This is a genomic window from Paenibacillus puerhi, assembly GCF_009846885.1.
Classification (GTDB): Bacteria; Bacillota; Bacilli; order Paenibacillales; family NBRC-103111; genus Paenibacillus_G; species Paenibacillus_G puerhi.
In genome coordinates this window covers 1-43075 of record NZ_WUWM01000045.1, presented here as the reverse complement: position 1 = coordinate 43075, position 43075 = coordinate 1, and the positions used below count along the sequence as shown (strand labels likewise).

At 54.4% G+C, this 43075-nt stretch carries 38 protein-coding genes, 9 tRNA genes and 1 other RNA gene; 3 read left to right on the top strand and 45 right to left on the bottom strand.

The genetic code is table 11. From position 1 onward, the window contains the following. Positions 1-185: 185 nt before the first annotated feature. Positions 186-590 (bottom strand): hypothetical protein, encoded by a 405-nt coding sequence (locus tag GSF01_RS27180; protein ID WP_159888399.1) that lies wholly within the window; start codon positions 588-590, stop codon positions 186-188. Positions 591-1613: 1023 nt separating this feature from the next. Here GSF01_RS27180 and GSF01_RS27175 point away from each other — a divergent pair. Then, positions 1614-2225: a recombinase zinc beta ribbon domain-containing protein gene (locus tag GSF01_RS27175; protein ID WP_159888398.1), complete on the top strand. Its 612-nt coding sequence runs from the start codon at positions 1614-1616 to the stop codon at positions 2223-2225. A 26-nt stretch (positions 2226-2251) separates the two neighbouring features. On the opposite strand, the gene ssrA is transcribed toward GSF01_RS27175, so the two are convergent. The 11 genes from ssrA to GSF01_RS27120 all read right to left on the bottom strand — a co-directional run bounded on the left by ssrA (position 2252) and on the right by GSF01_RS27120 (position 15016). Continuing rightward, positions 2252-2615: a transfer-messenger RNA gene (gene ssrA, locus GSF01_RS27170) on the bottom strand. A 245-nt stretch (positions 2616-2860) separates the two neighbouring features. After that, on the bottom strand, positions 2861-3340 hold the full coding sequence (smpB, locus tag GSF01_RS27165; protein ID WP_159888397.1) for an SsrA-binding protein SmpB: 480 nt from the start codon (positions 3338-3340) through the stop codon (positions 2861-2863). A gap of 85 nt (positions 3341-3425) precedes the next feature. Further along, complete coding sequence (rnr, locus tag GSF01_RS27160; RefSeq protein ID WP_159888396.1) at positions 3426-6023, bottom strand: ribonuclease R; 2598 nt, start codon at positions 6021-6023, stop codon at positions 3426-3428. 291 nt (positions 6024-6314) lie between these two features. Next, complete coding sequence (secG, locus tag GSF01_RS27155; RefSeq protein WP_159888395.1) at positions 6315-6554, bottom strand: preprotein translocase subunit SecG; 240 nt, start codon at positions 6552-6554, stop codon at positions 6315-6317. A gap of 173 nt (positions 6555-6727) precedes the next feature. Beyond that, complete coding sequence (locus GSF01_RS27150; protein ID WP_159888394.1) at positions 6728-7453, bottom strand: M50 family metallopeptidase; 726 nt, start codon at positions 7451-7453, stop codon at positions 6728-6730. 283 nt (positions 7454-7736) lie between these two features. Further along, positions 7737-9029, bottom strand: a complete 1293-nt coding sequence (eno, locus tag GSF01_RS27145; RefSeq protein ID WP_159888393.1) for a phosphopyruvate hydratase — start codon at positions 9027-9029, stop codon at positions 7737-7739. A 78-nt stretch (positions 9030-9107) separates the two neighbouring features. Then, on the bottom strand, positions 9108-10655 hold the full coding sequence (gpmI, locus tag GSF01_RS27140) for a 2,3-bisphosphoglycerate-independent phosphoglycerate mutase (protein ID WP_159888392.1): 1548 nt from the start codon (positions 10653-10655) through the stop codon (positions 9108-9110). Position 10656: 1 nt separating this feature from the next. Further along, the gene (gene tpiA, locus GSF01_RS27135) at positions 10657-11409 is read right to left on the bottom strand and encodes a triose-phosphate isomerase (RefSeq protein ID WP_159888391.1); all 753 of its coding nucleotides are present in this window, start codon (positions 11407-11409) and stop codon (positions 10657-10659) included. A 108-nt stretch (positions 11410-11517) separates the two neighbouring features. Continuing rightward, positions 11518-12699 carry a phosphoglycerate kinase gene (locus tag GSF01_RS27130; protein ID WP_159888390.1) on the bottom strand — a complete coding sequence of 394 codons (1182 nt, stop codon included), beginning with the start codon at positions 12697-12699 and terminating at the stop codon, positions 11518-11520. Positions 12700-12923: 224 nt separating this feature from the next. After that, the gene (gene gap, locus GSF01_RS27125; RefSeq protein ID WP_159888389.1) at positions 12924-13931 is read right to left on the bottom strand and encodes a type I glyceraldehyde-3-phosphate dehydrogenase; all 1008 of its coding nucleotides are present in this window, start codon (positions 13929-13931) and stop codon (positions 12924-12926) included. Positions 13932-13987: 56 nt separating this feature from the next. Further along, complete coding sequence (locus GSF01_RS27120) at positions 13988-15016, bottom strand: sugar-binding transcriptional regulator (RefSeq protein ID WP_159888388.1); 1029 nt, start codon at positions 15014-15016, stop codon at positions 13988-13990. Positions 15017-15301: 285 nt separating this feature from the next. On the opposite strand from GSF01_RS27120, the gene GSF01_RS27115 reads away from it, so the two are divergent. After that, positions 15302-15376: transfer RNA gene (locus tag GSF01_RS27115), tRNA-Arg, on the top strand. Between the two features lie 143 nt (positions 15377-15519). Then, positions 15520-16101 (top strand): ATP-dependent Clp endopeptidase proteolytic subunit ClpP, encoded by a 582-nt coding sequence (gene clpP / locus GSF01_RS27110; protein ID WP_072332611.1) that lies wholly within the window; start codon positions 15520-15522, stop codon positions 16099-16101. A 69-nt stretch (positions 16102-16170) separates the two neighbouring features. On the opposite strand, the gene GSF01_RS27105 is transcribed toward clpP, so the two are convergent. The 33 genes from GSF01_RS27105 to GSF01_RS26945 all read right to left on the bottom strand — a co-directional run bounded on the left by GSF01_RS27105 (position 16171) and on the right by GSF01_RS26945 (position 42922). Continuing rightward, a complete protein-coding gene (locus GSF01_RS27105) occupies positions 16171-16995 on the bottom strand; it encodes an Ig-like domain-containing protein (RefSeq protein WP_159888387.1) in 825 nt (274 codons plus the stop codon). Positions 16996-17245: 250 nt separating this feature from the next. Further along, the gene (locus GSF01_RS27100; RefSeq protein ID WP_159888386.1) at positions 17246-19024 is read right to left on the bottom strand and encodes a stalk domain-containing protein; all 1779 of its coding nucleotides are present in this window, start codon (positions 19022-19024) and stop codon (positions 17246-17248) included. A 390-nt stretch (positions 19025-19414) separates the two neighbouring features. Beyond that, a complete protein-coding gene (locus tag GSF01_RS27095) occupies positions 19415-19684 on the bottom strand; it encodes an HPr family phosphocarrier protein (protein WP_010500412.1) in 270 nt (89 codons plus the stop codon). A 269-nt stretch (positions 19685-19953) separates the two neighbouring features. After that, the gene (whiA, locus tag GSF01_RS27090; protein ID WP_159888385.1) at positions 19954-20880 is read right to left on the bottom strand and encodes a DNA-binding protein WhiA; all 927 of its coding nucleotides are present in this window, start codon (positions 20878-20880) and stop codon (positions 19954-19956) included. 6 nt (positions 20881-20886) lie between these two features. Further along, positions 20887-21876 carry a gluconeogenesis factor YvcK family protein gene (locus tag GSF01_RS27085; protein WP_159888384.1) on the bottom strand — a complete coding sequence of 330 codons (990 nt, stop codon included), beginning with the start codon at positions 21874-21876 and terminating at the stop codon, positions 20887-20889. After that, entirely contained in the window at positions 21873-22772 is a 900-nt protein-coding gene (gene rapZ / locus GSF01_RS27080) for an RNase adapter RapZ (protein ID WP_159888383.1), read from the bottom strand. Before rapZ ends, GSF01_RS27085 begins: the two co-directional genes overlap by 4 nt. A gap of 142 nt (positions 22773-22914) precedes the next feature. Next, entirely contained in the window at positions 22915-23865 is a 951-nt protein-coding gene (locus GSF01_RS27075) for an ROK family glucokinase (RefSeq protein WP_159888382.1), read from the bottom strand. A gap of 287 nt (positions 23866-24152) precedes the next feature. Beyond that, positions 24153-25100 (bottom strand): thioredoxin-disulfide reductase, encoded by a 948-nt coding sequence (trxB, locus tag GSF01_RS27070; RefSeq protein ID WP_159888381.1) that lies wholly within the window; start codon positions 25098-25100, stop codon positions 24153-24155. A gap of 41 nt (positions 25101-25141) precedes the next feature. Further along, the gene (locus GSF01_RS27065) at positions 25142-26890 is read right to left on the bottom strand and encodes a tetratricopeptide repeat protein (protein ID WP_159888380.1); all 1749 of its coding nucleotides are present in this window, start codon (positions 26888-26890) and stop codon (positions 25142-25144) included. Positions 26891-27084: 194 nt separating this feature from the next. Continuing rightward, on the bottom strand, positions 27085-28035 hold the full coding sequence (locus GSF01_RS27060; RefSeq protein ID WP_159888379.1) for a ribose-phosphate diphosphokinase: 951 nt from the start codon (positions 28033-28035) through the stop codon (positions 27085-27087). 107 nt (positions 28036-28142) lie between these two features. Then, positions 28143-28970: a histidinol-phosphatase HisJ gene (gene hisJ, locus GSF01_RS27055; RefSeq protein WP_159888378.1), complete on the bottom strand. Its 828-nt coding sequence runs from the start codon at positions 28968-28970 to the stop codon at positions 28143-28145. A 12-nt stretch (positions 28971-28982) separates the two neighbouring features. Next, positions 28983-29690, bottom strand: a complete 708-nt coding sequence (hisIE, locus tag GSF01_RS27050; RefSeq protein WP_159888377.1) for a bifunctional phosphoribosyl-AMP cyclohydrolase/phosphoribosyl-ATP diphosphatase HisIE — start codon at positions 29688-29690, stop codon at positions 28983-28985. Further along, the gene (gene hisF / locus GSF01_RS27045) at positions 29687-30445 is read right to left on the bottom strand and encodes an imidazole glycerol phosphate synthase subunit HisF (RefSeq protein ID WP_159888376.1); all 759 of its coding nucleotides are present in this window, start codon (positions 30443-30445) and stop codon (positions 29687-29689) included. Before hisF ends, hisIE begins: the two co-directional genes overlap by 4 nt. Positions 30446-30501: 56 nt before the next feature. Further along, positions 30502-31230, bottom strand: coding sequence for a 1-(5-phosphoribosyl)-5-[(5-phosphoribosylamino)methylideneamino]imidazole-4-carboxamide isomerase (gene hisA / locus GSF01_RS27040; protein ID WP_159888375.1), 729 nt, complete (start codon positions 31228-31230; stop codon positions 30502-30504). Positions 31231-31259: 29 nt separating this feature from the next. Beyond that, positions 31260-31877 carry an imidazole glycerol phosphate synthase subunit HisH gene (hisH, locus tag GSF01_RS27035; protein WP_159888374.1) on the bottom strand — a complete coding sequence of 206 codons (618 nt, stop codon included), beginning with the start codon at positions 31875-31877 and terminating at the stop codon, positions 31260-31262. A 2-nt stretch (positions 31878-31879) separates the two neighbouring features. Further along, positions 31880-32485, bottom strand: a complete 606-nt coding sequence (gene hisB / locus GSF01_RS27030) for an imidazoleglycerol-phosphate dehydratase HisB (protein WP_201305495.1) — start codon at positions 32483-32485, stop codon at positions 31880-31882. After that, positions 32478-33767 carry a histidinol dehydrogenase gene (hisD, locus tag GSF01_RS27025; RefSeq protein WP_159888372.1) on the bottom strand — a complete coding sequence of 430 codons (1290 nt, stop codon included), beginning with the start codon at positions 33765-33767 and terminating at the stop codon, positions 32478-32480. Before hisD ends, hisB begins: the two co-directional genes overlap by 8 nt. A gap of 35 nt (positions 33768-33802) precedes the next feature. Next, positions 33803-34447, bottom strand: coding sequence for an ATP phosphoribosyltransferase (gene hisG / locus GSF01_RS27020; RefSeq protein WP_159888371.1), 645 nt, complete (start codon positions 34445-34447; stop codon positions 33803-33805). A gap of 14 nt (positions 34448-34461) precedes the next feature. Continuing rightward, the gene (locus tag GSF01_RS27015; RefSeq protein ID WP_159888370.1) at positions 34462-35664 is read right to left on the bottom strand and encodes an ATP phosphoribosyltransferase regulatory subunit; all 1203 of its coding nucleotides are present in this window, start codon (positions 35662-35664) and stop codon (positions 34462-34464) included. 211 nt (positions 35665-35875) lie between these two features. After that, positions 35876-36397, bottom strand: a complete 522-nt coding sequence (locus GSF01_RS27010) for an acyltransferase (RefSeq protein ID WP_159888369.1) — start codon at positions 36395-36397, stop codon at positions 35876-35878. Beyond that, positions 36360-37049 carry a pyrophosphatase PpaX gene (gene ppaX, locus GSF01_RS27005; RefSeq protein ID WP_159888368.1) on the bottom strand — a complete coding sequence of 230 codons (690 nt, stop codon included), beginning with the start codon at positions 37047-37049 and terminating at the stop codon, positions 36360-36362. Before ppaX ends, GSF01_RS27010 begins: the two co-directional genes overlap by 38 nt. A 113-nt stretch (positions 37050-37162) precedes the next feature. Then, positions 37163-38194 (bottom strand): prolipoprotein diacylglyceryl transferase, encoded by a 1032-nt coding sequence (lgt, locus tag GSF01_RS27000; RefSeq protein WP_159888367.1) that lies wholly within the window; start codon positions 38192-38194, stop codon positions 37163-37165. A gap of 36 nt (positions 38195-38230) precedes the next feature. Then, positions 38231-39172: an HPr(Ser) kinase/phosphatase gene (gene hprK / locus GSF01_RS26995; RefSeq protein WP_159888366.1), complete on the bottom strand. Its 942-nt coding sequence runs from the start codon at positions 39170-39172 to the stop codon at positions 38231-38233. A gap of 158 nt (positions 39173-39330) precedes the next feature. After that, a complete protein-coding gene (locus GSF01_RS26990; protein WP_159888365.1) occupies positions 39331-40455 on the bottom strand; it encodes an ABC transporter ATP-binding protein in 1125 nt (374 codons plus the stop codon). Between the two features lie 91 nt (positions 40456-40546). Next, complete coding sequence (locus GSF01_RS26985; protein ID WP_159888364.1) at positions 40547-41662, bottom strand: PucR family transcriptional regulator; 1116 nt, start codon at positions 41660-41662, stop codon at positions 40547-40549. A 469-nt stretch (positions 41663-42131) separates the two neighbouring features. After that, positions 42132-42207 (bottom strand) — tRNA-Lys (locus tag GSF01_RS26980). 9 nt (positions 42208-42216) lie between these two features. Beyond that, positions 42217-42302, bottom strand: a tRNA-Tyr gene (locus GSF01_RS26975). Between the two features lie 9 nt (positions 42303-42311). Continuing rightward, positions 42312-42387: transfer RNA gene (locus GSF01_RS26970), tRNA-Phe, on the bottom strand. Between the two features lie 73 nt (positions 42388-42460). Continuing rightward, a tRNA-Asp gene (locus GSF01_RS26965) sits at positions 42461-42537 on the bottom strand. Positions 42538-42545: 8 nt separating this feature from the next. Next, positions 42546-42621 (bottom strand) — tRNA-Thr (locus tag GSF01_RS26960). Positions 42622-42632: 11 nt separating this feature from the next. Then, positions 42633-42708 (bottom strand) — tRNA-Val (locus tag GSF01_RS26955). Between the two features lie 33 nt (positions 42709-42741). Further along, positions 42742-42818: transfer RNA gene (locus GSF01_RS26950), tRNA-Met, on the bottom strand. Positions 42819-42834: 16 nt separating this feature from the next. After that, positions 42835-42922: transfer RNA gene (locus GSF01_RS26945), tRNA-Ser, on the bottom strand. Between the last annotated feature and the right edge of the window lie 153 nt (positions 42923-43075).

Here is a 43075-nt window from a genome sequence, read left to right as displayed (position 1 = left end):
GTGACCTTCAAAGCGAAGGCGGACTGCAAGGTACCTCTCGTAAAGTCGTTTATCTGATGTTTCTCTCATGGACACATTGAGTTGCTCGATTTTTACGGTACTCATTTCCATCACCACCGGTTTTTTTTACTATTCATTACCCGATTTGGTGGTTAGCGTGATTTTGTTCGTTTGTTACTTGCGTTCTATACAACAACATTTTTGCTGACCTCAACAGAAACATTATTAGCTGGTTCATTGCTTTTAATTATCTTAGCATCTAGTAAAGCACAGTCATCAGGCAAGCATAATTTAATTGGATCAATTATTGCGACATCCGCTTTATTAACAGTTTCTTTCCCTGCGTTCCATATACTAATTTTTGAAATCGTTAAATTGTTTACGTCTTTTTCATTATATAAAATCCTTACATTATCTGTAATATGATTTTCATTATTGATCAAATTCTTATTTTCAATGGAGTATAAAAGTTTCCTTTCTTTTTTACTCTTAAAATAAAGTATGACACTTAAAACTAGGCCTGCAATAGTACTTATAGCTAATAGCAAAGATACAATGGGATTTGCCATTATCTCGGTTATTTTATCCATATTTTCATTGATTCCCTTCACTTCCAATAACAAATAAATTACCAATTTTCATCACTTTCCATAAAATTAAACACGCCACGCAAATCTTACAGAGTAAACGGACCTACCCTCTCCAACTCCAAATCCCAACAGAAATATAAAGAGCCAACCAAGCTCCCGCTACGAACAACAATGCTTACAATCCTAGACAGCTCTCTACCTATCCCTTTTGGCGACGACGTCATTAATAATAAACAAAATATAGCAAGTAAACTGCTGTTACTCCCATAATAATAAAAGGATCAGTAACTTTCCATATTTTGAAAAACCAAAAATGGAATTATTTCACTCACCCCTCAGTCAAAATTCGACATAGAGTTAGATTTTCCTTCAAGTCAACTTTAGTTAGGCATGAATGGTGGATATGTCTTCAATATATCGATGGATTAGTCCAGCGATTTGCGATCGTGCTACTTCCAGTACAATTCCGAACCGATCCTCATACCCACGGCAAATAAAGCGATAATAGTTATACCGCTGCCTTGATTTTAGAAGCTTAGTAGGTACTATCATTATTTTTCAGCCACTCCATGAGCGCCGACTCTATCGGGCTCCCCTCGCGGAGCGGTGGGCCATCTGCCCACCCGTCTTCACGCGCAAACTGAACGTAGGTAGGCGTCAAGCTTATGAATATGTCCGTGCCGTCGTAGTAGGGATTAACGACGGAGTCTTCTTGGAAGGTGAGGGCTACCCGGACCTTGAAAGGAGTTACGTGAGTCTGCTCGCAGTGCTGCTGCTCTACGGCTGAGAGGGCTAAGAAGTGGATCGTGCCGTCGCGGTCAAATTCCTTCTTGATGAAATTGAATAGTTACTGCTGTGTGGGATTCATTGTCGTGCTCCTGTTCTGTGTAAGATGGTGATGCGGTGAAATTGAAGCAACCTCCTTCCCGAACTGGATGGAGGTTGCTTACTTGAGGTTCGACAGATTCATTATTTTCCCATTATAAAAGCAAGCAATATACTCAAGAAAAATACGGCCTATTCGTGAAAGTAGACGAACGGTACACAGTCTGTTTTGACCCACTCGGGGTAATTGAATGTGGTATAATCAAGTGCGGGGAATGTGGGGCGACTTATGCAGGTAATGCATCCGTTCACGGAAACAAAAAATACCTAAGCTACCGTTGTCTTAATCAGTATGCTAAAGGTACATGCACTGCATCCAGCATCTCCGAACGGCAACTAACCGAATTGGTGTTCCAACATATCGAACTCGTCGAAGACGGTCTTCAGAAGCCAAAACCAAAGGCCAAGCGCAGCAGAATAAATCTGGAAAAAGAACTGGCAGTAAGTCAAAAGCGCCGACGGAATTGGATGATGGCTTTGGGAGACGGCAAGCTTTCGGGGGACGACTATGCCACGCTGATTGATGGGGAAGACGCAAGAATCAATGAACTGCGAAAACAGGCTGGTCCAGAGTTACTGCCGGAACAAACTATTTCTATCACCGAAGTTCACGAAGCGTTCCTTGACTTGAAAAACAACTGGAACCTAATCGACTCCGCAACACAAAAGCAAGTGATCCAATCCCTCTTCCGGAAAATCACCATAAAAAAATCAGACGATTGGCATATCGTCGATATGCTGACCGTCTGATTCTTCCTCTTACTTTTTCCGTACTTAAATGGAGACGAGGGGAGTCGAACCCCTGTCCGAAGATAACGCCACACAGGCATCTACGGGTGTAGTCACAGTTTTGATGTCACCCAGGTCGACGCCCCGTAACCGGCTTCGTCCAAGGTCAGCCTGATTGTCTTCTTCAGCTCACCGCAGGCGGAGATGAGACAGCGTATCCCACTAAGGTTGAGCCCCTATCCCGGCACATGGGCGATGCAGGGTAGAAGCCGCATCACAGGTTATTAAGCTGCGAAAGCGAGTTGTTGTTGTTGTTTGCCAGTTAATTGGCGTTAGCGTTGATGAAGCGGACGCTCCCCACTACCCGCAACCCATGCTCGAACTATCCCCGTCGAATCCAAGAACGTCCCCGCATAGGTGGACCCCGTAGAGGGTCCTAAACAATCAAGTAATAAAAGGTTATGATGAAAAACTTACCAGCCGATCTGCTTTGGCGCGCAGATCCGTAATCCTGGCTAAGACTTGGCTACTAAACTCTTGATGCTGACTGGCGCCTAGGCTGACTTCCTTCGGCGCTTTTTTAGTATACCACAAGTCCGCAAGATTTGCAGGCTGACTTCTTGGAAGCGACGCCAAAATTCGGATGACAGCCGCGATTAACGGGCTACCTTCTGCCGCTCGCGAAGAGCTCGCTGTATATCCCGCTGAGCATCGCGCTTCGCATCGCTCTCGCGCTTGTCGTACTGCTTCTTGCCTCGGCCAAGACCGATCAGCAGCTTGGCGTACCCATTACGGATATAGACCTTAAGCGGAACAAGCGTATAGCCTTCACGCTTGACATGCCCGATCAGCTTGCTGATCTCCTGCTTCTTAAGCAGCAGCTTGCGGGCCCGGGTCGGATCGCTGGGGTTGTGGCGGTTACCCTGCTCGAAGGGACTGATATGCATGTTATGTATGAAGGCTTCACCATTGCGGATGGTGGCGAAGGCATCGCCAATGTTCGATCTTCCCAGACGCAGCGACTTGATCTCCGTACCGGTCAGCACCAGCCCGCATTCATAGGTGTCTTCGATAAAATAATCGTGCGACGCTTTCTTGTTCTGCGCCAGCAGCTTACCGTCATTCTTCTTGCTCATGGGCACCTTGCTCCTTTCCCTCAGACGATTGTCAAACATAGGGATGGAGTTCATTGTACCAAACTCCATCCCCCGAAATCAAGCCTCACCGCTTGACGGTTTTCTTGCGCTTCTTCTTCGCCAAGCCGATGCCCGGCGCGCCGCCGCCTGCCCCCGACGAGCGGCTGCCGCGCTTGCCTCCGGCTTCGCTGCCGGCGCCCCGGCCCACGGCCTCCAGCGCGCGGGTCTTCGCCGCCGCTGCGCCTTTGCCACGGCCGCCGCCGCTGCGCTTGCCCGCGCCTGCGCCGGTGCCCGCTCCCGCGGCTGCGCCGTCGCCTCCGCGGCCGAAGCCCGCCGCGGCATCTCCACCGCGCTCGGCCCCCGCACGCTCGCCGCTGCCGCTGCGCTCAGCCCGGCCCGGACGCCCCGCGTTCCGGCCGCCTCGCCCAGCCGACGCGCTGCGGCTACCGCCGAAGCCGCCGCTGCCGCGGGCCCCGCCCTTGCGCTTATCCCGGCGCACGGCATTCAGAGCATCCACGAGGCTGACCTTCTGCTGCCTCGGCTTCATATCGACCATCGCGAAGTCGACGGTCTTCTCCTCCATATTTACGCGGGATACGCGTACTTTGACTTCATCGCCGAGCCGGTAAATCTTCGACGTCCGTTCCCCGATGAGGGCATGCTGAGCCTCATGATAATGGTAATAGTCATCGGACATATCCGACAAGCGGATCAGCCCTTCGACCGTATTATCCAGCTCGATAAACATCCCGAAGCTCGTCACGCTGCTGATGATACCGTCGAACTCCTCGCCGACCTTATCCAGCATGAACTCCGCTTTCTTCAGCGCCTCCGTTTCGCGTTCGGCATCGACCGCTACACGCTCCCGCTCAGACGACTGCCGGGCGATGTCCTCCATCCGGGAGGCCAAGTACTCGTGGCGCTGATCGGTCAAATTGCCGCCGTTTTCCAATACCTCACGAATTACCCGGTGTATGATCAGGTCGGGGTAACGGCGGATCGGCGACGTAAAGTGCGAATAATATTCCGCAGCCAGCCCGTAATGGCCCATGCTGTTCGCGTCGTAGCGCGCCTGCTTCATGGAGCGCAGCATGACCGTGCTGATAACCGTCTCTTCCTTCGTACCCTTAATCTCTTCCAGCAGCGTCTGGAGCGCGCGCGGATGTATGGTATTGCCTTTCCCGCGCACCACATAGCCGAAATTCGTGATGAACTCCATAAAATGCTGCAGCTTCTCGCCATCCGGGTCTTCGTGAATCCGATACAGAAACGGCACCTTCAGCCAGTAAAAATGCTCCGCCACCGTCTCGTTGGCCGCCAGCATGAACTCCTCGATGATCATCTCCGCTATCGTCCGGTCACGCTTGATGATGTCGGTCGGCTTGCCGTCCGCGTCCACGAGGATCTTGGATTCCTGGAAGTCAAAGTCGATGGCGCCGCGCTTCATACGTCTGCCCCGCAGCTTAGTCGCCAGTTCTTCCATTAATCGGAGGTCGCCCATCAGATAGCTGTACTTGTCGAGCAGCTCAGGCTCCGGAGTCTCCTCTGTCAGCAGGGTCCGGACATTTTTGTACGTCATCCGTTCGCTCGTCCGGATCACACTGGTGAAAATATCATGGCGGACCACATTCGCGTTCTGGTCGAACTCCATCTCGCAAGACATCGTCAACCGGTCCACCTGAGGGTTCAAGGAACAAATCCCGTTCGACAGCCGGTGCGGCAGCATAGGAATCACCCGGTCCACGAGGTAGACGCTGCAGCCGCGGTTATACGCTTCCTGGTCAAGCGCCGAGCCCTCGCGCACATAGTAGCTGACGTCTGCGATATGCACGCCAAGTACATAATTTCCGTTGTCCAGCCGCTCGACATTGACGGCATCATCCAGGTCCTTGGCATCCTCGCCATCGATCGTGATGATGCGCTTGTCACGCAGATCCCGGCGTCCCTGGCTGCGGATTTCTTCCTCCAGGATGGATTCCGGCGCTTCGCCGGCTTCCTCCATGACATCGTCCGGGAACATCTCGGGCAACCCGTGCTTTCGGATGATTGAGAGGATATCAACACCCGGATCATTGCGATGACCGAGAATCTCGATAACCTCGCCCTGGGCTGCGGCGCGGCCCTCCGGATACGTGACGATGTTGACGACGACCTTGTGGCCGTCCATAGCGCCATGGAACGCTTCCTTCGGGATGAAAATATCCCGTACGACGCGCTTGTCATCCGGCACCACGAAGGCAAACTCCTCCTGGGATTGGAACAGTCCGACAATCCGCGTATTGCCGCGGCTGACGACACGGACGACCTCGCCTTCCATTCTCCCTCCGGAGGTTCCCTTCGAATTCACGCGCACAAGCACGATATCTCCGTTCATCGCGGTACCCATGTCATTGGCATGGATATATACGTCGGGCAGCTCCCGATCCTCCGGAATAAGAAACCCGAAGCCCTTGGCATGCGCCTGCAGCTTGCCCCGCAGCAGGTTCATTCGCTCGGGAATCCCGTATCGGTCGTTGCGCGTGCGCAGCACAAGACCTTCATTCTCCAAGTCGTTCAGCAGCTTCAAAAACGCCTTAAAGGATGCCGCATCCTCCAATTCGAACTGCTGCTCCAGCTCTTGATACGTCATAGGCTTATAAGCCGTTTCCTTCATAAAATCAAGTAAAATTTCTTTTGTCACCATGCGCGAGTCACCCCTTGTCTTTCTATATTATGCGGGCGGCTTCAGTCCTCGCCTGTTCCCCTGTCCCGTATAAGTCAAGCTTGCCCAAAAAAGCCGCATTCTCTTCATAAATACCCTTCCAAGCCCATCGTCAAGCATCATGTCTGTGGTCCTGCACGTTTCACACGATCCATCGCCCTGCCAGCCGTAGTGAATATGTAAAACTTCATTCCGGTTCGTTCTCTCAAATACCCCTACGAATGGATAAAAAAAGCAGCAGGAGGAATAGGACCCCTGCTGCCGCGTTTATGTTTAGACAGATCTGACGAAGTAAGCCACAATAATCGTCACTACAAAGAAAATAACAGCGAGTACCATCGTCAAACGCTGGAGGAACAATTCCATCCCGCGCGCCTTCTGCTTACCGAACAAGTGCTCCGCACCCCCGGAGATGGCACCGGATAATCCAGCGCTCTTGCCCGGTTGCAGCAATACCGCCAAGATCAATCCAATAGACGCAATCACTAAAACAATTTTCAGTGCAATTTCCATCTTCACACCTCCTACGAGCAGCGATCCACGAACTTGTCCGAAAATAGACAGCATGCATAGTATAGCATAAAAAAAGCGCGCTGACAAATCCTGTTTGGATAGTCAGCGCGCCTTCTACTAATAAGCCAAATCGCCTGTCTGCACAGGCCCGATCCGTCCTTAACGCTTCTTGATCAGACTCCCGATTCGGGCCGATCGAACCGTGGCTCGGCCCTCTGCGTCCGCTCTCTGCTCGATCTCCGTCCCTGCATAAAATACTGCAGAGCCCGCGCCGCGCACCAAAGCGAGATGAGCGTAAACAGCAAGGCCCAGCCTATGGCCGGAATCGGCGTCACCAAAGCCAGGTTGGTCGCATCGCCCGCCTTGGACGCATCCCTCCAAGCATACAGCATAAGGGAAAATGGCCCGAATACGGATTCCTCCAGCGTCAAGAAAGCCAGCAGCAGGTAATAGAGATCTCGCAGCCAGCGCGGAGCTAGCGCAAGCATCAGAATCGTCAGCGTAATGAAGCCCAGCAGCCATATAATCCCCGCCTGATTGCGGACGAACAGCACCAGAGACAATACCGCAACTACCGTCATGAGCTGCAGTCCCAAGCGCTCCTTATCGACCGCCCGAAGCCGAAACAGCAGCAAGGCGAACAGGGAGGCGATCACATATCCGGCAAGCGAGATCGGAATAAGACTCCAACGACTCGACACCTGCGAGTAAGTAACGCCGCTATGGTTGGCATAAAGCTCAATATACATCACCTTGCCCGACAGCAGCAGCGTCACGAGCGCGTGACCGAATTCATGAATCATCGTATCCAGGCTGCGGAAATAATCGCTGAAGGGAACCAGATGTGTAAGAAAAGCCGATACAAGTAGAAATAGCACGGTCTTTATCAATTTACCCATATGATTCCCTCCGGGGGTAGTCAGGTGAAACGCTAGGGCAAAGCCATCGTCCCCGTGTCATTCGCTGCGAGGTTGCGTGTTCGCCTCCGGCCGCTGTTAAAATCGGATGACTGGATTGGAATAAGCAGTGGATGTCATCCGATTTTAAAGGCGGCGCGTAAACTCTGCGGCTGAACACCAACCTCTTCCCTCTCACGGAAACGCAAGCTCCGGCCTACTCGTTTCACCTGACCGTAGATTTTGTATAAAACGCCCGCTGATTAACGATCAGCGGGCATAAGCATTACTTGAAGTTCTTGAGGTTATAGAACGCCGATTTGCCGGCGTATTGAGCGACTTCGCCCAATTGATCCTCGATACGGAGCAATTGGTTGTATTTCGCTACGCGGTCCGTACGGGAAGGAGCACCCGTCTTGATTTGACCGGCATTCGTAGCTGCGGCGATATCGGCAATCGTGCTGTCTTCGCTCTCACCGGAGCGGTGGGAGATAACAGCCGTGTAGCCGGCACGCTTAGCCATTTCGATAGCATCGAACGTTTCCGTCAGGGAACCGATTTGGTTAACCTTGATCAGAATGGAGTTCGCGATATCTTGGTCGATACCTTGGGACAGACGCTCGGTGTTCGTTACGAACAAGTCGTCGCCGACGAGCTGTACCTTGGAGCCGAGCTTCTCGGTCAGCAGCTTCCAGCCATCCCAGTCGTCTTCGGAGCAGCCGTCTTCGATCGTGATGATCGGATACTTGTCTACCCAAGCAGCCAGGAAGTCAACCCACTCTGCGGACGTGAAGGATTTGCCTTCGCCCTCGAGGTGGTACTTGCCGTCCTTGAAGAACTCGGTGGAAGCTACGTCCATACCCAGGAACACATCAACGCCCGGCTTGTAGCCTGCAGCTTCGATAGCTTCGATGATCGTTTGGATCGCTTCTTCGTTGGAGCCCAGGTTCGGAGCGAAGCCGCCTTCGTCGCCGACAGCGGTGTTCAGGCCCTTGCTCTTCAGAACCGACTTCAGGCTGTGGAAGATTTCAGTGCCCGTACGGAGCGCTTCCTTGAACGTAGGAGCGCCTACTGGCAGAACCATGAACTCTTGCACGTCTACGTTGTTGTCCGCATGCGCGCCGCCGTTGATGATGTTCATCATCGGAACCGGAAGCGTCTTGGCGTTGAATCCGCCGAGGTATACGTACAGCGGGATGTCCAGAGCTTCAGCCGCTGCGCGGGCAACAGCCATGGATACCGCGAGGATCGCGTTAGCGCCGAGCTTGCCTTTGTTAGCCGTACCGTCCAGTTGAATCATACGTTGGTCGATGCCCGCTTGATCCAGAGCGTTCATGCCGATCACTTCGGGAGCGATGATATCGTTCACGTTTTCTACAGCCTTCAGAACGCCTTTGCCCAGGTAACGGGACTTGTCGCCGTCGCGAAGCTCAACAGCCTCGTAAGCGCCGGTCGATGCGCCGGATGGCACGATAGCGCGGCCGCGGGCGCCGGATTCCAGATGAACGTCTACTTCTACCGTCGGGTTACCGCGGGAGTCAAGCACTTCACGAGCGTATACATTAGAGATGATCGTCATGGTTCGAAAACACTCCTATTCATGGTTTAATCTAAAATGTCTAAAACGAATCAGCCTCTGGCCGCAGCCTGACAGGCTTTAGATACGCGGGGCAAACAAAGCCGTTCCGGTCATTTCCTCAGGCTTCGCCACACCCAGAATAGCCAGAGCCGTGGGGGCAATATCTGCCAAAATGCCATCGTCTCTTAGTGTAACACGAGTGTCAGTCATAATGAAAGGCACAGGATTCGTCGTATGCGCCGTGTTCCGCGATCCGTCCGGATTCGTTACGACGTCCGCATTCCCGTGATCCGCCGTGATCAGCGCAACGCCGCCCTTGGCGAGAATCGCATCGACCACTTGACCGAGGCAAGTATCCGTCGCTTCGATCGCTTCGATCGTCGGCTGCAGCAGGCCGGAGTGGCCTACCATATCGGGATTGGCGAAGTTTAGGATGATGACGTCCTGACGCTCCGCTTCGATCTCGGCAACGGCAGCTGCCGCCACTTCATACGCGCTCATCTCAGGCTTCAGGTCGTAAGTAGCTACGGCCGGCGACTTGATCAGAATGCGGGTCTCTCCAGGGAGCTCGACATCGCGTCCGCCGCTGAAGAAGAAGGTCACGTGCGGATACTTCTCCGTCTCGGCAATGCGAAGCTGCTTCAGGTTGTTCTGAACCAGCACCTCTCCGAGCGTATTATCGAGGTTTTTCGGCTTGTAGGCGACATAACCGCCGATAGTCTCGCTAAACAGCGTCAAGCAGACATAATACAGATCGGACGGAGCCTTGTCGCCCCGATCGAAGCCGCGGAAATCGCTGTTTGTGAACACTTGGGACAGCTGAATCGCACGGTCCGGCCGGAAGTTGAAAAACACGACGGAGTCTCCGGATTCCACAAGCCCTACCGGCGTCCCATCCTTCTTCACGATAACCGTCGGCATGACGAACTCGTCGAAGACTGAGCGCGTATACGATTCCGTAATGGCGTTCATTGGGTCTTCGAAGGTCGGTCCATCACCGTACACCATAGCCCGGTAAGACTTCTCCGTCCGCTCCCAGCGCTTGTCGCGGTCCATCGCATAGTAACGGCCCTGCACGGTGGCGATACGCCCGACGCCCAGCTCGGCTATCTTGGCGAGCAGCTGCTCCATGTACTTCGAAGCGCTGTCCGGCGCTACGTCCCGGCCATCCAAGAAAGCATGGATGTAGACGTCTTCGAATTGTTCTTTCTTGCATACCTCAAGCAATGCAAACAGATGGGCGATATGGCTGTGGACGCCGCCGTCCGACAGCAGACCGTACAGATGCAGCTTCTTGCCATTCTGCTTCGCATGCCGGATCGCGCCCAAAATCGTCTCGTTATCGAAAAATTCGCCGTCGCGAATCGACTTGGAGATCCGGGTCAAATCCTGGTATACGATCCGTCCTGCCCCGATGTTCAGGTGACCGACTTCCGAGTTGCCCATCTGGCCCTCCGGAAGACCGACCGCTTCCCCGCACGCCGTCAGCGTCGTGTGAGGAAACTGGCTCCAATACCGGTCATAGTTCGGCTTCTTCGCCTGTGCTACAGCATTGCCCTGCACGTCGCCGCGCAGGCCGAATCCGTCCAAAATAATGATCGCTACCGGCTTCGGTCTAGTCGTCATCTTACTTAGCCCCTTCCACCAGCGCGATATACGACGCCGGCTCCAGGCTGGCGCCGCCTACGAGCGCGCCGTCGATGTCCGCTTCGCCCATGTACTCGGCGATGTTGTTCGGCTTCACGCTGCCGCCGTATTGGATGCGCACTGCATTCGCCGTCTCCGCACCGTACAGCCCTTCCACGAGACCGCGGATATACCCGATAACGTCCTGAGCATCGGCAGCCGTTGACGATTTGCCGGTTCCGATCGCCCAGATCGGCTCATACGCGATGACGACTTGCGCCGCTTGCGCCGCGCTCAAGCCCGCGAAGGCCGCTTCCGTTTGTACCTTACAGACGTCCTTTGTTTGGCCGGCTTCACGCTCTTCGAGCTTCTCGCCTACGCACAGGATCGGAGTCAGGCCGTGCTTGAATGCCGCCAGCACCTTCTTGTTCACGATCTCATCCGTCTCTGCGAAGTAAGCGCGGCGCTCGGAATGTCCGATGATGACGTATTCCACGCCAAGCTCCTTCAGCATCACGCCGCTGATCTCGCCGGTGAACGCGCCGTTATCTTCAAAGTGAAGGTTTTGCGCGCCGATCTTCAGCGAAGTTCCTTTTACCGCTTCGACCAATGCAGGCAGATTCGTGTAAGGCGCGCAGATGACGCTCTCCACGCCGTCTACCTCAGCCTTGCCTTTCACCTCGTTGATGAACGCTGTCGCTTCGCTGACCGTTTTGAACATTTTCCAGTTGCCCGCAATAATAGGTTTACGCATGGGTGAGTAACCCCTCTCTTCGGTACTAGTCGTCCCCACAGCCGGACCTTGGGCCATCGCCCAGTGCCCGGCCTTGGGCCGCTTCACTTGCTTCGTCTTGGGTACAGCTTACTTATCGTTCAAAGCTACGACGCCCGGGAGCGCTTTGCCTTCCATGAATTCCAGGGAAGCTCCGCCGCCTGTCGAGATATGGTCCATCTTATCCGCCAGGTGGAACTTCTCTGCAGCTGCCGCCGAATCTCCGCCGCCAATGACGGTGTATGCGGATGTAGCCGCGCAAGCCTCAGCTACGGCACGAGTGCCGTGAGAGAACGGCTCGATCTCGAATACGCCCATCGGTCCGTTCCAGACGACCAGCTTGGACTCTGCGATGACCTTGGCATACTTCTCGCGCGTCTTCGGTCCGATGTCGATGCCTTCCCAGTCTGCAGGAATTTCGTTGATCGGCACGATTTTCGTGTTGGCGTTAGCGCTGAAGTCATCCGTTACCACGATATCTTCAGGCAGCAGGAAGTTCACGCCTTTTTCCTTCGCCTTGTTGATGAAGCTCAGCGCAAGATCGATCTTCTCGTTATCCACGAGCGATTTGCCGATCTCATTGCCGAGAGCCTTCAGGAATGTATAGGACAGCCCGCCGCCGATAATGATGTTATCAGCCAGATTCAGCAGGTTGTTGATCACGTCGATCTTATCTTTTACCTTAGCGCCGCCGACGATAGCCGTGAAGGGACGCTCCGGATTGTTCAATGCTTTACCCAGTACATCCAGTTCCTTCTCCATCAAGAGACCCGAAACAGCCGGCAGGTGGTGCGCGATGCCTTCCGTGGAGGCATGGGCGCGGTGCGCAGCGCCGAACGCATCGTTGACGTACAGATCAGCCAGCTCCGCAAAGGACTTGGCCAGCTCGGCATCGTTCTTCTCTTCGCCCGCATAGAAGCGCACGTTTTCAAGCAGAAGCACGTCGCCCTCATTCAGCTGGGCAATTTGCGCTTTAACCGATTCGCCGATCGCTTCATCGGCTTTTACTACCGGCTTGCCGAGCAGCTCGGACAACCGGGCAGCCGCAGGCGTCAGACGCAGCTCTTCGACAACCTCGCCCTTCGGACGGCCAAGATGGCTCGCCAGAATGACCTTAGCTCCGCGCTCGGTCAAATATTGGATCGTAGGCAGCGTCTCGCGAATCCGCGTGTCGTCTGTAATCCGTCCGTTTTCCAAAGGAACGTTGAAATCTACCCGTACAAATACTCGTTTACCGCTAACCTCGACGTCACGCACGCTTTTTTTATTCATAATCCGTGGCCTCCCGAACTTTTCTAGGTTTCTCCCGTATCCCACCGCAATAAATCTGTACATAAAAATTGTGGTCATGATCTGCGTCACGCCCAAAAACGCAGCCCCGGAAAAGCCGGACATCCGGGCTGGACCTCTCTACGAGATGCCAACTTCGGATGTCCGGTTGCCGGACGCGCTTCTATGACTTGAGTTTCAGTTCATCACCACAATGAGGTTGTTGCTTACAGGCCTTTGGACGCGATGAAGCTCACGAGGTCTACAACGCGGTTGGAGTAGCCCCACTCGTTATCGTACCAGGATACAACCTTCACCAGGTTATCGCCGGCTACCATCGTCGACAGAGCGTCGATCGTGGAGGAAGCTGGGTCGCCATTGTAGTCGCTCGATACGAGCGGCTCGTCGGAGTAGTTCAAGATGCCTTTCAGAGGGCCGTCAGCTGCTGCTTTCAGAGCTGCATTGACTTCGTCGACCGTTACGTTTTGGCTCAGCTCAACTACGAGGTCCGTTACGGATACGTTAGGCGTAGGTACACGCAGAGCGAAACCGTTCAATTTGCCTTTCAGTTCAGGCAGCACGAGGGATACAGCTTTTGCAGCGCCCGTCGTGGAAGGAATGATGTTCTCAGCAGCTGCGCGCGCACGACGAAGGTCTTTGTGCGGCAGGTCGAGTACGGATTGGTCATTCGTGTACGAGTGAACAGTCGTCATCAAGCCTTTGACGATACCGAACTTGTCGTTCAATACTTTGGCGAAAGGAGCCAGACAGTTCGTAGTGCAAGAAGCGTTGGAGATAATCGTATGTGCGGAAGGATCGTATTTGTCTTCGTTGACGCCCAGAACGATCGTGATGTCTTCGTTGGTTGCAGGTGCGGAGATAATAACCTTCTTGGCGCCGCCCTTCAAGTGAAGCTCAGCTTTTTCCTTAGCTGTGAAAATACCTGTGGATTCAACGACGATTTCAGCGCCGTTCTCGCCCCAAGGGAGGTTTTCCGGATTGCGCTCGGCGAATACTTTAACCGTTTTGCCGTTCACGATCAGCGCGCCCTCAGTCGATTCGACTGTTGCGTCGAGCTTGCCGTGAGTCGTGTCGTATTTCAGCAGGTGAGCCAGTGTTTTCACATCTGTCAGATCGTTGATAGCTACTACTTCAACATTCGGGTTGTTCAGAGCTGCGCGGAACACGTTACGACCGATACGACCAAATCCGTTAATACCAATTTTCGTTGCCATGAGAGGTTTCCTCCTAAGAATGGTTTATTTATATAGTCAAGACGGGGATGAACCCGTCAAGATGACAACAGCTGAATAATCTCGGCGGCTGCAGCTTCATCCGTAACCAGCACATCCTCATGCCCATGCCTCAGTACGGCCAGTATCGCTTCGCCCTTGCCCCGGCCTCCGGCAACGCCGATGACCGTATCCATAGCGTGAATGTCTTCTATGCGCAAGCCTACCGTAGGCATCTTGTGCAGGATGCGCCCGCTGCGGTCAAAGTAATACCCGAACGCCTCCGCCAGAGCGCCTTCGCGCTGAAGGCTTTCCGTCGTCTCGGGGTCCACCTTCCGCCGTCTGGCCATCACCATAGCGTCTCCCATGCCGTGGATGACCATCCTGGCCTTGCGTATGAAGTGAAAAATCTCTGTAATATGATCATCCTGCATCAAGGACTGATACGCCTCGTCGTTCAGATGATCAGGCACATGCAGCAGCCGATATCGCCCGCCTGCCTTCTTAGCCATCGTAGCCGCTACCGTATTCGCCTGCAGCTCGACGCTTTCGCCGAGGCCTCCGCGAGCCGGTACGAACCAGCAGCTTTTCATCGCGGCCGTGGCGTTCAACTGAACGGCCACCTCAGCCATCGTAGATCCTCCCGTAACGGCGATGACCTCTTCTTCCTTAACCAGCTTCCTCATGACCGAAGCGCCTGCGCGCCCCAGCTCCTTCTTCGTATGCGGAGACACTTCCGAGTCCCCGGGCACGATCACGACTTGCTTCAAGCCGAATCTGAGCCGGATGCGTTCCTCCCATTCGGTAAGACCGAACAAATCCTTCACGATCGGTTCGATCTGCTCCACCAGTAGTCTGCCATCCTCGGTAATCCGCATCCCGGAAGCATCGATCTGAAGCAGCCCCTGCTCCTTGAGAAATTCGACCTCTCCGCGAAGCACGCGCTCCGTTGATCCGATCGAAGCCGCCAACGTACGGCGCCCGACGACGCCCGAGATCAGGATGTGCTGGAGGACCGTGTACCGCTTCTTCATGGTATCGAGCAAATCCGGCACCAGCTGCTTTTGAATGTCGAGCATATCCCGCATGGCATCCACATCTCTTCCGAATGGGACTCATTTCGTCCCGGTGATACTTTTTTAGTCCCACATGTCTCAAAAAAAGTACTAAGTTTGTCACTTAGTTAAATCCATTATAGACCAATGGCATCTCAATATCAAGCGGCTGTCGAACAAGAATGAAAAAATAGGAGCCTATGCCGGCCATACAGGGAACGGCTGGGAATACCCAAATCACCTCTTGCAATATGGCTGAGGATGTTGTACAATAACTTCTGCTGTCACCGTTATTAGCAACCAACAGCAACTCTATATGCGCCCGTGGTCCAATGGATATGACGTAGGCCTCCGGAGCCTGAGATTAAGGTTCGATTCCTTACGGGCGCGCCATGATAATCAACCAGCAATCAGTCCTGAGCTTCATGAAGACTGATTTTTTTATGTCTTCGTTTGACCTTCCTTGACCTTAGTTTGATTTTCCGTTATGATGGATATAGTTTGATATAGAGGTTCATTAAAGGAGGCTGCAGCTTATGAGTTTTATTCCAATGGTTGTCGAACCGGATGCAAGAGGGGAACGCGCATACGATATTTATTCGCGGCTTCTGAAGGACCGGATTATTTTTCTCGGTAGCGGAATCAACGACGTTGTAGCCAACTCGATTATTGCGCAATTGTTGTTCTTGACCGCACAGGATCCGGACAAAGACATCAGCATTTATATTAACAGCCCGGGCGGCTCCATTACATCAGGCATGGCGATTTATGATACCATGCAGTTTATCAAGCCCGATGTTTCAACGATTTGCGTAGGCATGGCTGCTTCGATGGGCGCTTTCCTTCTCGCGGCGGGCGCCAAGGGCAAGCGTTACGCACTGCCTAACAGCGAGGTCATGATCCATCAGCCGCTGGGCGGCGCGGAAGGCCAGGCAAGCGATATCGAGATTCGCGCCAAGCGCATCCTCAAGATGCGTGACAAACTGAATACGATCCTCGCTGAGCGCACAGGCCAGACGTTCGAGAAGATCGAACGCGACACGGACCGCGATAACTTCATGTCAGCGGCCGAGGCGCAAACGTACGGCCTGATCGACAAGGTCATCGAGCGCATCTAAGCTTACGGCGAACCGTAAAGCCCTAACCCGATCTACCGCTGAGGCGGAACATCCGGTTAGGGCTTTTTTCTATGGCTGCGGCTTCGCCCTCGTCGTGAACGTGAAGGTATGGGCGCGCCGCCCGGCGTCTACCGTAATCTGTACTTGGCATCCGGGCGCAAACCCGCCCTCCGGCCGGAACGTCATACCGCTCATCGAGCCTCCGGTTATACCGGGAACCGCCTGATTCGACTGGTCCGCGTACCGCACTTTCATTCCCATCGAATCGCGCACGCCCTGCCAGACCACCTCTACTTGGGCATCCAGCGGGACATCTACAGCTCCGTCAGCCGGATACGTATGCGCGATCCAATGGCTGCCCGCATACCGGTCCCAGCTCCATAAGCCGCCTGCTGCGACCAGCAAGACCGTTACATATACAGCGAGCTGCCTCGCCGGCATACGCAGCTCACGGCGTCTACGGCCCGTCAACGCATAGACCGCTGTAAAAATAGTCATGGCCGACAAAGCTATTAACCCCACATGCAGCGCCACCCCGATGCCAAAGCCGGCCGGTTCCCAAGGCATCCAATGCTTGACGAAGGCTCCTCCATATATAAACCAGCTGAACAAAGCAGGCAGCTGAGCCAGCATCACGAACAGCATGCCTAGGATGCACAGCAGCAGAAGTCCTCGCTGTACAGCGTCGGAGCTTCTCGCATACAGTCCCCTGCCTCCCAGCGTCGCCAATCCCCCGCCTATCGCCGTTACGCCCCATAGGCCAATCTCCGATTCGCTCACATCGCCCAGTATGTACCAGGGCATTATGGGTACGAAAAGGGTTCCTATAACGATTAAGCTCCACCCCGTAAGGTTCATCCATCTTTTCGGCTCTTTCCATAGACCTTCCATCATTCAGCCCTCCCTTGGTGATAGCTTTTCATAGAACACCCGGCTATCGCGCATGGCAGTTACCGGTCATCCCCGAACCCTTTTCTTACCAGACGCGCGAAGCGTCTTAAAGTTTCATACTCGCTGGTGATGGTTACCTGATGGCAGGCTGACGAGGCTACGTCTTCCTTTCTTCTAGGCAGACAACAAAAACCCCCTGCTCTCCAGGCTCGGAGACAGGGGGCAGCTTCAAGGCTACACCGCTATTCGTGGTTTATCGGGTTTCCCGCTCGTCAAGCGGGTAAAAGATAAGATCGATCGGGAATGCCGAGCCTGCAGGAGGACTGAATTCAATATCCAGCGCATCCTCGGTTCCCGTCGTCTTGGCAATAATTTGCAGACCGTCAAAAGCGGTGATGACACCGGATTCCGGTACCAGCCTCATCTCCCCGTTAATTTTGAACGGCCCCTTAAACACTCCGCCCTTCGGCAGAATCATCACGGCCATCTTACGCGGCTTATCCATATGAATCTTGTACACGACGCCGTAGTTGCCGTCATTCTTCACTTCCTGCTTGCGGATCGTATCATAGCCCGGCAGGAACGGATCTGTCTTCCCGTCGCCGATAACCAGTCTGGATGGCTTGTCGAAGTTAGTCCCATCCACCTTCCAGTCCAGCCCCGACACAGGGAAGGTGCCGCGCACATGGCCATCGAAAGGCAGCAGCGGAAGAGACAGCGAGTTCGCATTAATTTCACTGGCTGCGATGAATGAAAACTGTACAGGTCCGTCCGTCTCTATATCGTAGAACAGGTTGACTCCCTGTCCCGGGTAAAAGTCCGGCATTTGCTTATAAACAAACGTTTGGTTCGCCGGAATCGTCATCTTTTCTTCCAGCGGATCGCCGAGCAGAAAATCGACGGTCGCTTCGTTGCCGATCAGGTTGGCATAGACCGATGGCCATACCTCGCCTTTATTCGTTGTTTTTATCGTGATCGGCTTGGAGCTCATATTTTTGGCGAGAATCGCCATGGTAACCCGTTGTTCCGTACCGTTAATATGATCCGCATAGAGGCGGCCCTTACCGTCCACCGTATCCTGATACAAAATCCCTTGCTGCGTGAACGTCTCCGGGCTATCGCTGACGAGCAGCTTGCGCGACGTATCCTCCGTCACCTGCTTCGGAAGCTCGGGGAGGTCATAGAAATTGCCCCACAGCACCGACCAGTTCGTCTTGATAAACCCGCCCACCGGCTTCATGTAGATCGGGTATTCCACTTCGTTCAAATACGTTTCCTTCCCCACGACGACGTAGCGGGTGTAAGGCTCGCTCTTGTTGCCGTGCCGGTCCTCTACGGTCAAGGTAACCGGATAAGTTCCAGGAGCGAAAAATACCTCCTCGCGCCCCTGCCACTTATGATTCACAAGCCCTTCCGCATCCGGGTCGTAGCTCAGATCGATATACTTGATCGGTTCCCCGATCCGGTAGCTTGATTTGCCCAGACTGAACTTCGCCACGGGCTTGGAGTTGTCGTTCGCCGGTATATAGATGCCGGCCGGAGTTTTCGTATACAGCACCTCAACCCGGCGCAGCTCGTCGCTGTACGTGTAGCGTGCCCCCATATAGTCGGCCAGCCAGGTCAGCTTCACCATCAAGCGGCCATTCACGATGGCTGCCGCTTCGTCGAAGCGCATCCAATAGCCGTTGATCCATACTGACTTATTGTCGCTGTCAAGCATGATCTGGGCTTTCGGCGTAATCATTTCGATCATTCGGGTCGACTCATTCCACTCCACCTTCATACCGAAAGCATCGCCAAGGAACTTGGCAGGCACAAACATCTTATCGTTAATAATGGTGGCCGGAGCGTCCAGCGTCACCTGTTCGCCGTTCATGAAGGCTTCGGCCTTGTTTAAATAAAGCAACACATGCACCGTACCCGAGGAGATCGAAGGCTCCTTGTCGGCAGCGTTAACCGGGGACCACCCTATGGTGGCCAGCAGCATGCTGACTACCAGCAGTATCGCCCATTCATTCCTGATCCGCTTCATTTCTTCTCTACTCCTTCTTTCTGCTTGTTTCAAGACTCCAAGGATGTCGAATGGTTAGACGCTTGCCCCCGGGCAAAGGTTGCGGTCTTTCGAGTGGCGATTTTTTACAGCGGAACCATTACCTCTTCTGTTCACGAAACATACACATTATCGCCCTAACCTCGGCTCCCCTTTCTTCCCGGTATCAGAAAACAGCAAAAAACCCGTCCGGCTCGGCCGTCGGGTTCGGGGTCAGCGTCAAGATAAACTGTAAGCGCGTACAATTGATTCGGTCCGCATCCAGCAATCCTTCAATGAAGACGGATTGCCGAGTTCGCGATGGCCTTGCAGCCGGGAAGGACACGGTCAATGGCAACAAGCTTCCGTAGCGGAAGCTTGCCTGCCTGGTACTTATTGGTTCTCGAGCTCTTCTTTGCTGACAAGGGTGACTAAAGCGTTTACAGCCTGCTCGGCGTCCGAACCCTCCGCACTTATATGAACTTCGGTCCCCGTACTTATCGCAAGGCTCATAATCCCCATGATGCTCTTGGCATTGACCTTCTTCTCATCCTTCTCCACGAAGATCTCGGAAGAAAACTTATTCGCTTCCTGTACGAAAAGTGCCGCCGGTCTGGCATGAAGGCCTGTTTTCAACTTGACGACTACTGGGCGTCTCGACATGCAACCAATACCCCCTACTTTTAATTGCTCATCCATGAAGGCGCTGGCCCTATAGATAAAGTTCAGATGCAGCACCCCGCCGGCATCCGGCTAAGGAACCGCCCGGAAGGTGCTCCTCGTGAAAAATAACGCTAACTCAGCATGAATCGCTTACAAACAGCAATCTCGATAAAACACTGCGGTTTTCAATTAGTATAGCATTTTTCGGCGTTATGCACTAGAATTTTTGATGATTTACACAAAAATTCTACATTTGCCTATTACCCTCTTTACTTTCTCAGCTTTTCTGCCATTTCATCAATCTTGCGCAACCGATGGTTGACTCCGGACTTACTGACGCTTCCCTTGAGCATATCGCCGACTTCCTTCAGATTCATATCCGGATGCTTCAACCGGATTTCCGCCACTTCCCGCAGCTTCTCCGGCAAGTTTTCCAGACCTATCTGCTTCTGCAGCAAGCGGATATTATCGATCTGACGGACAGCCGCTCCGATCGTCTTGTTGAGATTCGCCGTTTCGCAATTGACGAGCCGGTTGACGGAGTTGCGCATATCCTTCATGATCCGTACATCCTCGAACCGCAGCAGCGCCTGATGGGCTCCGATCAGACTCAGGAAATCGATAATCTTTTCGCCTTCCTTGATGTACAGCACAAAACCTTTTTTTCGTTCTATGCAGCGGGCGTTAAGATCGAATTCGTTAGCCAGCTTGCAGAGCGCCTTGCAGTGCTCCTCGTACATGGAGTAAATCTCCAGGTGGTAAGACGAGCCTTCGGGATTGTTGACCGAGCCCCCAGCCAAAAACGCCCCTCGAAGATAAGCCCGCTTGCAGCAGTCTGACTGAATGATCGACTCCTCGATGCCATCCGTGAACAAAAAACCTTCGGAGACGATATCCAGCTCTTTTAGTATATGCTGTACCTGAGCTGGTACTCTCACAATGTATACATTATTTTTCTTCAATCGCATCTTCTTCCGCACCAGAAGCTCGGTATGCACATGAAACGTTTTTTTCAGCAGCGAATAAATGCGTCTGGCGATCGCGGCGTTCTCCGTCGAGATATCCAGCACAACCTTTTGACTGGACAGCTGTACGGAACCGTTCATGCGAATAAGCGAGGACAGCTCCGCCCGCTCACAGCAGCGGTCGGACTCCATCAACGTCAACTCTTTTTTCGTTTGAGCGGCGAAGGACATGTTGCATCACCTCTTCTTGAACATCCAGCTCTCCACCAACTGATAAATGTGCTGACTCAGCCTCTCGGCGTCATGCCGCAAATAGGTCCGGAACAATACCAGCTGATCCGCGATTACCTTGTAGCCTTGGCGGGTCACTTCGTCCAGATCCAGATGGACCACCTTGGCGCCCTTCTCGGCATACTTCGTCTGGACCTGTTCGGGGATCTCGCCGTTGTTTACGATCACGTAGTCGAACAAGTCTTCGCCGACGTGGTCGCGAACGGCCTTCAGATGGTCGCTTACCTTGTAATCATCCGTTTCTCCCGGCTGTGTCATCACGTTGCAAATAAACATCTTGAGAGCGTTTGACTGGACTATCGTTTGTGTAATTTCGGGAACGAGCAGGTTAGGCAAAATACTCGTGTACAAGCTTCCTGGGCCGACCAGGATCGCATCTGCCTGGCGCAGCGCCTCCAGAGCTTCCGGCAAGGCCTCGGCGTCCTTCGGCTCGATACTGACTCTCCGGATCACTCCGCCCGCCTTCGGAATTTTGGACTCGCCTTCGATAATCGAGCCATCCTCCATCTCCGCGCGGAGAACAAGCGCCTGATTGGCGGAGGGAAGCACCCTGCCCCGCACGGCCAGCACCTTGCTTAGCTCCCGGACACCCGTGACGAAGTCGCCCGTAATGTCGCGCATAGCCGCCAACATCAGATTGCCCAAACTATGCCCGGCTAATCCATTGCCCTTATCGAAGCGGTAGTCCAGCAGCTCGCCCAGCAGCGGCTCCACATCGGCCAGCGCGCTTAGTACGTTGCGAATATCACCAGGCGGTATGATCGCAAGCTCCGACCGCAGAATGCCTGAGCTTCCGCCATCGTCGGCCACCGTCACGATCGCCGTTATGTCGATAGGCTTCTGCTTCAGTCCCCTCAGCATGACCGACAAGCCCGTTCCGCCGCCCAGCACAACAATCTTCGGCAGATAGGCGTCCGTCTGGGGAACGTGGCTCATCGCTTCACCTCAGTCCGGTCGCGCTCCGAATCCCGATGGCTTACGCGCACGAATTCCGTTTCGCTGTTGCCCATCACTCTTCCCAAATATTCGGCGATTGCAACCGAGCGATGCTTTCCGCCCGTGCAGCCGATCCCGATGACGACCTGGCTCTTGCCTTCCTTCTTGTACTGGGGAACGAGAAAGTGCAGCATATCGAGCAGCTTAATCAGGAACTCCTGGGTTTCGCCCCACTTCATTACATAATCATATACCTCAGGGTCCTGCCCTGTATTCGGACGAAGCGTATCGACGTAATGAGGGTTCGGAAGAAAACGGACGTCAAAGATGAGGTCGGCATCGATCGGGATGCCATACTTGAAGCCGAAGGAAATGACGTTGATCGAAATGCTGCCCGTTCCCAGGTTCGTAAACCTGGATACAATACGTTCCTTCAACTGAGCGGGTTTCAGACTACTCGTATCGATAACCTGGGTAGCGAGGCCCTTCAGCTCCTCCAGCAGCTTGCGCTCTTGATGAATGCCCTCCAGCGGAGCTCCCGTCGGGGCCAGCGGATGCTTCCTGCGGCTTTCCTTATAGCGCTGCACAAGAGTCCCGTCCGTAGCATCCAGGAACAGAATTTCGTAAGTAAGCGTATGGTTGTCATGCAGGTAACGAAGCGACTCGGATAAGGTATTAAAAAATTCCCGGCCTCGCAAATCGATCACCAGCGCGACCTTGCCGATTCGGCCCTTCGATTGCTCGATCAATTCGGCGAATTTGGGGATTAGCACCGGAGGAAGATTATCTACGCAAAAAAAGCCTAAATCCTCCAAGCTCTGCACGGCGATTGTTTTACCCGCTCCGGACATGCCGGTGATGATGACCAGCTTGCCCAAACTATGCAACTCTTCCATGGGGACACAGCTCCTTTGCTCGAATTTCTTGGGAGAGCCCCGCTACCGCCGTCGCTATCGCTTGGGCAACCGCATGAAGGAAGCTCCCGGTTTATAGCCAAGTCCGCGCATCCCTGCGCGGACCGCATCTCACAGCTTTGGACTAGCTGCGCAGATTCAGACCTGCAGCACCGACGATGCCCGCGTCGTTGCCCAGAATAGCAGGTACGATATCCACGCCTTCCTGAGAGGTTTCCTGTGCGCATTCACGATAATATTTACGGATGGCCTCGAATAAAATATCGCCCGCCTTGGACACGCCGCCGCCTACGATGAAGCGCTGAGGATTGACGATGACGGATACGATAGCCATCGATTTGCCGAGATACAGCGCCGCCCGGTTAATAATGCGGATTGCCGTCTCATCGCCGGTCTTGGCCGCATCGAAGACGTCCTTAGCCATTATAGACTCGACAAGCGCCAGCGACGTGTGCTCGCCGCGCTCTACGGCTTCCTTGGCCATGCGAATAATCCCCGTTGCGGAGGATACCGTCTCCAGGCAGCCCTTCTTGCCGCAGCCGCAATCGACCGCTTCCAAGTCCGGCACAAGCGGAATATGGCCCAGCTCTCCAGCCATGCCGTTGAATCCCTGATAGATCCGGCCGCCTACGATAATTCCGCCGCCTACGCCTGTACCGAGCGTGTAGCACACCAGATTGTTATAGCCCTTGCCTGCTCCCGCCCACGCTTCGCCAAGCGCTGCGACGTTGGCGTCGTTATCGATTTTCACCGGCTTGCCGAGCTTTTCCTCCAAGATCCGTTTGACCGGCACATTCCTCCAGCCCAGGTTGGGAGAAAGCTTAATAAAGCCCTCGGGGATATCCATGAACCCCGCGATTCCCGCCCCGACTCCGGCTACCTGCTCCCATGTGTATGCGGATTCGGATACAATCTTGCGGGCATACTGTGCGATGTTCTCCAGCACGACGTCGGAGCCATGCTCTGTGCCTGTCGGCCCCTCGTACGTTGACAGCAAATTCCCCTCAACGTCGCACAAACCTACCTTAATCGCGGTTCCACCCAAATCGACACCCAAGTACACTTGATCTCCCATACCTGCATCTCACCTCATAAGTGCTTTATTGAATCCTATATGAATAAACGGCTGTGATTTGCACAGCCCAAGACGACGCCGCTGCAGAGCCATCAGGCATTACAGGCGTCATTCCATCAACTTCCATGTGTACCCTCTACGATGCGGTATCGAACACGCCCTCGAGGAGAGCGTCGAAACGGCAAGCGCTCCTGTTCCAACTATAAGGCAACGCTGCCGGGAGGTCAAGACGGCCTCATGGGAAAAACGCGGGACCTGCTTGTGTCCCGCGTTTACCCGCTTGCCGATTAAAGAGACTGGCTCCAGTCATGAACCATATGGCCATCCAGAAACTTCTCGCAGTCCAGCGCAGCCATGCAGCCGCTTCCCGCTGCCGTTATCGCTTGTCTGTACTTGCTGTCCTGTACGTCGCCGCAGGCGAATACGCCTTCCACATTCGTTTGCGAGGTTCCCGGCTTCACCAGGATATAGCCTACCTCATCCGTTACGATTTGACCCTCAAGGAAATCGGTGTTCGGTTTGTGGCCGATCGCGACGAAAATGCCGTCAGTTTCCAAAATCTCCTCTTCGCCCGTCTCATTGTTCTTCACCTTCAGACCGGTCACGCCTTTATCTCCGGCAATAACCTCAAGCGGAGTGCGATTCAGCCCCCAGGCGATCTTCTCGTTCTCCCGGGCACGGTCCTGCATGATCTTCGAGGCGCGCAGCTCGGACCGGCGGTGTACCAGCTTTACTTCGCTGGCGAACCGTGTCAGGAAGTTCGCTTCTTCCATGGCCGAGTCGCCGCCGCCTACTACAATAATTTTCTTGCCGCGGAAGAAAAAGCCGTCACAGGTCGCGCAGGTGCTGACGCCCCGCCCGATGCTTTCTTTCTCGTTCTCGATGCCGAGCAGCTTTGCGGACGCTCCGGTCGAAATAATAAGCGATTCCGCCTCGATATCCCCGAGCCCCTCTACATTAAGCTTGAACGGGCGCTTGGACAGCTCTACTTTATTCACCCAGCCGGTCTTGAACTGAGCGCCAAAGCGTTCAGCCTGCTTGCGCATGTTGGCCATCAATTCCGGACCCATGATCCCTTCGGGAAATCCCGGGAAGTTTTCTACCTCGGTTGTCGTCGTCAGCTGTCCTCCAGGCTCAGGTCCTTCGATGACGAGCGGATTCAGATTGGCGCGGGCCAGATAGATCGCCGCTGTTAACCCCGCAGGACCTGTACCGATTACGATTACTTTATGCATATGCGAAATCTCCTCCCTAACAGACAGTTCATCAACCTCATTTATGATGGAGAATCCAGCCCCGGCAGCTTCCGGAAGATGGAATCCATTTTCTCTCGCAAGCCGCATGCCTCATCGATCAGCTTCGCATTTTTGCTGACGGTCACCACGGACACGCCATACCGCTCCGCTGTCTCCTGGAAGCTGACCGGGCGGCGGTGCATCTTGGCCACCCAATATTCCAGCGCGGCTGCCCAGCCCTCCAGCTTCGTAAGCTTGGGTACGGCAGGGAATACCCTTGTTAAGTATTCTACCCAAAGCGTCTGCAAATCGTACTGTTGAACCATATCATATCGCTTGGCCATTTGGGCTAGCGCCAGCTCCATCACGGACTGCCACTTGCGCTCCCATACCGGCAGGTTGGGAGATGGGGGCGAAGGAGCGACCATCGTCTCTTTGCCCTCCAGCACGGCTGCCAGCGGCTCTTTAACCCCCATGCTGCGAAGCACGAAGACCGCCATTTTCTTCAAATAGTCGTCTTCTTCCGGCTCCTGGATAAACGCGGTTAGCGCATCCCTGACCTCATCGTCGCCGATCAGTCCGAAGGCCTGAATCACCTGCAGCTTCGTATCCATATCACCGTGACGCAGCGCCCAGAAGAAAGAGGACCGCACCAATGGGTCCTTCTTCAGATGGTCCGGCAAGCCGCCCTCCATCTTCTCCAGGCCCCGGAACTGTTCCTCGAAGGGCAGATGATAGTGGTAGCTGACCTGCGCCTTAGGCTCATCCTCCCGGTCGCGCGAGAGCAGATTGAGGTAAAACCTCGGGATCTCCGAGCCGGGGTCGAATTTCTCCGTCTGCCGCCACAGCCGCTCCGCTTCCACCTTGCGGCCTGTGTTATACGCAGCCACGGCAGCGTAATGGAACAAGCATGGATCCAGCCCCGCGTCCCCGGACTTCAGCAGCCGTTTAAACAAGCGGTAAGCTTTATCGTGTTCACTTAAAATACCCATCGTTGTCGCCAGCTTAAACACATGGTCCTGATGGAAGGGGTACGTTTTACGCAAAATCTCCAGCAAGCCCGACAGGTTCTCCTTGTCGCCGAAATGCTGATAGAAAATCGCCAGATTGCAGAGAGCATGAAGATTTCCCGGCTCCAGCTCCAGCACCTCGCGAATCATCTGCACCGATCGTTCGAAGTGGCCCATATAGTAATAGGCCAGTGCCAGATTATTGCGCGCTGCCATAAAGTCGGGATGCTTGCGGACGAGGCTCTCCAATATGCGCACCGCTTCCGAAAACTTCCCTTCCTCCAGCATGCTGCGCGCCCGGTCATGCTCGAACATGCCCTCCCGGCTCTTGATCGTCGTCAGCTTAGTCGGTCGGTCCAGCTCGATGCGGAGCAGCTCCATCATCTCCTCCGACTCCTCCAGAAACTGTCCGGTCGGGTCGTTCTCGAGATAGCGGATGATGGCCGTCTCCGCCGATTCATAGTTTTCCATGTTGGCAAAATTATTCGCCATATAAAAATAACATTCCGTCATCGACGGATCGATCTGATCGAGTACATGCTGCAGGATAAGGTTCGATTCCTCGTAATTGCCCATTTCGGACAGCAGTCCTGCCAGATTGCAATGATTGACCGGATTTTCCGGCTCATATTCGGCCGCCCGGCGAAAATACTTCAATGCCTTATCGTAGTGAAAACGGTCCATCGATTGAACGGCTTTCTCGAAAAAGAACGTGGCGTCCATTTTCATCGAAATAACATTGGTTCTGGTGTGGGGCGGCACACGTTTTTTCTTCTCCATGGTATAAGGCACCTCCGTGACCCGTCCGGAAGAGATAACTGCCGAATACGAGGTAGGTAGCTATCGTCTCTTGCTTTCCGGAAACCTAATGATTCCTAAGTATAACACAATCCGGCCCAAAACCGTAGGGTTCGCGGGCCGGATTCCGGTGGTAAATAGTTGGGCGAAGCGGATAATCGGGCCGGAAAGCCCGTTTACACGCCGCCGTACTTGAACAGGGAGCTTAGCGATCCGCCGGCCTGAATGATGTTGATGGCGTCGGCAAGCAGATGGGATACGGACAACACCTTGAACCGCGAAGAGCAGTCCTCCGGTATGGCGATCGAATCCGTAATGACCACTTCCTTGATGTTCGGATGATCCAGACGCTTCAGCGCAGGGCCCGAGAATACCGGGTGAGTCGCACATACATAGGCGTCATGAGCACCGCGTTCCTTCAAGCCTTCGACAACGTTAACGATAGTCGTTCCCGTATCGATCAGATCCTCGATAATAATCGGCGTGCGCCCTTCGACCTCGCCGATAACGTGCGTAATCACGGATTCATTGTGGGCCGGACGCTTCTTGATCATCATGGCAAACGGAGCGTCCAGAATATTGGCGAGATTCTCCGCCGTCGTCGCGCGTCCTGCATCCGGAGATACGATGATCGGATTAACAATGTTCAAGCTTTTGATATAATCACTAACCAAATCCAGTGCCGTCAAATGATCCACCGGGATGTTGAAAAAGCCTTGGATCGCCGGAGCGTGCAGATCGATCGTAATGACACGATCGGCGCCTGCAGCGGTCAGCAGGTCGGCTACGAGCTTAGCCGAGATCGGCTCCCTCGGCGCGGCTTTACGTTCTTGGCGGGAATAACCATAGTATGGAACGACAAGGTTGATCGTTCTCGCTGATGCACGTTTGGCTGCATCCATCATGACGAGCAGCTCCATAAAGTTCTCGTTGATCGGATGAGAGAACGTTTGCACGAGGAAAACGTCGCAGTTGCGGATGCTTTCCTCGTAGAGACAGTAAATTTCACCACTCTTGAATCGGGAAAGCTGAATTTTGCCCAGCGGCGCTTCGAGCTCCGCACAGATGCGCTCCGCCAGTTTCGGGTTAGACGAACCCGAGAAGATTTTCATTTTGTCGCTGTACATGGTTACCTCCGCTTTCTTCTTGGTACATGGTTCGTTTGACGCACTCCGATTCGGTAATCCTGAGCTGCCTTTGACATTAACATAAACTTTAGAATAACCCTCACTTATTATACATCAAAATTCGCGAATCCAATAGGCAACATTGTTCGTTTCCGTCCTTTAAATGTGGCTAAATCGTTAAAACCGACATTTTTCAACAAGGCGACTGCCTCGTCCACATATTGACCGAGCCTCTCCGGCTGATGAGCATCGGAGCCGACGGTAACCGGAATCCCCAGCTCCAGCGCATACTCCAGCATCCGGCGGCTGGGGAACATCTCTTCGACCGGCATGCGCAGCCCCGACGCGTTCAACTCGATCGCAAGGTCTGCGGCCTTCACCGCTTCCAGCACTTCCCTCTCCAGATGCTCGACGCTCCGCTCCGGCTTAAAGCCGAACCGCTTGATCACATCGATATGGCCGATATAGTCGTAGAACCCGGTCCTGCAGGCCTTGGCTACCGCATCATAGTATTGACGGTATACCTCATAGGCGTCGCGATCCTTCCATCCGTCGGTCTGCCTGTAATCGGTAATATCCCACTCCCCGAGAAAATGAACCGAACCGATCACATAATCCCAAGGATAAGCGCGAACAATCCGCTCGATCTCGCTCTCGTACCCTTCGATATAGTCGCCTTCCAGACCGACGCGAATGTCGATGCGGTCCTTGTATTTCTCTTGCAGGCGGAACGCTTCTTCGACATACTTCGGCAATTCCTCCATCGGCATAGCCATACCGGGCAAATACGTCGCGGGGTCCACATGGAGCAAGGGCATGTGATCGGACAGGCCCAGCTGGACCAATCCGATCTCAATGCCCTTCTTTACATACTCCTCGAGCTCCCCCGACGCATGACCGCAACGCACATGATGCGTGTGATAATCGATGCGCATAGTTGTAAGCTCCTATTTCTTTTTATTATGACGGTGATCCAGCTCCTGCAGCACATGATCCAGCGGCAGCTTTTGCTCCCGCAGCAGCACCATCAGGTGGAAGATCAGGTCGCTTGCTTCGCAGCGCAGCTCGACCGGGTCGCGATTTTTGGCCGCGATGATGACCTCTGCCGATTCCTCGCCGACCTTCTTAAGGATTTTGTCGACGCCCTTCTCGAAGAGATAAGTCGTATAAGCTCCCTCGGGACGTTCCGCGTCGCGCTGAGCGATCGTAGCTTCCAGCGTATTCAGAATCGCGAAGCGGTCTGCTCCGCCCTTGGCTTCGAGGACGCCATCGCCTGCCCCCTCGGCAGCCGACAACGCGCCAAGCCCCACTTCGCCCGTGAAGCAGCTGTAGCTGCCTGTATGACAGGCCGGCCCGGCTTGATCGACCAATACCAGCAAGGTATCGCCATCGCAGTCATAGCGAAGCGAGCGAACCTTCTGAATATGTCCGCTCGTCGCCCCTTTATGCCACAGCTCGCTGCGCGACCGGCTCCAGAACCAGGTTTCTCCCGACTCCAGCGTCTTGCCAAGGCTTTCACCGTTCATATAGGCCAGCATCAGCACTTCCTTGCTGGCGGCATCCTGCACGATAGCCGGAACCAGGCCTTGCGAGTCCCATTTGATCGCCTTCACGAGTTCTTCCAAGCTTGCTGCCGCACCGTTATTGTCGCTCATCGTACTTCCACTCCCTTTGCCTTCAGGTCATCCTTGACCTCTTGGATCGTCATTTCCTTATAGTGGAAAACGGTCGCAGCCAGCCCCGCATCCGCCTTAGCCTCGGTGAACACCTCATAGAAATGCTCCTTCTTGCCCGCGCCGCCGGAAGCGATGACCGGAATCGTCACCAGCTCCGATACCGCTTTGGTGAGCGCGATGTCGAAGCCGTCCTTCGTCCCGTCCGCATCCATGCTGGTCAGTAAGATTTCTCCACCGCCAAGGCGCTCAATTTCCTTAACCCATTCCAGCGTCTTGATCCCGGTGCCGTTGCGACCGCCATGGGTTACCACTTCCCACTCGCCCCATTCCGGGTTAAACCGCGCGTCCACGGCCACTACGATGCACTGCGACCCGAACTTGCGGGCTCCGTCCGAAATGAGCTGCGGATTGCGCACAGCCGCCGTATTGATCCCGATCTTGTCCGCGCCTGCACGCAGCAGCCGCTTCATGTCGTCCACACTGCCGATTCCACCGCCGACGGTAAACGGAATCGTAATCTGTCCGGCCGTCTTCTGGACCACCTCGACCATGGTAGCCCGCCCTTCATGCGTGGCGGAGATATCGAGGAACACCAGCTCGTCGGCGCCCTCGCGATCATACAAGGAAGCTAGCTCCACCGGATCGCCCGCATCGCGCAGATTGACGAAATTCACGCCTTTCACGACCCGGCCGTCCTTCACGTCGAGGCAAGGTATTATTCGTTTGGTCAGCATCGCTGTACCCCTTTCTATAGTTCGAGTCGCTTGCTCATGCTTAGAGCCCAAGGCCTCTAGACGAGCGTGTGAGCCTCTGCGAGCTGAATGCTGCCGGTATACAGCGCCTTGCCGACGATAGCCCCGCCTACGCCTTCCTCCGCATGCTCCGCAAGCTTCTGCAAATCCTCGTACCGGCTGACGCCTCCCGAAGCGATGACGGTCTGGCCCGATACCTTCGCCAGCTGGACGATCGCTTCCACATTCGGTCCGCCCATCATTCCGTCACGGGATATATCCGTGAAAATGAAGGTGCGGGCTCCTTCGCGCGCCAGCTCGACGGCCAGCTCGTCGGCCTTAACCGACGAGGTCTCCAGCCAGCCGCGCGTTGCGACATACCCGTCGCGCGCATCCAGTCCGATCGCGATCTTCTCGCCGTGCTTCTGCAGCACCCGGCTGACGAAGGCGCGATCCTCGATAGCCGCCGTCCCAAGGATAAGGCGCGACACGCCCAGCGACAGCAGGTAATCGACGTCAGCTTCCGTACGGATACCGCCGCCGACCTGTACAGGAACGCTCACAGCCTGAGCGATCTCGCCGATCAGCTTGTCATTGACCGGCTTGCCCGCCTTGGCCCCATCCAGATCGACCAGATGGATCCATTTGCCGCCCTGAGCTTCCCAAGCCTTGGCAACCTCTAGCGGGTTCTCATTGTATACCGTTTCCTGGTTATAGTCGCCTTGAATCAGACGAACGCACTTGCCGCCCCGAATGTCGATGGCGGGGTAAATAATGAATGAAGACATGATTTCTATTCCTCCGCTGCTCGGGGCTCTTAACCCCTTTGTTTGGTTTCGCACAGACCCAGAAAGTTGTTCAGCAGCTGCATGCCCACGCTGCCGCTTTTCTCGGGATGGAACTGCATGCCGTATATATGGCCGCGGCCGACGATGGCCGTGACGCGCTGATGATAGCCGGTCGTCGCGAGCAGATCACTTGTTTGCTCCGGCCGTACGTGATAAGAATGGACGAAGTAAACATGCCCTTCCTCCACACCTTGGAACAAGGGACTTTCCTGATGAAAGGTCAGCTTGTTCCAGCCCATATGAGGCACTTTATACTCACCCTGAAAACGTACGGCCTCCCCCGGAAGCAGGTTCAAGCCGTCGTTCAAGCCATGCTCCTCGCTGCGCGTAAAGAGCAGCTGCATGCCCAGACAAATGCCAAGCAGCGGCTTGCCGCCAGCCGCATAAGCCTTGGTCGCCTCATCGAGCTTCGACGCACGCAGATGCTCCATCGCATCTCCGAACGCGCCGACGCCCGGCAGGATCGCGCCGTCCGCCTCGAACAGCTCGCGCTCATCGGACGTGATCAGCGCCTCATATCCGAGACGCTCCACCGCCGATTTGACGCTGTGCAGATTGCCCATGCCGTAATCGATGATGGCGATCATGGCTAGAGGACCCCCTTGGTCGACGGCACGCCCTGTACGCGAGGATCGATGCTGGTCGCCTCGTCAAGCGCGCGTCCGAGCGCCTTGAACACCGCCTCGATCATGTGATGCGTGTTATGACCGTAGTGAACGATGACATGCAGCGTAATCCGCGCTTCCAATGCGAATTTCCACAGAAACTCATGCACGAGCTCCGTCGTCAAGCTGCCTACCGTAGCCGAAGGATACTCCGCCCGGTATTCCAGATGAGGCCGGTTGCTGATGTCAATAATGACCTGGGCAAGCGCCTCGTCCATCGGCACGAATACGCTGGCATACCGCTTGATGCCCCGCTTATCGCCCAGCGCTTCGCGCAGCGTCTGACCGAGACAGATGCCGATATCCTCGACCGTATGATGGTCGTCGATCTCCACATCTCCCCGCGCATCCACCTTCAGATTGAACTGGCCGTGCTTGGTGAACAGATCCAGCATATGGTTGAGGAACGGCACGTCCGACTCAATCTCGGACACCCCAGTACCATCCACTTCAAAAGCCAATCGAATATCGGTTTCATTCGTCTTGCGCGCCACTTCCGCCCGGCGCACTCTTTGTTCCTGTTCAGCCACGAGAGTCCCCTTCTTTCTGCAAACGAATTTCGATTGCGCGCGCGTGCGCCTCCAACCCTTCATGACGGGCAAGCGACATAATTTTGCCGCCGTCGCGCAGCAGCGCTTCCTTGCTGTAATAAATAACGCTCGATTTTTTCATAAAATGATCCACATTCAGTGGCGACGAAAAACGCGCGGTTCCATTGGTCGGCAGCACATGATTCGGACCGGCGAAATAATCGCCGACCGGCTCCGAGCTGTATGGACCCAGGAAAATAGCCCCCGCATTCTCGATTTTGCCGATGTAAGCAAACGGCTCCTGCACCAGAATCTCCAGATGCTCAGGCGCCAGACGGTTCACGACCTCTACGCCTTCCTCCAGGCTGGAGACGGTCAGAATCGCGCCGTTATCGCGGATCGACTGCTCGGCAATCTCGCGCCGCGGCAGCACGGCCAGCTGGCGCTCCACCTCTGTCTTCACGGCCTGAGCCAGCTCCTCCGACGGCGTGACGAGAATAGCCGACGCCATCTCATCATGCTCCGCCTGCGACAACAGATCGGCCGCGATGTACGAAGCATCCGCCGACTCATCGGCGAGCACCACAATCTCGCTAGGGCCTGCGATGCTGTCGATATCCACAACGCCGAACACGTAGCGCTTGGCGAGCGCGACGTAGATGTTGCCCGGTCCGACGACCTTATCGGCCGGCGCGATCGATTCCGTCCCGTAAGCAAGCGCAGCTACCGCCTGAGCGCCGCCTACCCGGTAGATCTCGCGCACGCCTGCTTCGGCAGCCGCTACCAGAATATGCGGGTCGATGCCTTCCACCCCAGCCGTCGCAGGCGGCGTAACCATGACGATCTCGGGTACGCCTGCAACCTGAGCGGGGATCGCATTCATCAGCACGGAAGACGGGTATGCCGCCTTGCCGCCCGGCACATACAGCCCTACCCGGCGCAGCGGCCGCATGACTTGGCCGAGTATCGTACCGTCGGGCTGCATATCCATCCAGGATGCGCGCAGCTGCTTTTCATGAAAACGGCGGATATTGACCGAAGCCTCGCGGATCGCCTCAAGAAACTCGTTATCGACCTTGCGGTAAGCCTCCTCAATCTCGCTGTCCGTGACACGCAACTCCTGCAGCTCGACACGGTCGAACTCCTGGGCGAAGCGGCGAAGCGCATCGTCCCCATGCTGCCGGACTTCCTCAATAATGCGGCGGACACGCTCATTTTGCTCCGGCGAGCCGTATTCGACTTCGCGCTTTAACGAAAACTCAGATGCCGGAATCAGTTTCATAGCGGGAGCCTCCTTCCTAAATATTGGACCTGGTCCTATCGCTTGGCCGCGGCCGCAGACGCAATGACGGGCTGCAGCCGGTCGCACAGCGCCTGGATCGCATCATTTTTCATCCGGTAGCTGACCCGGTTGGCAATCAGTCGGCTCGTGATGGAGAAGATGGTCTCATGCTCAGCCAGTCCATTCTCCCGAATCGTACCGCCTGTCTCTACCATGTCGACTATCCGGTCAGCCAAGCCGATCAGAGGAGCCAGCTCGATCGATCCGTTCAGCTTGATGACCTCAACCTGCTGGCCCCGCTCCCGGAAGTACTGCGAGGCCACATTCGGGTACTTGGTCGCAACGCGCGGGTTCAGCACGGGCTTCCAGTCCGGAAGTCCGATTACGGACATCCGGCAGCGAGCAATGCCAAGATCAAGCAGCTCGTAAACGTCGCGGTTTTCCTCCATCAGGACATCCTTGCCGACGACACCGATATCCGCTACGCCATACTCTACATAGGTAGGGACGTCGACCGGCTTCGCCATAATAAATTCCATATTGGCCTCCGGAACGGCAATAATCAGCTTGCGCGACTCATCCGTTTCATCCGGTATCGTCAATCCCGCTTCGCGGAACAGCCTGGAGGCCTGCTTATATATGCGCCCCTTGGGCATTGCCACTTTCAATAACTCCTGCATCGTTCGCCGCTCCTTTACTTCACAAACTCAATCACGCTTCGATAGACGACGTCGCGAACGATAACCGAACCGTCGGCTTGCTCCGTCTGTTCGTATCCCCGGTCATCCGCCACAAGCAGCGTCTCGACGGCAGCGTGACCTTCGGCTCGCAAAGCCCCCGCCTCCGCTAGCGCCGACTTGCGGTTTGCCGCCGTGTAAACGATCAGCACTCGGCTCTCCGTCTCCTGGGCAACGCCCCTGCCGACGACTTCGAGAATACGGTTCGTTTTCAGGGCAAAGCCTGTCGCCGGGGCAGGCCTGCCGAACTGCGTCAGCAGATTATCGTACCGGCCTCCGCTGCAGACCGGGAAGCCGAGATCGGCCGCATAGCCTTCGAACGTCATTCCCGTATAATAGGAGAAATCTCCGATCATCGTCAGATCGATCAACACATGCTCGCTGACGCCATATGCCTCAAGCACATCCCATACCTGGCATAAATGCTCGATCGCCGCCTGAGCCACAGGATCGCCCGTCAGCTGACGCGCCTGGCTGCAGACCTCCTGCCCGCCACGCAGACGAAGGATGCCTTCCAGCTCCTCCTGCACAGAGCCTGGCAGCTCCAGCGCCTTGAGCGTCTCCCGGTAACCGACATAGTCCCGGTTCAGCAGACAGTCCTTGAGCTGCGTCTGGGCCTCCTGGCGGTCCTGCAGCGTCTCCTGAAACAATCCGTTCAGGAATCCGACATGACCGACAGCGATTTTGAACGCCTCGACGCCTGCAGCCTGCAAGCAAGCCACCGCCAGCGCGATGACCTCAGCATCGGATTCACTCGATGCATCCCCCACCAGCTCCACGCCTGCCTGGAAAAACTCCGCATCGCGGCCCGCTTCCGCTTCTATCGCCCGGAACACATTGGCATGATACGACAAGCGAAGCGGGAACCGATGCTCCCTAAGCAGCGAAGACACGACCCTGGCGATCGGCGCCGTCATGTCGGAGCGAAGCACAAGCGTCGTGCCATTGCGATCCAGCAGCTTAAACAGCTTCTTGTCTTCCGTCGAGCTCGCCATGCCGACCGTATCATAGTACTCCAGCGTAGGCGTAATAATCTCTCGGTAGCCCCAGCGCTCCATGCATTGCATAACCTTCAGCTCGATGCTGCGCAGCTTGGCAGCCGCTTCGGGTAAATAATCTTTCACGCCTATCGGCTTTTCAAACACCTTCGGTTTGGACACCGGTTTTCACCCTGCTATCGTTATAAATTTTACTTTAGTTCGCTAATGTGCTACCATACTACCCAAATAAAGAATGTATTCGTAATACTACCACGGATTTTTCCCTCCGTCAATGGTACTGCCCGTGGTTCTGCAGTCTTAAGGAATCTCGTTCAATCGTAAGATTTCGAGACATTCCGGGCGCTGCTCACCTTATTCTCCACCAGAGAAATCAAGGGCTTTCGCCCCTGAACCCATCCGTATTCTCTCTGACATCCTCCCGGATCACCCGGAGCGGATTTCCTCCGACAAAGCTGTATGGAGCCACATCTTTATGCACGATCGAGCCCGCCGCTACAACGGCATGATCGCCGATCGTTACCCCGGGCAGGATCGTCGTATTAGCCCCGATCATCACATGCGAACCAATCCTTACTTGGCCTAGCCGGTACTCCTTGATCAAGTATTCGTGCGTAAGAATCGTCGTATTGTAGCCTATAATCGTATTATCGCCGACCTCGATTTTCTCAGGGAAAAATACGTCCACCATCACCATCAAGGCAAAAGAAGCATGCTCCCCCACCTTCATCCCCAGCATACGGCGGTAAATCCACCGCTTGAGGGGAAGGGAGGGCGCATACCTGGAGATCTGGATGCATACAAAATTACGAACCGCCTTCCAGCGGCTAATCGTGCTGTATACCTGCCATAAAGAATTAGGCCCTTTCACCGGAAACCGTTCCGTCTGTCTCAAGCTCGATTACTCCTTCAACGCCGACGATCGGCAATAATTCGCGTATGTCCTGAATGATATAAGTGGGATCGTAGGCCCTTAAATAGTCAATTCCCTTCAGCGACCAAGACACGCCGACCGAAGGAATGCCCGCGCCCCGCGCAGCCTCAAGATCATAATGGCTGTCGCCTACCATCATGGCGCCGGCCGTGTCCTCGCCGATCAGCTGAAGCGCCTTAATTATTCCTTCCGGATCGGGCTTCGGCCGCTCCACCTCATCCACCGTGACGATAACATCGAAGTAGTCATATATACCCGTCAGCTTAAGTCCCATTTCCGTCGTCAAGCGTATTTTGCTGGTGACAACCCCCAGCTTGATGCCCGCTGCCTTTAACCTTGCCAGCGTTTCGGGTACGTGAGGGAACACGGTCACCAGTTCATCATGGCGTCCTATATTGTATGCTCGGTACTTAAGCACCAGATCCTCGACCTGATCGCGCCCGGAGAAATACATCATTTGCTCCAACAGCGGGCGTCCCATGTTCGGGATGATATGCTCACGGGTTACCGGCTCCGGCGTTACGCCTGTAAAAGTATGGATAAACGACTGGATAATGAGCTCATTCGTATCGAGTATGGTTCCATCCAGGTCAAATAATACAGTACGGATCATCGCCTAACACTCCTTCTTCGCTCGGCCGGTTACCGGCTCTCTCTGTATGCTGTTCAGGCTCACTCGTTCTTCATCGGACCGTCGGCGCTTCTGGCGACCCTCACGATTCCCGATTACCCGAGGGAGCTTTCATCCCGTTCCGTCTTCTTCGGTTCTTCGGTTGCGGTTGCCGGCTCTGAGCGGTCAGCGATAGGCGTCGTTTCGCCAGCCGACGCATCAGCCGGAATCGCTGTACCCCCGGCCCTCACGATCGGGTCGGCATACCGTTCCGCAGATGCCCCCGTCTTCCTCCTCACAACGATCAGCACGATCGCTGCCAAGATGATCAATAATGCCAGCAGCTGAGAAATTCGTACAGTGCCTCCATAGGTCATTTCGCCTTGCTCAAACCCAAGCGCGCTCATCGGCGACCAAAGCCCCTGCATCAAGGATGCGAGCCATTGCGGTCCCGTAAAGTCCAGGCTGTCCGTACGGAAGGCCTCGATGAAAAACCGGCCGATCGAATACCAGATAAAGTAGCTTAAAAACAGCTCGCCCGCCCGCATAAATGGCAGTCTGCGCAGGGCGAACAGCAGAACAAGACCTGCCAGGTTCCACAGTGATTCATACAAAAACGTCGGATGGTAGTACTGACCGTTAATCAGCATTTGTTCCACGATGAAATTCGGCAGATGCAGATTATCCCGGAGGAACGACTCCGTCACAGGACCCCCGTGGGCTTCCTGATTCACAAAATTCCCCCACCGGCCGATCGCCTGCCCTACGATTAAGCCCGGGGCGCAAATATCGGCAATCCGCCAGAATGAATATCCTTTGCGCCGTACATAGATGGCGGCCGCGATGATCGCGCCGATCAAAGCGCCATAGATCGCTATTCCGCCGTTCCAAATTTTAAAAATATCGACCCAATTATTTTTGTAATCTTCCCACTTGAACGCTACATAGTAAATTCTCGCTCCGACGATGGCAGACGGTACCCCGATCAGCAGCAGGTCCATAAAAAAGTCGGAAGGAATACTGAATCGCTTGCCCTCCTGGATGGCTAGAAACAGCCCCACCAGAGCAGCGGTTCCTAGAATGATACCGTACCAATGCACACTGATCGGCCCGAGTGTAAATGCAATTGGGTTCAGAGCAAGAAACATACGCTTTTCGTCTCCCTTATCTCGAAACTTCTACTTCTATTCCAAATCATCCATATCGTCGTTCAACGATTCCGTCAATTTATTCGTAAATTGAAGCGCCGCGTTGTAACCCATCCGTTTTAACCGATAGTTCATTGCCGCTACCTCGATGATAACCGCCAGGTTGCGTCCAGGACGCACCGGAACCGTAACCAGTGGAATGTCGGTATCGATAATACGCGTGGTCTCTTCATCCAGACCGAGCCGATCATATTGCTTATCCTGCTGCCAGTTCTCCAGCTTGCACACCACGGAAATTTTCTTGGCCGTCCGGACAGCCCCTGCTCCGAACAACGTCATCACGTTGATGATACCGATCCCTCGGATCTCCAGCAAATACCGGATTAGCTCAGGCGCATTTCCGATCAGCGTATGATCAGCGGTCTGGCGGATTTCTACGGCGTCGTCGGCGATCAATCGATGGCCTCGCTTTACCAGTTCGAGTGCCGTCTCGCTTTTCCCGATCCCGCTCGAGCCGGATATGAGCATGCCGATGCCATAGACATCGACCAATACGCCATGGATCGTCGTCGAAGGAGCCAAACGATTCTCCAGAAAGTTGGTCAGACGGCTGGCAAGGATCGTGGTCGCCATGTGCGTACGAAGCACCGCTACTTGATGCTCGTTAGCGGCATGCAGCAGCTCAATCGGCGCCTCGAAGCCGCGGCTTATAATGATGCAAGGCGTCTCTTGAGGCGCACAAAGCCAATTCATTCGCTCCGTACGAAACTCGGGAGTCAATCCCTCGAAAAAAGTCAACTCCGTCTTGCCGAGTATCTGCACCCGATCATGCGGATGAAATTCGTAATATCCCGCCATCTCCAGCCCGGGCCTGTAAAGGTCGGCGGTTGTAATCGGCCGCTTCAAGCCTTCTTCGCCGCAAATGACTTCAAGCTGGAACTCTTTCACCATGTCCGCTACTCTGACTTTTTTACCCAAGTGGTTCGTCTCCTTTTTATCCCATTATGCTCATCGTAAAGGAATCTGGCGCATAAATCAACCGCCGCCCCTATCTCCTCATTCTGACTTGAAGGCCTCTTCCGTCCAAAAAACAGAAAAACCAGCCTGGAGTGGGCTGGTTTCTATGATCGATTCGATTAAGCGTTCAGCAAGATGGACGCTGTCGTTTCTTTATCGAAGAAGTGAACTTTATTCATATCGATAGCAAGCTTAACAGTTTGACCTTCGTGGAAGCCTGCACGACCGTCGACACGGGCAACGATGTTGTTCGTGCCAAGACCGGCCAAGTGAACTTGCATCTCGTGACCGAGGTTCTCGGAAACTTCGATGTGCGCATTCACAACCGAGTTCGGGGATGCTTCGATGAAGATAGCTTCTTCATGAAGATCTTCCGGACGTACGCCGAGAATAACTTCTTTGTTAGCATAGCCTTTATCGCGAAGAATTTTCGCTTTGCCTTCTGGAATTTGAAGGTTCACGCCGGAAGCGCGGAAGTAAAGGCTGCCGCCTTGCTCTGCGAAGCTGCCGTTGATAAAGTTCATGGATGGAGATCCGATGAAGCCTGCAACGAACATGTTAACCGGGAAGTTATAAATTTCTTCAGGCGTAGCTGCCTGTTGGATGATACCTTTATCCATAACGACGATACGATCGCCCATCGTCATTGCTTCTGTTTGGTCATGCGTTACATAGACAGTCGTTGTTTCAAGACGCTTAACGAGCTTCGTGATCTCAGCGCGCATCTGTACGCGGAGTTTGGCGTCCAAGTTGGAGAGCGGCTCATCCATCAGGAACACTTGCGGTTCACGAACGATAGCACGACCCAAGGCAACACGTTGACGCTGACCGCCGGAAAGTGCTTTAGGCTTGCGGTCGAGGAGATGCTCGATGTCCAGAATTTTCGCAGCTTCACGAACGCGGGCTTCGATGTCGGCTTTCTTGAACTTGCGAAGCTTCAAACCGAAAGCCATGTTTTGATAGACGTTCATGTGCGGATACAAAGCGTAAGACTGGAACACCATCGCGATATCGCGGTCTTTCGGAGCAACGTCGTTCACCAGGCGGTCGCCGATGTACAGTTCGCCTTCCGTAATTTCCTCAAGGCCAGCAATCATACGAAGTGTCGTCGATTTCCCACAGCCGGAAGCCCCAACGAGTACCAGAAACTCTTTGTCCTTGATGTCCAAGTGGAAGTCTTTAACCGTTGATTCCGTTGCACCCGGATATTTTTTAACGATGTGGTTCAAACGTACACCTGCCATGATTAATTCCCCCTACGAGATGGTATCTGAATATGTTTAAATCATACCCTACCAGCCCCAAATATGACTATGCACAATCTTCACAAAAAAATCACTTTCTTTTCGTTACTTTATACAATAGCATGGCAATCTTCACAAGCACCGCGTGATTGAACGTCCTTACATCGAGCCCTGTCTCCTGCTTGAACTTGTCCAGTCTGTACAACAAGGTATTGCGGTGGATGTACAGCTTTTTGGCTGTCTCGCTGACATTGCAATCCAGTTGAAAAAAATGATCCAAGGTCGTCATCGTCTCCGAATCGAAGGCCAGATCCAGACGCTTCAGCACACGCTCGAGAAATCCGGCTTTTTCACTGTCCGGAATCAGATGAACGAGCTTCTCCAGCTGGAGCTCCCAGGGCAAATGCATATTGCTGCCGATATGGTACGTGCGGCCCAGCATAATAGTCTCGCGCAGCTGCAGGATCGCCGAGTACAGCGACTTAGCGGGCAGTATCGGATAATGGACCGCCAGGTGGCATTCGCCGACCCATTCGTTCTCGAGCATCTCATGAAGTCCGTACCCTAGCGTGGCCAGCCGGTCCTCCAAGGACTCTTCGGACGTATCGGTCCGGTCCTCGCCTCCATCCATGGCTAGTATTTTCTCGGGACCCAGCACCAGCCATTCCTTGTCCGTAAGTGGAATCAAAGTAATCGATGCGTCGAAAAACGACTCCAGCAGCTTCTTGAGATCGGTATAATGGACCCGCCGCGACGTGGTCTGATCGACGTATACGAGCAGGGGAATTTTGGTCGAATACAACGATAGCTGCGATACGAGCGAATCGGGCAGTTCCGCCTGAATATAACCTAGCTCCTGCTGGCCCTTGAACCATTCGCGAATTAAGGACGCCTTGCGTTCCTCTTCGCCGCTTGGCGCTGTAGACTTGCTGTCCTGCATTCGGCGGGTGTCCAGCATCAGGCCGATCAAGGCCTGCTCTCTGTCGGATATTCCGGCTGCCGGCAGCTGCAGCAGCAGAATGTCCTGCCCTACCTTCTGAACCGGGACGTAGACGAAGTCGCCATCCCTTACAACGGAAGCAGCGGGCCCTGTCGTGGCTCCCTGCTCCTTCACAAGCCTCGCCCATTCCTCCGCAGGCCGTTTTGCACTGATGACGGCGACGCCCAATACGTCCTCCATCTGCTGTCGTACGAGTTCCCAATCCATCCCGAGGCTCCCTCTCCTTGTCTGCAGCCGACCTATGTAGCCTTTCGTTGAAGCCTGCCGCAATCTTCTCTCTATTGACATGCCGAGTATTGCGCTTCCTGAATATATTGTAGCATAAACCCTACATCCATCAAAAAAAAGGGAGCCTGCGCTCCCCTTCCTGCTTACGGTCATCTCTATTGACTGCCGTCTACTTAATGACACGCCGGGCGGTCACGTAGTGGTCGGCCCACCAGCCGCTCTCGATTGTACTGAATTTAACTCCGCCTTCACCATAAGTATGAATCATCATCCCATCTCCCACCAACGCACGCCGCAAAAATTGCCTCCATTCGTTTTTTACTGCCAACCTATTCATGAATAGGATATGGGCCGGTTGGCTTCTAGCAGCTTGAGGCTGCGTGCTTCTGCGCAAGCACACTAAAAAAGCCCTTCTCCGGAGAGAAGGACTTCGATGATTCCATATGAGTGGTGAGCCATGTAGGACTCGAACCTACGACACCCTGATTAAAAGTCAGGTGCTCTACCAACTGAGCTAATGGCTCATACTAGAATGGTGGAGGCTGATGGATTCGAACCACCGAACTCGTCAGAGAACAGATTTACAGTCTGCTGCGTTTGGCCACTTCGCTAAGCCTCCGTATTACTATGGTGGCTCGGGACGGAATCGAACCGCCGACACGAGGATTTTCAGTCCTCTGCTCTACCGACTGAGCTACCGAGCCGTATGTATAAACTACGAAGCGAAAGCTCCGGCGAACCCAAGGGTTCTCATCCCGTTTACACAGGAAGTATTCATGGCGGAGCCGACGGGATTCGAACCCGCGGTCTCCTGCGTGACAGGCAGGCATGTTAGGCCTCTACACCACGGCTCCTCATGAAATGGTGCCGCCGAGAGGACTTGAACCCCCAACCTACTGATTACAAGTCAGTTGCTCTACCAGTTGAGCTACAGCGGCATATGTAGTTATGGTGGAGGCTGACGGGATCGAACCGCCGACCCTCTGCTTGTAAGGCAGATGCTCTCCCAGCTGAGCTAAGCCTCCATATTTAGAAGTATACTATAGGAAGTAAGGAAATGGTAGCGGCAGAGGGGATCGAACCCCCGACCTTACGGGTATGAACCGTACGCTCTAGCCAGCTGAGCTACGCCGCCACAAATAAAAGAAGAACGGAGAGAGAGGGATTCGAACCCTCGCACCACTTGCGCAGTCTAACCCCTTAGCAGAGGGTCCCCTTGAGCCACTTGGGTATCTCTCCAAGCTATATCATCAGAGCTTGTGCCCTGAAAACTGGATGCGAAACTAAGCATGCTGAATGCTGTTAGCTTGTCGCTTACGAAGTGGTATACTTCGTAAACCTATTGGATAAGCCCTCGACCGATTAGTATTCGTCAGCTACACGCGTTGCCGC

Bases quoted from the DNA above. Each gene is read 5' to 3' on its own strand.
- GSF01_RS27180 (WP_159888399.1), bottom strand. From the start codon at position 590: ATGGATAAAATAACCGAGATAATGGCAAATCCCATTGTATCTTTGCTA.
- smpB (WP_159888397.1), bottom strand. From the start codon at position 3,340: ATGAGCAAGAAGAATGACGGTAAGCTGCTGGCGCAGAACAAGAAAGCG.
- rnr (WP_159888396.1), bottom strand. From the start codon at position 6,023: ATGGTGACAAAAGAAATTTTACTTGATTTTATGAAGGAAACGGCTTAT.
- secG (WP_159888395.1), bottom strand. From the start codon at position 6,554: ATGGAAATTGCACTGAAAATTGTTTTAGTGATTGCGTCTATTGGATTG.
- GSF01_RS27150 (WP_159888394.1), bottom strand. From the start codon at position 7,453: ATGGGTAAATTGATAAAGACCGTGCTATTTCTACTTGTATCGGCTTTT.
- eno (WP_159888393.1), bottom strand. From the start codon at position 9,029: ATGACGATCATCTCTAATGTATACGCTCGTGAAGTGCTTGACTCCCGC.
- gpmI (WP_159888392.1), bottom strand. From the start codon at position 10,655: ATGACGACTAGACCGAAGCCGGTAGCGATCATTATTTTGGACGGATTC.
- tpiA (WP_159888391.1), bottom strand. From the start codon at position 11,409: ATGCGTAAACCTATTATTGCGGGCAACTGGAAAATGTTCAAAACGGTC.
- GSF01_RS27130 (WP_159888390.1), bottom strand. From the start codon at position 12,699: ATGAATAAAAAAAGCGTGCGTGACGTCGAGGTTAGCGGTAAACGAGTA.
- gap (WP_159888389.1), bottom strand. From the start codon at position 13,931: ATGGCAACGAAAATTGGTATTAACGGATTTGGTCGTATCGGTCGTAAC.
- GSF01_RS27120 (WP_159888388.1), bottom strand. From the start codon at position 15,016: ATGCGGGATATGCTCGACATTCAAAAGCAGCTGGTGCCGGATTTGCTC.
- clpP (WP_072332611.1), top strand. From the start codon at position 15,520: ATGAGTTTTATTCCAATGGTTGTCGAACCGGATGCAAGAGGGGAACGC.
- GSF01_RS27105 (WP_159888387.1), bottom strand. From the start codon at position 16,995: ATGATGGAAGGTCTATGGAAAGAGCCGAAAAGATGGATGAACCTTACG.
- GSF01_RS27100 (WP_159888386.1), bottom strand. From the start codon at position 19,024: ATGAAGCGGATCAGGAATGAATGGGCGATACTGCTGGTAGTCAGCATG.
- GSF01_RS27095 (WP_010500412.1), bottom strand. From the start codon at position 19,684: ATGTCGAGACGCCCAGTAGTCGTCAAGTTGAAAACAGGCCTTCATGCC.
- whiA (WP_159888385.1), bottom strand. From the start codon at position 20,880: ATGTCCTTCGCCGCTCAAACGAAAAAAGAGTTGACGTTGATGGAGTCC.
- GSF01_RS27085 (WP_159888384.1), bottom strand. From the start codon at position 21,876: ATGAGCCACGTTCCCCAGACGGACGCCTATCTGCCGAAGATTGTTGTG.
- rapZ (WP_159888383.1), bottom strand. From the start codon at position 22,772: ATGGAAGAGTTGCATAGTTTGGGCAAGCTGGTCATCATCACCGGCATG.
- GSF01_RS27075 (WP_159888382.1), bottom strand. From the start codon at position 23,865: ATGGGAGATCAAGTGTACTTGGGTGTCGATTTGGGTGGAACCGCGATT.
- trxB (WP_159888381.1), bottom strand. From the start codon at position 25,100: ATGCATAAAGTAATCGTAATCGGTACAGGTCCTGCGGGGTTAACAGCG.
- GSF01_RS27065 (WP_159888380.1), bottom strand. From the start codon at position 26,890: ATGGAGAAGAAAAAACGTGTGCCGCCCCACACCAGAACCAATGTTATT.
- GSF01_RS27060 (WP_159888379.1), bottom strand. From the start codon at position 28,035: ATGTACAGCGACAAAATGAAAATCTTCTCGGGTTCGTCTAACCCGAAA.
- hisJ (WP_159888378.1), bottom strand. From the start codon at position 28,970: ATGCGCATCGATTATCACACGCATCATGTGCGTTGCGGTCATGCGTCG.
- hisIE (WP_159888377.1), bottom strand. From the start codon at position 29,690: ATGAGCGACAATAACGGTGCGGCAGCAAGCTTGGAAGAACTCGTGAAG.
- hisF (WP_159888376.1), bottom strand. From the start codon at position 30,445: ATGCTGACCAAACGAATAATACCTTGCCTCGACGTGAAGGACGGCCGG.
- hisA (WP_159888375.1), bottom strand. From the start codon at position 31,230: ATGTCTTCATTCATTATTTACCCCGCCATCGACATTCGGGGCGGCAAG.
- hisH (WP_159888374.1), bottom strand. From the start codon at position 31,877: ATGATCGCCATCATCGATTACGGCATGGGCAATCTGCACAGCGTCAAA.
- hisD (WP_159888372.1), bottom strand. From the start codon at position 33,767: ATGAAACTGATTCCGGCATCTGAGTTTTCGTTAAAGCGCGAAGTCGAA.
- hisG (WP_159888371.1), bottom strand. From the start codon at position 34,447: ATGCAGGAGTTATTGAAAGTGGCAATGCCCAAGGGGCGCATATATAAG.
- ppaX (WP_159888368.1), bottom strand. From the start codon at position 37,049: ATGATCCGTACTGTATTATTTGACCTGGATGGAACCATACTCGATACG.
- lgt (WP_159888367.1), bottom strand. From the start codon at position 38,194: ATGTTTCTTGCTCTGAACCCAATTGCATTTACACTCGGGCCGATCAGT.
- GSF01_RS26990 (WP_159888365.1), bottom strand. From the start codon at position 40,455: ATGGCAGGTGTACGTTTGAACCACATCGTTAAAAAATATCCGGGTGCA.
- GSF01_RS26985 (WP_159888364.1), bottom strand. From the start codon at position 41,662: ATGGATTGGGAACTCGTACGACAGCAGATGGAGGACGTATTGGGCGTC.